This is a genomic window from Nostoc sp. CALU 546 (assembly GCF_048836525.1).
On record NZ_JAWJTF010000058.1, the window covers coordinates 1 to 57671 of the forward strand.

54 protein-coding genes and 3 pseudogenes (1 of these 57 running past the window's edge) are annotated in these 57671 nt (G+C 41.7%); 31 read left to right on the plus strand and 26 right to left on the minus strand.

Annotation, left to right across the window (positions count from 1 at the left end; all coding sequences use genetic code 11):
* The first annotated feature begins 601 nt into the window (after positions 1-601).
* Positions 602-1523 (plus strand): annotated as a pseudogene (locus RRG12_RS24990) (chromosome segregation protein ParM).
* 76 nt (positions 1524-1599) lie between these two features.
* Entirely contained in the window at positions 1600-1983 is a 384-nt protein-coding gene (locus RRG12_RS24995) for a hypothetical protein (protein WP_420761015.1), read from the plus strand.
* Positions 1984-2197: 214 nt separating this feature from the next.
* Here the strand turns inward: RRG12_RS24995 and RRG12_RS25000 are convergent, their stop codons facing one another.
* The 3 genes from RRG12_RS25000 to RRG12_RS25010 form a co-directional block, all read right to left on the minus strand.
* Positions 2198-2641, minus strand: coding sequence for a type II toxin-antitoxin system VapC family toxin (locus tag RRG12_RS25000; protein WP_420761016.1), 444 nt, complete (start codon positions 2639-2641; stop codon positions 2198-2200).
* A gap of 11 nt (positions 2642-2652) precedes the next feature.
* Positions 2653-3096 carry a hypothetical protein gene (locus RRG12_RS25005; protein WP_420761017.1) on the minus strand — a complete coding sequence of 148 codons (444 nt, stop codon included), beginning with the start codon at positions 3094-3096 and terminating at the stop codon, positions 2653-2655.
* A gap of 157 nt (positions 3097-3253) precedes the next feature.
* Positions 3254-5083: an N-acetylmuramoyl-L-alanine amidase gene (locus RRG12_RS25010; protein WP_420761018.1), complete on the minus strand. Its 1830-nt coding sequence runs from the start codon at positions 5081-5083 to the stop codon at positions 3254-3256.
* An 85-nt stretch (positions 5084-5168) separates the two neighbouring features.
* Here RRG12_RS25010 and RRG12_RS25015 point away from each other — a divergent pair, with 85 nt between their 5' ends.
* Positions 5169-6806, plus strand: a complete 1638-nt coding sequence (locus RRG12_RS25015) for a CTP synthase (RefSeq protein WP_420761019.1) — start codon at positions 5169-5171, stop codon at positions 6804-6806.
* Positions 6807-7061: 255 nt separating this feature from the next.
* Positions 7062-7484 carry a hypothetical protein gene (locus RRG12_RS25020; RefSeq protein ID WP_069072970.1) on the plus strand — a complete coding sequence of 141 codons (423 nt, stop codon included), beginning with the start codon at positions 7062-7064 and terminating at the stop codon, positions 7482-7484.
* Positions 7485-7805: 321 nt separating this feature from the next.
* Here the strand turns inward: RRG12_RS25020 and RRG12_RS25025 are convergent, their stop codons facing one another.
* The 4 genes from RRG12_RS25025 to RRG12_RS25040 all read right to left on the minus strand — a co-directional run bounded on the left by RRG12_RS25025 (position 7806) and on the right by RRG12_RS25040 (position 10649).
* Positions 7806-8447 carry a type I restriction endonuclease subunit R gene (locus tag RRG12_RS25025; RefSeq protein WP_420761020.1) on the minus strand — a complete coding sequence of 214 codons (642 nt, stop codon included), beginning with the start codon at positions 8445-8447 and terminating at the stop codon, positions 7806-7808.
* 3 nt (positions 8448-8450) lie between these two features.
* Positions 8451-9344 carry an ROK family protein gene (locus RRG12_RS25030; protein WP_420761021.1) on the minus strand — a complete coding sequence of 298 codons (894 nt, stop codon included), beginning with the start codon at positions 9342-9344 and terminating at the stop codon, positions 8451-8453.
* A gap of 123 nt (positions 9345-9467) precedes the next feature.
* Entirely contained in the window at positions 9468-9671 is a 204-nt protein-coding gene (locus tag RRG12_RS25035; RefSeq protein WP_069072966.1) for a hypothetical protein, read from the minus strand.
* 81 nt (positions 9672-9752) lie between these two features.
* Positions 9753-10649: an ABC transporter permease gene (locus RRG12_RS25040; protein WP_069072965.1), complete on the minus strand. Its 897-nt coding sequence runs from the start codon at positions 10647-10649 to the stop codon at positions 9753-9755.
* A 226-nt stretch (positions 10650-10875) separates the two neighbouring features.
* On the opposite strand from RRG12_RS25040, the gene RRG12_RS25045 reads away from it, so the two are divergent.
* Positions 10876-11115 carry a hypothetical protein gene (locus RRG12_RS25045; RefSeq protein ID WP_420761022.1) on the plus strand — a complete coding sequence of 80 codons (240 nt, stop codon included), beginning with the start codon at positions 10876-10878 and terminating at the stop codon, positions 11113-11115.
* Complete coding sequence (locus tag RRG12_RS25050) at positions 11112-11525, plus strand: putative toxin-antitoxin system toxin component, PIN family (protein WP_420761023.1); 414 nt, start codon at positions 11112-11114, stop codon at positions 11523-11525. The genes RRG12_RS25045 and RRG12_RS25050 overlap by 4 nt, the downstream gene beginning before the upstream one ends.
* A 63-nt stretch (positions 11526-11588) precedes the next feature.
* On the opposite strand, the gene trxB is transcribed toward RRG12_RS25050, so the two are convergent.
* Complete coding sequence (trxB, locus tag RRG12_RS25055) at positions 11589-12959, minus strand: thioredoxin-disulfide reductase (RefSeq protein WP_420761024.1); 1371 nt, start codon at positions 12957-12959, stop codon at positions 11589-11591.
* A 303-nt stretch (positions 12960-13262) separates the two neighbouring features.
* Here trxB and RRG12_RS25060 point away from each other — a divergent pair, with 303 nt between their 5' ends.
* From RRG12_RS25060 to RRG12_RS25070, 3 genes are all read left to right on the plus strand, one after another.
* Positions 13263-14609, plus strand: coding sequence for a class I SAM-dependent methyltransferase (locus tag RRG12_RS25060; protein ID WP_420761050.1), 1347 nt, complete (start codon positions 13263-13265; stop codon positions 14607-14609).
* Positions 14610-14936: 327 nt separating this feature from the next.
* Positions 14937-15536, plus strand: a complete 600-nt coding sequence (locus RRG12_RS25065) for a type IV pilin-like G/H family protein (protein WP_420761025.1) — start codon at positions 14937-14939, stop codon at positions 15534-15536.
* A gap of 317 nt (positions 15537-15853) precedes the next feature.
* Positions 15854-18070: an O-linked N-acetylglucosamine transferase, SPINDLY family protein gene (locus tag RRG12_RS25070; RefSeq protein WP_420761026.1), complete on the plus strand. Its 2217-nt coding sequence runs from the start codon at positions 15854-15856 to the stop codon at positions 18068-18070.
* Between the two features lie 78 nt (positions 18071-18148).
* Here the strand turns inward: RRG12_RS25070 and RRG12_RS25075 are convergent, their stop codons facing one another.
* A complete protein-coding gene (locus tag RRG12_RS25075) occupies positions 18149-19759 on the minus strand; it encodes an FkbM family methyltransferase (RefSeq protein ID WP_420761027.1) in 1611 nt (536 codons plus the stop codon).
* A 999-nt stretch (positions 19760-20758) separates the two neighbouring features.
* Between RRG12_RS25075 and RRG12_RS25080 the strand changes: the two genes are divergently transcribed.
* A complete protein-coding gene (locus tag RRG12_RS25080; protein WP_181930103.1) occupies positions 20759-20977 on the plus strand; it encodes a DUF4327 family protein in 219 nt (72 codons plus the stop codon).
* Between the two features lie 60 nt (positions 20978-21037).
* Here RRG12_RS25080 and RRG12_RS25085 read toward each other — a convergent pair whose 3' ends face one another.
* The 3 genes from RRG12_RS25085 to RRG12_RS25095 all read right to left on the minus strand — a co-directional run bounded on the left by RRG12_RS25085 (position 21038) and on the right by RRG12_RS25095 (position 25679).
* Positions 21038-22324 carry a protein kinase domain-containing protein gene (locus RRG12_RS25085; protein ID WP_420761028.1) on the minus strand — a complete coding sequence of 429 codons (1287 nt, stop codon included), beginning with the start codon at positions 22322-22324 and terminating at the stop codon, positions 21038-21040.
* Positions 22325-22538: 214 nt separating this feature from the next.
* The gene (locus tag RRG12_RS25090) at positions 22539-24542 is read right to left on the minus strand and encodes a serine/threonine phosphatase (RefSeq protein WP_420761029.1); all 2004 of its coding nucleotides are present in this window, start codon (positions 24540-24542) and stop codon (positions 22539-22541) included.
* A 330-nt stretch (positions 24543-24872) separates the two neighbouring features.
* On the minus strand, positions 24873-25679 hold the full coding sequence (locus tag RRG12_RS25095; RefSeq protein WP_420761030.1) for a basic amino acid ABC transporter substrate-binding protein: 807 nt from the start codon (positions 25677-25679) through the stop codon (positions 24873-24875).
* A 235-nt stretch (positions 25680-25914) separates the two neighbouring features.
* Here RRG12_RS25095 and RRG12_RS25100 point away from each other — a divergent pair, with 235 nt between their 5' ends.
* A complete protein-coding gene (locus RRG12_RS25100; RefSeq protein WP_420761031.1) occupies positions 25915-26574 on the plus strand; it encodes a DUF2996 domain-containing protein in 660 nt (219 codons plus the stop codon).
* 108 nt (positions 26575-26682) lie between these two features.
* Here RRG12_RS25100 and RRG12_RS25105 read toward each other — a convergent pair whose 3' ends face one another.
* A complete protein-coding gene (locus tag RRG12_RS25105; protein ID WP_069072953.1) occupies positions 26683-27177 on the minus strand; it encodes a TM2 domain-containing protein in 495 nt (164 codons plus the stop codon).
* 421 nt (positions 27178-27598) lie between these two features.
* Between RRG12_RS25105 and acsF the strand changes: the two genes are divergently transcribed.
* The 4 genes from acsF (at position 27599) to RRG12_RS25125 (ending at position 31406) form a co-directional block, all read left to right on the plus strand.
* Positions 27599-28675, plus strand: a complete 1077-nt coding sequence (acsF, locus tag RRG12_RS25110; RefSeq protein ID WP_069072952.1) for a magnesium-protoporphyrin IX monomethyl ester (oxidative) cyclase — start codon at positions 27599-27601, stop codon at positions 28673-28675.
* A gap of 143 nt (positions 28676-28818) precedes the next feature.
* On the plus strand, positions 28819-29709 hold the full coding sequence (locus RRG12_RS25115) for a hypothetical protein (RefSeq protein WP_420761032.1): 891 nt from the start codon (positions 28819-28821) through the stop codon (positions 29707-29709).
* 6 nt (positions 29710-29715) lie between these two features.
* Positions 29716-30471: a hypothetical protein gene (locus RRG12_RS25120; RefSeq protein ID WP_420761033.1), complete on the plus strand. Its 756-nt coding sequence runs from the start codon at positions 29716-29718 to the stop codon at positions 30469-30471.
* A complete protein-coding gene (locus RRG12_RS25125) occupies positions 30465-31406 on the plus strand; it encodes an ATP-grasp domain-containing protein (protein WP_420761034.1) in 942 nt (313 codons plus the stop codon). Before RRG12_RS25120 ends, RRG12_RS25125 begins: the two co-directional genes overlap by 7 nt.
* 89 nt (positions 31407-31495) lie before the next feature.
* Here the strand turns inward: RRG12_RS25125 and RRG12_RS25130 are convergent, their stop codons facing one another.
* Together RRG12_RS25130 and RRG12_RS25135 are read right to left on the minus strand one after the other, a co-directional pair.
* Complete coding sequence (locus RRG12_RS25130) at positions 31496-31993, minus strand: hypothetical protein (RefSeq protein ID WP_420761035.1); 498 nt, start codon at positions 31991-31993, stop codon at positions 31496-31498.
* Between the two features lie 371 nt (positions 31994-32364).
* A complete protein-coding gene (locus RRG12_RS25135; protein ID WP_420761036.1) occupies positions 32365-32811 on the minus strand; it encodes a hypothetical protein in 447 nt (148 codons plus the stop codon).
* Between the two features lie 98 nt (positions 32812-32909).
* Between RRG12_RS25135 and RRG12_RS25140 the strand changes: the two genes are divergently transcribed.
* Entirely contained in the window at positions 32910-33215 is a 306-nt protein-coding gene (locus tag RRG12_RS25140) for a hypothetical protein (RefSeq protein ID WP_420761037.1), read from the plus strand.
* Positions 33216-34030: 815 nt separating this feature from the next.
* Positions 34031-34543 carry a hypothetical protein gene (locus RRG12_RS25145; protein ID WP_069072946.1) on the plus strand — a complete coding sequence of 171 codons (513 nt, stop codon included), beginning with the start codon at positions 34031-34033 and terminating at the stop codon, positions 34541-34543.
* A gap of 115 nt (positions 34544-34658) precedes the next feature.
* On the opposite strand, the gene RRG12_RS25150 is transcribed toward RRG12_RS25145, so the two are convergent.
* Together RRG12_RS25150 and RRG12_RS25155 are read right to left on the minus strand one after the other, a co-directional pair.
* The gene (locus RRG12_RS25150) at positions 34659-35240 is read right to left on the minus strand and encodes a thioredoxin family protein (RefSeq protein ID WP_069072945.1); all 582 of its coding nucleotides are present in this window, start codon (positions 35238-35240) and stop codon (positions 34659-34661) included.
* A 142-nt stretch (positions 35241-35382) separates the two neighbouring features.
* Positions 35383-35598, minus strand: a complete 216-nt coding sequence (locus RRG12_RS25155; protein ID WP_229559536.1) for a chlorophyll a/b-binding protein — start codon at positions 35596-35598, stop codon at positions 35383-35385.
* A 196-nt stretch (positions 35599-35794) separates the two neighbouring features.
* Here RRG12_RS25155 and thyX point away from each other — a divergent pair, with 196 nt between their 5' ends.
* A complete protein-coding gene (gene thyX / locus RRG12_RS25160; protein WP_069072943.1) occupies positions 35795-36517 on the plus strand; it encodes an FAD-dependent thymidylate synthase in 723 nt (240 codons plus the stop codon).
* An 87-nt stretch (positions 36518-36604) separates the two neighbouring features.
* Entirely contained in the window at positions 36605-37465 is an 861-nt protein-coding gene (locus tag RRG12_RS25165) for an Rpn family recombination-promoting nuclease/putative transposase (RefSeq protein WP_420761038.1), read from the plus strand.
* Positions 37466-37774: 309 nt separating this feature from the next.
* Here the strand turns inward: RRG12_RS25165 and dcd are convergent, their stop codons facing one another.
* Positions 37775-38344: a dCTP deaminase gene (gene dcd, locus RRG12_RS25170; RefSeq protein ID WP_420761051.1), complete on the minus strand. Its 570-nt coding sequence runs from the start codon at positions 38342-38344 to the stop codon at positions 37775-37777.
* A gap of 94 nt (positions 38345-38438) precedes the next feature.
* On the minus strand, positions 38439-38975 hold the full coding sequence (locus tag RRG12_RS25175) for a P-loop NTPase family protein (protein ID WP_420761039.1): 537 nt from the start codon (positions 38973-38975) through the stop codon (positions 38439-38441).
* 343 nt (positions 38976-39318) lie between these two features.
* Here RRG12_RS25175 and RRG12_RS25180 point away from each other — a divergent pair, with 343 nt between their 5' ends.
* From RRG12_RS25180 to rnhA, 9 genes are all read left to right on the plus strand, one after another.
* Positions 39319-39942 carry an adenylate kinase family protein gene (locus RRG12_RS25180; protein ID WP_420761040.1) on the plus strand — a complete coding sequence of 208 codons (624 nt, stop codon included), beginning with the start codon at positions 39319-39321 and terminating at the stop codon, positions 39940-39942.
* A gap of 148 nt (positions 39943-40090) precedes the next feature.
* Positions 40091-40834: a ribonuclease PH gene (gene rph, locus RRG12_RS25185; RefSeq protein WP_069072935.1), complete on the plus strand. Its 744-nt coding sequence runs from the start codon at positions 40091-40093 to the stop codon at positions 40832-40834.
* A gap of 479 nt (positions 40835-41313) precedes the next feature.
* Positions 41314-42036: a 6-phosphogluconolactonase gene (pgl, locus tag RRG12_RS25190; RefSeq protein WP_420761041.1), complete on the plus strand. Its 723-nt coding sequence runs from the start codon at positions 41314-41316 to the stop codon at positions 42034-42036.
* Between the two features lie 411 nt (positions 42037-42447).
* Positions 42448-43329 (plus strand): FHA domain-containing protein, encoded by an 882-nt coding sequence (locus tag RRG12_RS25195; protein WP_069072933.1) that lies wholly within the window; start codon positions 42448-42450, stop codon positions 43327-43329.
* Between the two features lie 292 nt (positions 43330-43621).
* On the plus strand, positions 43622-44365 hold the full coding sequence (locus RRG12_RS25200; protein WP_069072932.1) for a M50 family metallopeptidase: 744 nt from the start codon (positions 43622-43624) through the stop codon (positions 44363-44365).
* Positions 44366-44393: 28 nt separating this feature from the next.
* Complete coding sequence (locus RRG12_RS25205; RefSeq protein ID WP_420761052.1) at positions 44394-44867, plus strand: RNA-guided endonuclease InsQ/TnpB family protein; 474 nt, start codon at positions 44394-44396, stop codon at positions 44865-44867.
* Positions 44868-45008: 141 nt separating this feature from the next.
* Complete coding sequence (locus tag RRG12_RS25210) at positions 45009-45659, plus strand: DUF938 domain-containing protein (protein WP_420761042.1); 651 nt, start codon at positions 45009-45011, stop codon at positions 45657-45659.
* Between the two features lie 404 nt (positions 45660-46063).
* On the plus strand, positions 46064-47269 hold the full coding sequence (locus RRG12_RS25215; RefSeq protein WP_420761043.1) for a glutathione S-transferase family protein: 1206 nt from the start codon (positions 46064-46066) through the stop codon (positions 47267-47269).
* Between the two features lie 71 nt (positions 47270-47340).
* A complete protein-coding gene (gene rnhA, locus RRG12_RS25220; RefSeq protein ID WP_420761044.1) occupies positions 47341-48249 on the plus strand; it encodes a ribonuclease HI in 909 nt (302 codons plus the stop codon).
* 73 nt (positions 48250-48322) lie between these two features.
* Here rnhA and cruG read toward each other — a convergent pair whose 3' ends face one another.
* Positions 48323-49549, minus strand: coding sequence for a 2'-O-glycosyltransferase CruG (cruG, locus tag RRG12_RS25225; RefSeq protein WP_420761045.1), 1227 nt, complete (start codon positions 49547-49549; stop codon positions 48323-48325).
* Positions 49550-49706: 157 nt separating this feature from the next.
* A complete protein-coding gene (gene cruF / locus RRG12_RS25230; protein ID WP_069072927.1) occupies positions 49707-50615 on the minus strand; it encodes a gamma-carotene 1'-hydroxylase CruF in 909 nt (302 codons plus the stop codon).
* A 393-nt stretch (positions 50616-51008) separates the two neighbouring features.
* On the opposite strand from cruF, the gene RRG12_RS25235 reads away from it, so the two are divergent.
* Positions 51009-51455 (plus strand): hypothetical protein, encoded by a 447-nt coding sequence (locus tag RRG12_RS25235; protein WP_420761046.1) that lies wholly within the window; start codon positions 51009-51011, stop codon positions 51453-51455.
* Between the two features lie 157 nt (positions 51456-51612).
* On the opposite strand, the gene RRG12_RS25240 is transcribed toward RRG12_RS25235, so the two are convergent.
* Positions 51613-52386 carry an MlaE family lipid ABC transporter permease subunit gene (locus RRG12_RS25240; protein ID WP_069072925.1) on the minus strand — a complete coding sequence of 258 codons (774 nt, stop codon included), beginning with the start codon at positions 52384-52386 and terminating at the stop codon, positions 51613-51615.
* Between the two features lie 454 nt (positions 52387-52840).
* Here RRG12_RS25240 and RRG12_RS25245 point away from each other — a divergent pair, with 454 nt between their 5' ends.
* Positions 52841-53137: a hypothetical protein gene (locus tag RRG12_RS25245; RefSeq protein WP_420761047.1), complete on the plus strand. Its 297-nt coding sequence runs from the start codon at positions 52841-52843 to the stop codon at positions 53135-53137.
* Between the two features lie 324 nt (positions 53138-53461).
* Here RRG12_RS25245 and RRG12_RS25250 read toward each other — a convergent pair.
* The 4 genes and pseudogenes from RRG12_RS25250 to RRG12_RS25265 all read right to left on the minus strand — a co-directional run.
* Positions 53462-53542: pseudogene (locus tag RRG12_RS25250) on the minus strand (transposase-like zinc-binding domain-containing protein); the annotation flags it as partial.
* A 39-nt stretch (positions 53543-53581) separates the two neighbouring features.
* A pseudogene (locus RRG12_RS25255) lies at positions 53582-53695 on the minus strand (integrase); the annotation flags it as partial.
* Between the two features lie 768 nt (positions 53696-54463).
* Positions 54464-54694, minus strand: a complete 231-nt coding sequence (locus RRG12_RS25260; protein ID WP_420761048.1) for a hypothetical protein — start codon at positions 54692-54694, stop codon at positions 54464-54466.
* Positions 54695-55049: 355 nt separating this feature from the next.
* The gene (locus RRG12_RS25265; protein ID WP_069072923.1) at positions 55050-55430 is read right to left on the minus strand and encodes a hypothetical protein; all 381 of its coding nucleotides are present in this window, start codon (positions 55428-55430) and stop codon (positions 55050-55052) included.
* A 389-nt stretch (positions 55431-55819) separates the two neighbouring features.
* Here RRG12_RS25265 and RRG12_RS25270 point away from each other — a divergent pair, with 389 nt between their 5' ends.
* Positions 55820-57671, plus strand: partial view of an NB-ARC domain-containing protein gene (locus RRG12_RS25270; RefSeq protein ID WP_420761049.1) — the 5' portion only. 1685 nt of this gene lie beyond the right edge of the window; the window shows 1852 of its 3537 coding nt (coding positions 1-1852); the start codon lies at positions 55820-55822; its stop codon lies beyond the right edge, outside the window.

Sequence of the window (57671 nt, forward strand, 5' to 3'; positions counted from 1 at the left end):
TTGTATGAAACCACCCTGCTCAGACTGGGAATAGAAGGGGCTATGCAACGGTTACGTGAATCAGTAGCTATTGCTCAGTCTTTAGGAATAGCATCAACTGATAGTAAGTTACTGCCTGATTCTCACCTTCTTTACCTTCCTCCTCATTCCTAGAGAATTAGGCAAAAATTGTATGATTCCTCTTCTGTTTGGTGCTTTAGGGGCGGCAGTTGGTGCTGTCGCAGGTGCTTTTACTGCTCATGCTGCTGGAGAAAAGGACAGACAAGCAGGCAAGCATCACAGACAAGTTGCAAATGAATTAACAGACAAATACGCCAATTTAGAGAAGAAATATTATGAATTTGCTGATCAGAGCAAAAGGCAGATTAATGATTTAACTCGCCAACACGCATTAGATGAAGTAGAAAAAGACTGTTTGCGTTTAGCAGTACGACTACAACAAAATCTCATTTCCTTAATGTGGGAGATTGATAGAGAACCTACAACAGATGCTTTAAACAGGTTTCAAGCAGCAGTGGAACAAACTAACCAAGTTCTCCACCAATTAAAAGAGGAGCTAATTATTGTTCCTAATGATTACTATGCAAGTCTTTTAACAGCAATAGCAGCAACTAAAAAAATCAACACTATAAAATCCAGCGATGCTGGCAGCAAAACTGTTCTCAGTGTTGATTTAGGCAGAATTTCCACAAAGACTTGTGTCAGTCGCGAACCCGGTAGTGTTGTGTTTGTACCTGCCAACGTTAAGCAAATGTCAATAGAACAGGTACGTGGTGGTGTTTTTGAAGTTCGTGCTATTGATCCTTTAATGAATTTGTGGCTGGAATATCAAGGCAATGGATATGCTGTAGGTCAACTGGCAGCAGATTTTGGAGCGAATCTAGGAATCGGACAATCTAAGGTAGAAGCTGCACTGGTAAAAGTGTTAGCAAGTGCTAGCTACTTTAAACTCAGAGACGATATCTCAGTTGTACTGGGTCTGCCTTTTCTTTCCTTAGAGTCCCAATTTTACAAAAATATCGCTGGCGATCGTTGATATTGGACATCAAACCGTTGATTTGTTGATGATGGATAATTTCCGATTTATTAAATATCTTTCTAAGAGTGAAGACTTTGGTATGAACAAGTTTTATGAATTGATGGCTGCGGAAATAGACGGTGCTAATAGTCAATCTTTGGGATTAATTTCTGCTGCTAACAAACCCAGAGGCGAACGCTATTACCGTCCTAAAAGCGCAACCAAACCCACTAACTTAGACGATTTTCTTCCCAACCTTACAGAGATGTTTTCTCGTGAAATCTGTAGCCGTGTGCTAGCCTGGTTGCCAGAGCGTGTAACTGATGTAATTATTACTGGTGGTGGCGGTGAATTCTTCTGGGATGACGTTCAACGTCTACTCAAGGAAGCAAAGATTTATGTCCATTTAGCGGCACCCGCTAGGCAAGCTAATGCTTTGGGGCAGTATATTTATGGTGAGGCGCAATTACGCGCCATTGATCGCCGTGCTAGGTCAGAAAACTGATGTTACTTTGAATTTATCCCAAAGCAAAGATAATTTTTGGTAGCTGTAAAAATTTATTTAAAATACCAGTAAAAAAATGAAAATTCAACTTTCTCATGATGTTAAAGATAAACCTTATAAAGAGTGTATTACTCCTAAGCAAGGGAAAAACTTTAAGACAGGACAAGAATTACTTGTCAATGTAGAAAATATTCAAAAGTTACAAGATAAATGGGAGTTTTGTTATTTTGATTTAGAAAAAGAAGTGACTTACCAATTTTATATAACGCACGATGAGATAAAAAATGATTCTAGAGAAGAAATAAATTTTTTATTAATTGTTATTGAATCTGAGTTTGAAGAACTAATTACAATACCAAAAATAAAGGAATTGATAGACTCTCAGAGGGTAGCGATATTTCTTACAATGACTACATTTGAATTCCTAGATACTTATCAACCCTTTGAGCGATATTATTAAAGGCTATCTTGAAATAGGTGCGTGACTATCAATCGATACAGCTTGTTAACAATCACCAATGCCCTATTCGCAGTCTTGCCTATGACGTTGCATTATAAAAGTCAAAAAGCTTGAACAAAGACCGATCGCAACATTGAGCAGGAACTAGCTAAAAAAGAGCGATGTTTATTAAATTGGCACTTAATTTATTAGTTCAGCATACTAGGTAAAGCAATTAAATCCAGGATTCGACTGAAAAGCTGTAAACTTGCTGAATTCTAGTGAAGTCGCTGTCAGCAGAGACGAGAGTAATATTATGATAAATTGCTGTTGCGGCGATCCATAGATCATTATCATCAAAACCGAGATCCTGAATGCGGGTACTGCGGCGTTTGTTTTTTTCTTTTGGGGCAAATTGACGAAAAATGCAGTTCTTCAGTTGACTGTATATCTCAGCTATTTCTTTGTTGATCAGATAGATATCAATTTCTGTCAGGAATGCTTGAACCACTTGTAAGTTCATCTCTCGACGCTCTGATTTTTCCGTCATGTAGAGCAACTCACCATAGCTAATGATGCTAATCCCAAAAGGCTCTTGAGCATAGCTTTGAGCAGTTGCGACAACTTGAGGATTGTTGTTAATCAGATAACTACAGTGATTGGTATCCAGCAAATACATAAATTATTGGCTTAAAACTTCGCTTTTGAGCGTGTTGCATCAAGAAATGCTAGGCACTCTTCTAGGTCGTCTCCATGCCAAGTACCAGCAAATTTGAGCAAATCTTGACCTGTAGAACCTCGTCGGATCACAGATTGAGAACGATCGCCACGTTGTTTTATTTCAGCGATCTTAGCAGCAAAATCTTCAGGTGGTTCTGCTAGCATCTCATCCTCCAGAGGAGAATCGAGCGGAGTGTGTGCTTGCTCTAAAAATGCCAGAATCGAAGCTCCAGTGGAAGGTGATTTGGTTACTTCTGATTGAGATGGAACTGTTTTCTGAAAACCAAGAAATGCTAGATATTGCTCAACCTGAGTTAGTTGGTCATCTGGAAGTTGAGCAATCTGTTGTTGAAGTTGACGGCGGCGGTCAAGCATAGTCATCGGACAACCTCGCGGAAACGTCTGAACTTTCATTTTACTCGATTGATATAGTAGGAATGGTTTTGACGATCGCACTATAAAAGTCAAAAAGCTTGAACAAAGACCGATCGCAACATTGAGCAGCAACTAGCTAAAAAATAGCGATGGGCTACACCATATACAATGAGTAACTAGTGTTGTACCTCCAAATTTATCTCACGCTCCGAAACCACTCCGTAATCCCCTGAGCGATCGCATTTGCCATTTTTTTCTGTTCTTCTGGGTTCACTATCTCCTCAAATTCATCAGGATTACTCATAAAACCCAATTCCAGTAACACTGATGGCGCAGCCGCGGGACGTGTCAGCGCTAAGTTGTTCCAAAACACGCCATAGTAAGGTCTACCAAGTTTTTGGACTACATAGTTCTGTAAAAATATTGCGGGGCTGTGAGCTTGGGGATGATACCAAAACGTGCCGAATCCCTTGGTTTTTTCGGCATCGCCATTATCGGGTAGAGAGTTGTGGTGTATAGAAAGAGCGATCGCAGGTTCTTCTCGACTGATAATTGCCTGACGTTCTACTAAAGAAACCTCCTGATCATCCTCCCGCGTCATCACTACCGTTGCTCCCCGCTTCACCAACTCGTCGCGCAACAACTTAGATATCACCAAATTCACATCTTTTTCTAAATATCCAGTTGGGCCACTGGCACCAGATTCTTTACCGCCATGCCCTGGATCTAGTACAATCTTGTAATTAGCTAAAGGCTTGCGTCTTGTGTTCCCAATTTTAGGCGGATGACGCAAAGCTAAAACCAGGGTTGTTCCGTCGTATCTCAGCTTATATCCCCACTGTTGAGCTTTTTTGAGGTTAAAGGTGTATTTTACTTGTCCTGGAGCTTCCTGTTGCCAGTCTAGGCGCTTAATTAGGGGGTCATCATCCAGGCGAATTATGTCCGTTTGGGCAGTGGTATTGTAGAGGGTGAGAGCGAGAGCTTGCTCACTTTGTTGTACGCTCACAGGTACAGGAACTTGCAAGGGGAAGACTATCTCTGTCGCACCAGGGATTTGACGGTATCCGACACTGCGAATTATTGTCTGTGGCGGAATTGCACCAGGTAAAATGCGCGTTTCTTTACTATTAATCCAGGTGCCATTGTCGAGGCGTAACCATTCACTTTCTCTACCTGTAACTGTTGCTCGTGTGCCTTTGGGCAGTGGTGTGAGTCGAGAATAATCGGTACTCGGGCCAGTTCGAGCAACACCTGCGTCTGCAATTACCTCAACAACTGGTAACTTTGCTCTTGAGAGGATTTGAATTTTGCCAGTTCCTGGTTGAGTTATCGTCTTGCCATTGAGCGTCAGTTGAAACTGAGGTTGTCCCAAATCTACCTCTTGACTTGAGTCTGGGACAACAGCACCAGAAATGATGTTGTTACCGTAAATCAGGCTGAAGGAATCAGGATCAGGTTGTTGCACTGTGGTGCAACCTTTGTAATTGCCTACGCTAGACTGGGCATGAGGCTGATTTTGCCCTGTCAAAGCTGCCAAATTACTTGGTAGTTGTGCCTGTTGGGGTTGAAGTGAAAGGGCAATAGTTTGATTAGCTAGTTTGACAGAGACATTAGCGTTAGGGGGTGCGATCGCGCTAAAACAAATTAGTTCTCCCGGTAGTCTGGCAATGTCAACTGCGGGAGTCAGGGAATCTTTAGCAAAGGCTAACCCCTGTGGTAACTCAGGGCCAGTGGTAAGCCTTGTAACTTTAATCTGGAGTTCTTGATTTTGGTGACGCACTGTAAAAAGATTCTCCCCCAACTGCAAGGGTAAACTAGGGGAAAAATGACCAGCTTTGCTGCGGGTAATTGGCTTACTATTGATCAAAACCTGACCATCTGGTGGTGCAGTGCCCAGAAAGAAGATTTTTTGGGCACTCGTCTGGTAGTTTGTCTGGGGAAAAACGACTCTGAGCGATGGCTCTGCCGATGCAATTGAGGAGGTGAGAATACAGCCCAATATTACTAATCCTAGAAGGTTTTTCACAGCAAAATCACAGAATAGTACACCACAATAACTGTGGCACAATGACGGGATGTATTTTTAGAAGTTGTTAGAAATTCAAACTACTATGACTAAGTTTATCTTTGTTACTGGAGGCGTAGTTTCCAGTATTGGTAAGGGCATTGTAGCAGCAAGTTTAGGGCGTTTGCTCAAGTCGCGCGAATATTCGGTGTCGATTCTAAAACTTGACCCTTATATTAATATCGATCCTGGGACGATGAGTCCCTTTCAGCATGGAGAAGTATTTGTTACCCAAGATGGTGCGGAGACAGATTTAGACTTGGGGCATTACGAACGCTTTACCGATACTTCGATGTCGCGTTTGAATTGCGTTACTACTGGTTCGATTTACCAGGCGGTGATCAATAAAGAGCGTCGCGGAGACTACAATGGCGGTACTGTACAGGTAATTCCTCATATTACCAATGAAATTAAAGATCGGATTCTCCGAGTTGCTAAAAGCACAAATCCCTCTGTAGTCATTACAGAAATCGGCGGTACGGTAGGAGATATTGAATCACTACCGTTTTTGGAAGCAATTCGCCAGTTCCGCAAAGAGGTGGGACGGCAGAATGTGCTGTACATGCACGTAACGCTGGTGCCGTGGATTGCCTCTGCGGGTGAGATGAAAACGAAGCCAACACAGCATTCAGTTAAAGAACTGAGATCGATTGGTATTCAACCAGATATTTTAGTTTGTCGGAGCGATCGCCCCTTACCCAAGGGATTAAAACAAAAATTGTCGGGATTTTGCGATGTACCCGAAGAATGCGTCATCACTTCCCAAGATGCCAAAAGTATCTATGAAGTACCGCTGAATCTGGAACGGGAAGGAATGGCAGAACAAGTACTAAACTTGCTGCACATGGAACAACGTAAACCAGATTTGACGCAGTGGCAAACCCTGGTACAACGGTTACATAGTCCCAAGCATGAGGTAGAAATTGCCATTGTTGGTAAATATGTGCAATTAAGTGATGCCTATCTATCTGTAGTGGAAGCGTTGAACCATGCGGCAATTTCCACTTATGGCAAACTGCGCCTACGTTGGGTGAACTCAGAAAATTTGGAATCTGAACCAGCCGAAAATTATCTTGCGGGTGTCGATGGCATAGTTGTGCCAGGAGGTTTCGGGGTTCGGGGAGTGGATGGTAAAATTGCCGCCATTAGATACGCTCGCGATCGCCAAATTCCCTTTTTAGGTTTATGCCTGGGAATGCAATGTTCTGTAATTGAGTGGGCCAGAAATGTAGGGGGATTAACAGGTGCTAACAGTGCTGAATTTGACCCCTATACAACTAATCCGGTGATTAATTTATTGCCAGAACAGCAGGAAGTAGTTGATTTAGGGGGTACAATGCGGTTGGGACTATATCCTTGTCGTGTTCTCCCTGATACTCTAGCTTTTAAGCTCTATCAAGAAGATGTGATTTATGAACGACATCGACATCGCTATGAGTTCAACAATGCTTACCGCGATTTGTTGTTAAAGTCAGGCTATGTGATCAGTGGTACTTCTCCCGATGGACGCTTAGTTGAAATTGTGGAATTAACCAAGCACCCATTCTTTCTTGCTTGCCAATTTCATCCGGAATTTCAATCACGCCCCAGTAGCCCTCATCCTTTATTTAAAGGGTTTATTCAAACAGCGATCGCTCTTTCTCTTTCGACATCTAGCACGCCAACACCATTGGAGGTGTCATAAAAATTCGTAATTCGTAATTCGTAATTCGTAATTCGTAATGACGCTCTCTACGTTCGCGCAGCGTGTCGAAGACAGACGCTAAAAGCGTAGCTTGCTTAAGAGTGAGGGTACGTGGACTCGCTACCGCTACGCTAACGTAATTCAAAATTAATTTTTTAGATTTTGAATTGGTGCATAGCAACATTAACTTAAAGTTTCAATAGATTTGGACATCCAGGGTGCATCATTCGTAAATTTCGGACTTGAGGAGATGTTGTGGCGTACTGGGTGAAAATCCTTTACGAGAGGAGAGAATATGTAGTGAATTTTGAACGTGTCCATGCTTTTTGTTATGAACTGAATGGCAGAGTTACTTTTTGGCTACCCGATAGTGCCATTCCAATAGTAATTCACCCGCAAACTAACTTAGAAGATTATCAAAAGATCCTTGATTATTTAGAATGTGTGACAGGATTAGAATTAGATCATGCCCACTGGGTGAAAATTATTTACGAAAAAAACGAATATGTAATTAATCTCAACTGCATCAGTTCTTTTTGTCATGAACCGAACGGCAGAATAACTTTTTGGTTGCCAGATGGAACTATTCCCATCATCATAAACCCTGTAAGTAATCCTGAATCTTATGAAAAAGTTGTGAAATACGTTAAGAAAGCAACAGGATATTCTTTGTCTTAGTGTGAACGAGGAACTTACTCTTGCTAAACTTTTAACTAAAGATAACGATTTTAGCAATAAAGGCACGAGGGAAGATTCAGTAAACTACCCACCACTGAACGAAGTACCGTTTCAGTGGGGGCAATTAATCGCCCAGAGTTTACCCGACTAAGTGTTAAATCACTACGATTTTTAGGTCATCTTACCTACAAATACGCAGCCAGTTTGTAGCTCTAAAGACCATTAGCTGTAGAAGTTATTCAAATGCCGGCGATTCTTTCTGGAGAAGATATATTACCTGGATTTGAGTTGCAAGTATAGGTAGGCGATAAGCGTCAATCCCTAGTTCTCAGAGGATAAAAGCACAATTAATTCTCCAAGGCGTTTCAAGATACTGAGTACTTGGTGTAGTTCTGAATCACGTTCAATTGATAGTGCATAAGATCGTGCATACCAAGGATGTTCTTGTTGAATCAATTTGACAAACACAAATTCCCTACCGTTGATTAGTAAACCAAAAGTTGGTTGTGCAGAATTTGGATGATCAAGCATATAAGCAAGTGCTTGAGGTAAGGCTGTCATCACATCAAATTTACTGCTTTTAGATTCGATGACAAGTACCCAAAAACATTTTTGGATGACAAGAACATCAATATTTCCTTTAACGATAAAACTCTCGTCTTCAGCAGAAATCTCCACAGAAGTCTCGGTTTCAATCTCAAACGGAGGTTGATAAAACCCAGCTAAATCGAGTAAAGGAGATAGCACTACCATTTTTACCGCCTCTTCTGACATCAGACGGTGCTTATTCAAGTTTAAATAGTTGCTTTTAACTCGCGCCATCGCTTGCTTCTCTGCATCAGTCAGAGTCGGTAAATTTTCTGTCCACTCTGCAAAGAAATTAATGTCTGTGGCAAGTTGCAAACCAAATTTTTCTTCTAATTCGTAAAGACTTATATCTCTAGCTGGGATTGTTTGAATCATAATCTAACATTCCGAATAGCGTTGCCATGCCAACTTTGCTGCACCTACCATCCCCGCAAAATTGCCTAACTCTGCTGGTAATATTTGTAAATCCACTCGTGATAAAGGCTGCACTCGCTTCTCAATTTCTGCCTTCACACCTGGTAAGAAAAACTCAAAGCTGCCACTGATACCCCCACCAATCACGATCGCTTGCGGTGTGAGTACATAAATCAAACTCGTCAAACCAATTCCCAAATACTTACCATATTCTTGCCAAAAAGTCAATGCTGTGGCATCTCCTTGTTGGGCAAGAACACCTAATTCGATGGGTTCCTTGAGAGTGCGGCGGCGAATTGCAGTAGCACAGGCATATTGTTCCAAAGAGCCTTGATTGCCACTATTACAAATTGGCCCATCAGGATTTAATGAAATTAAACCCAATTCTCCGGCGGCTCCTTGATGTCCAATAAATAGTTTGCCATCGAGGATAATTGCGCCACCAACCCCAGTACCTAAAGTTAGCAGAATCAGATTTTGAAAGTGACGACCGGCTCCTAGCCAAGCCTCTCCCAAAAGAGCGCAATTAGCATCATTAGCGATCGCAGTCGGTTTACCAGTTTTAGCTTCTAACCAGTCGGCTAAAGGCACATCGATCCATCCAGGTAAGTTAATAGCGATTTTGGCAATGCGTTGTGCGGCATCGGATGGGCCAGGAGTACCCACACCAATAGCCACAGCTTGATTATCTGGATCAATTTGCGCGATCGCATCTAAGATCACCGCCAGCACCGCCTCCGGCATTGTTGGTTGAGGAGCCGCCACAGTCAAAGATTGCAGACAAGTACCATCATCTGCAAAACGCCCCAACTTAATTGCCGTTCCCCCTACATCAATGCCAATTACTTCATTTGTCATTTGTCATTTGTCATTTTTTATTGGGCATTGGGCATTGGGCATTGGGCATTGGTAATTGGTTAACAGCTATTTCCTATTCCCTATTCCCTATTCCCTATTCCCCAGTTCAAAATCAACAATTTGTCAGGGTTTTAGGATTTTGGCACGAAAAAATTCTAAATTTTCTGTCTTATTGGGTGCGAGTCGTAAATCAGCAACAGTCTTGGTACGGAAACTCGATTGCTCCTGCCAAGCTGTAACTGGAGTACCTCTTAAGATACCAGCAAGGGCAACGGAAAGCATAAATCCGCCAGTAGCGGCAGCAATTAACGTTAGATTATCTTTCATACAAATCTCTCTATTGTTTATTGGTCATTGGTCATTTGTCATTGGTCATTTGTCTTTTGCTAATGACTAATGACCAAATGACTACTTTCGGATTCTATTTTCTCTCCGTAAACGGGGATTGACAAATTCATTTAACCCCTCACCAAGTAGTGATAACCCTACCACCATGAATGTCATGGTTAAACCGGGGAAAAGTGTAGTCCACCAAATGCCAGTAGGTAGAGCTTCTAGGGCTTGTTTTAAATCATGTCCCCATTCTGGCACTTCTTCAGGAAGTCCTAGCCCCAAAAAACCCAAACCGCCCAACACCAAAATTGCATCAGCGGCGTTGAGTGTGAATAGGACGGGTACGCTTTGAATGACGTTGAAAAACAGATAACGAGACAGCACAACCCAAGTGGAAGCGCCCATTGCTTGAGCAGCTTCGATAAACACTTCAGTTTTTACACTCACGGTATGATTGCGAACAACGCGATAATATTGGGGAATGTAAGCAATGCTAATAGCGATCGCTGCATTTAATATTCCCCGCCCTACCACAAAGGCCAGCGTCACAGACAGCAGTAGCCCTGGTAGAGTGTAAATGCTATCCATGATAAACAGCAACACTTTATCCAATTTCCCGCCGAGATAACCACTCAGCATCCCCAAAGGTACACCGATAATCATACTCAGCGCCGTTGCCAAAATTACCACCTGCAAAGCAGCTTGAGCGCCGAACAATGTCCGGGAGAACACATCATAACCCAGGCGACTAGTACCAAACCAATATTTAGCTGAGGGTGGCTCGTGAATTGGATTTGAGAGAAAATCTTTAGGGTTTTGCAGCCATCCCCAAGCCTGGAATACGGGAGCTAAGAATGCCAGGAAGATGAAAAATAGGGTAATGGCTAACCCGATGAGCATGAGTTTTTGGGAAAGATTGAGACTTTTGCCAAACTGTAAAAATGTCGGTAGTCGCCGTTTTGTAATGGCCATGTGCGATCGCCTGGAGCAAAGCTTGATACGCTGACTATTTTACATATTAGATAGGGGATTGCGTAAACATCCTGAATAAAAGTCTGATTGCTTCGCAGTGGTTACAGAGCTAGACTGAGGAAGAGGTGAGATTATGCCTTATTTTTGCTAGAAATAAATTACCATCCGTTGTCACCACAAAATTTAATTATCTTAAGTAGAGAAAGACCAAGTTAATGGAGGAATTATGAACGCTTACAAAAAATACATCACCATTACAGATCCAAGTCAAGTAATATTATCTGATTTACCTTTTCAGGTAGGACAAAGAGTAGAAATAATTATCTTAGCTGAGAATAATCCAAGAGCAGAAATTAGTAAAAAACTGAGAGATTTATTTGATAAAACACAGTCGCTACCGGGAGTACAAGATATTACAGAAGCAGAAATATCAGCAGAAATTGAAGCTTACCAACGCGGGGAATGAAAGTTGTTATTGACACGAATGTTTTAGTTTCTGCTGTCCTTAAGGGTAGAGTACCAAGAGATGTTATTCAGTTTATTTTTGATAATCCAGATTGGCAATGGATAGCTTCTGAAGAAATTATTGTGGAATACAAAGAAGTCTTAAGCCGAAGCAAATTTAAGTTGACAGATGAGGTGAGAGGTGAATGGTTTGAAATTATCGATACATTTCTAACGCTAATTGATGTCAATTTTGAAGTTGATTTTCCCAGAGATAGAAAAGATGCAAAGTTTTTAGCTTGTGCTATGGCAGCAGAAGCAGATTTCTTGATTACGGGTGATTCTGATTTTAATCAGGCGCAAACTTTGGTCAATACAACGATTATTTCTGTATCTTTATTTAACAGGTTAGTTTGCGATGTTGGGGGGTGAGTATTGAGAATTAGTAACTGTCAATGATTTTTTACTATTCCCCATTCCCCACTCCCCATTCTCTTACAGACTACTTTCAATCAGCTGGCGGTATTCGCTCTTTTGCTTCACACCTTTGACTTCCTTCACCAGTTCCTTATTTTTGAACAATTGAACCGTTGGCGTTCCTGTCACACCAGCATTTTCAGCTATATCTCGGTCTTTGTCGATGTCAATTTCCACAAAGTGAATTTTGCTATCAAATTCATCCACCACTTTATTTAAAATTGGCTTCAGAGTATGACAAGGGCCACAACCAGGAGAAACGTATTTAACAAGGAGTAAGCGATCGCTTTCATGGAACAATTTCCGTAAAGCATAACCTCCCTCATGACGCGTTCCATCCAAGTTAAATCCAGCTTCTTCCTCGGCTTCAGTCTTTTTGGCTGGCTGATGTTCTAATTCATTATCTGCTGTTTCTGCCTGTTGATGGAATTCTTGAATCAAGCCAGTAGATGACAACCAACGTTCTGCCAACATCGCTGCCATACAGCCAGTACCAGCAGCCGTAATTGCTTGCCGAAACTCATGATCTTGGACGTCGCCAGCGGCAAAAACGCCTTCTACACTGGTTTCTACAGTACCGTGCTTGGTGACAACGTAACCCACCTCATCCAGTTCTAATTGCCCTTTAAATAGAGAGGTATTGGGAGTATGACCAACGGCGTAGAATAAACCCTTAGCGTCCAGTTTGCTCTCTTCACCAGTTTTAGTATTGCGGACTTTCACCCCTTCCATGCGATCGCTACCGAAGATATCTACGGCTTCTGTGTTCCAATGCACCTGGATTTTCGGGTTGCTCAAAACCCTGTCTTGCATGGCTTTAGAAGCCCGCATCTTATCGGTGCGTACCAACATATTTACCTTGGAACCATATTTGGTGAGGTAAATTGACTCTTCCGCCGCCGAGTCGCCAGCACCAATTACAGCCAATTCTGCACCGTGGAAAATTGGTGTTGCACCATCGCAAATTGCACAAGCAGAGATACCCCGACTCCAAAATTCGTGTTCGCTGGGTAAACCTAAACGCTTTGCTGTTGCACCAGTAGCAATGACGATGCTGTTGGTTTTTATTTCCCTTTCTTGCGATCGCACTGTAAATGGACGCTGACTCAGGTCAACTGATATAACATCTTCAGTATAGAGTTCAGCCCCCCAGCGCTCCGCCTGCGCCTTCATCTGATCCATCAGTTCGGGCCCAGTAATTCCTTTAGGAAACCCTGGAAAATTCTCAACTTCGGTGGTTGTCATTAGTTGCCCACCAGGTAATCCCCCGGCTTGGAAACCTTCAAATACAACGGGTTTCAAGTTAGCGCGTCCGGCATAGATGGCGGCTGTGTAGCCTGCTGGCCCAGAACCGATAATTACCAAGTTTTCTACTGTGGGGTTAGTCATGAAAATATATGAACTCATAACGACTACGCTTAATATAGCATAACAATTTACGATTGGCTATGGCAGATGGTAAGCGATCATAAAACGCCTACGGTACTTAGTATCTGCTCAACGCTTGCCAAACATCCTCTTAACTGCTAGGACATGATGCGGCCGCCCTGATAGAAATGCCCATAAGTTGGGAATACTCAAGGTTGGGTGTGCCCTATTGCTTAAGCAGCATAGAAAGTATTCACGTGTGTGTCAAAACTCAAAATCGCTGTGGAATGCACCAGAACAAAGTTAGTAACAGGAGCAATTTCAATGATTAGTCCAGCATCTGATTTACTAGATAAAATTCGTCAACAATTTGACGCTTCTCCTTATCCAAGAGTTCCTCTTGATAAATCTCCTAAAGATGACACTAACTCACTCTACATTCATAACTTAGTAACGCCTTACTATTTAAGGAATCAAAAAGTTATCGATCCTAAAGGCAAATTAATTTTAGATGCTGGATGCGGCACTGGCTATAAATCATTAATCTTAGCAGAAGCTAATCCAGGAGCGAAAATTGTTGGAATTGATATATCAGAAGAATCGATTAAATTAGCACGGCAACGTTTAGAACATCATGGATTTGACAATGCAGAGTTTCATGTGTTGCCAATTGAGGAATTACCAGAGCTAGATTACCAATTTGACTATATTAATTGTGATGAACTTCTGTATCTTTTCCCTGATTTAACTATTGCCTTACAAGCAATGAAATCAGTTTTAAAGCCTGATGGTATTATTCGCAGCAATTTGCATAGTTCAATCCAGAGGTTTAATTATTTCCGCGCTCAAAAAGTCTTCACAATGATGGGTTTGATGGACGAGAATCCAGAAGAATTAGAAATGGGAATTGTAGTAGAAACAATGAAAGCTTTGAAAGATAATGTTCAACTCAAAGCTACAACGTGGAATTCTAATTATGAAGGAGAAGACGGGAAAGAGCGAATCTTAATGAATTATTTGTTTCATGGTGATAAAGGTTATACTATCTCTGATTTGTTCACAGCTTTGAGAGCAGCTGATCTAGATTTTATCAGCATGGTTAACTGGCGAAAGTGGGACTTGATGAATCTGTTTAAAGAACCAGATAATTTACCTGCTTTTCTGGGGATGAGCTTACCAGAGATTTCTGTAGAACAACAGCTACAGCTTTTTGAACTTATACATCCTATTCATCGACTAATTGACTTTTGGTGTGGTCATCCCAACCAAGCACAGACTTTCGTACCAGTTTCAGAATGGACTGACTCTGATTGGCGAGTAGCGAAGGTGCATTTATATCCCCAGTTAAAAACTCCTAATTTCCGAAAAGACCTCTTAGCATGTATTACAGAGATTAGATCATTTACCATTAGTCAATATTTATCGCCAAGTGAAGAATTTGTTGGTATAGATAGCTCAATAGCACTTTGCTTGATACCTTTGTTAGAGCAACCCCAGTCGATGATATCTCTGGTGCAGCACTGGAAGCAATTCAGACCAATAGATCCTGTCACTTTAAAGCCCACAGATGAGAAACAAGCCTTTTATATAGTGCAACATCTGCTACTGAGTTTGGAGAGTCTTGGTTACATAATGCTGGAACGCCAATCAGATGAGGATGTTACTCATTGATAAGTAGCTAGGCGTAAATAAATTAAAGTTTGTAGTAAGGACTTTAGTCCTGATAATCCTGAAGAAGCGATGAATCGCTCACTACGAACTAAGATTTTATTTTACGTCTAATTATGCCTACTTACTTACATCTGTTTTTTTCAATTATATGCAATATCAGGTTGTTCGCACGGTAGCACAGCTTTGCCACCAAAGCACTAATAACATCCAAACTATAACCGCTATATTTGGTCAAAACTTTTTTTAGTGGGGTGATATGAAACAAAACGGGAGTGGGTAAGTTACATCTAGAACACACAACCACTTCCTATCACAGGGAAAACACTTATGAAAACCGAATTGAAAGCTAAATTTATCCAACACATCCTCAACAAAAAGAAGGAAAATGAGGGTTTCACACTTATTGAACTACTCGTAGTAATCATCATTATCGGTATTTTGTCAGCGATCGCACTACCTTCTTTCTTGAACCAAGCTAATAAAGCTAAACAGTCTGAAGCAAAAACAATTGTTGGTTCAATGAATAGAGCACAGCAAGCCTACTATTTAGAAAACAACAGGTTTGTAGGTGAAGGTAATGAAGAGTTTGGTAAGTTAGCTCTTGGAGTCAAAACACAAACCGAAAATTACGTCTATGCGATTGAAGGTGGTGGTCCTGCTGATGTTACTCAACCTGCACTTACTATGGTGACTAATCAGGCACAACTTCTCAACGACGAAGCTCCACTCAAAGCCTATATTGGTGGAGTAGCGGTGTCAACTGTTACAGAGACTAGTGAAGCAACCACCATAGGTTTATTATGTGAAGCTGGGAAATCTGGGAATGTGCCGAATTCACCCAAAGGAGAAGAGGCGTTTGCGGCTGCAGAATTTCCTGATGACGCCGCAGCAAAATGCCCCGATAATTATGTGTCTTTATCTAAGTAAAGATTTTATGCATTCATAAAGTAACTACTCAATATATCAATCAATTGGTGTAGTTAAGTTAGTTACTATTCACTAGTGGATAGAGAATTTTATCCACTTTAATTTATTTAGATAATTGTTAAATACTCCCTGAACTCCAAAATATTACCCATCTTCTTAATTCGTTTATTAAATGGGTATTATTAATTGAGATAGGGAGTATTTACTTGTTGTAGATAGTGGCCTCAGTCCTGAAAACTTAATCCTTAATGCTTCCAAACTTCTCACAAACCTTAAAATTTGTTTATATTGACCTATACCCACTTACTTAATTACTGATGATTACCAATATCACAAAATTTCAGGCAGAAGGCTATCAAAATTTAATTGCAGGTGAATATGCTCAAGCAGCATATCTATATGAACAAGCAATCACTGATGAACCTGAAGTAATCTCCAATTACTGGCATCTAGGACTAAACCTACTATTACAAGGGCAAGAAGCAGAAGCACAAATGACTTGGATGCTAGCAATAGCAGAAGTTGAAGAAGAAAAAATCCAATTTCACACAACAGAATTAATTAAAGTTTTACAAATAGAGGCAGAACGACGAGAATATCTCGAAGAATTTTCTATATCCTGGCTAATCCGTCAGCACATCCGAGAAATTAATCCTTTTGATATCAATAACCTATTAAATATTATTCAACTGTCCATCCAATTAAATAACTTTGATGGCGTACAGTTAAATGATGTGGGTATTATCCAATTATTAAATTCCAAAGAAATTGGAGATTTAAATTTAGAACTATTAAATAAAGTATTACAACAAGTTCTTGACACTCAACCTTTACATCTATCATATCTAGACTTAGTAGAAGCTTGTTTACCTTACTTTGCAAATCCACATCAAGGATTCTGCATACTTTTACCTGCGGCAATTAAAATTGGTCATACATTCAAGCAGCCTAAACTAGCAGCGCAGATTTTAGAGTTGTACTTGCGCCTAGACCCAGAAGAAGTAGAAACTTTACGACATTTAGCTATTTTTTATCAAGATTCTCAAAACTATACATTGGGAATAGAAAAAGCTAAATTGTGTTATTCTCTATCAAAAAAATTACCTGATAAAATATTTGCCCTTCATTTAGTTCTACGTGGATTAATGTCTGCTGGCGGATATTGGCAAGAAATATGCTCAACCAGTCAAGAATTAGAATGTGTGCTGCAAGAATTTATCAAAGCGCAGCCACTTGCAGTAGATGAAGTCAGGACTCTACGTTTACTTACGCCATCCTTTGCATTACCACATATTAAAGACAGTCCAGCAGATTTTAGAAAAATTCATAATCAAGTAGCGCAAATATTCCAGAATAATATTCAAGCCATAGCTCATGAGGAAACACAGCGTTACTCGCAGCGGATTATAAATAATCAAAGTTCAGGAATTTCCACCAAACCCTTAAAAATTGGATATATATCTTATGCCTTAAGAAGACATTCTGTAGGCTGGCTAGCTCGCTGGCTAATACAGCATCATAATCGAGAAAATTTTGAAATTTATAACTATTCAGTTAGCTATAAACTAGTAGATGATTTTTTGCAAGAATGGTATGTAAATAAATCATTCAAGGCTCGAAAATTAGGAATTAATGCCTTTGAAATTGCAGAACAAATATATAAAGATGAAATAGATATTTTAGTAGACCTAGATAGCATAACTCTAGATATTAGCAGTGAAGTGATAGCACTCAAGCCAGCACCAATTCAAGTTACTTGGCTGGGTTGGGATGCTTCGGGTATACCTGCAATTGATTACTTTATTGCCGATCCTTACGTATTACCAAATTCAGCCCAGGATTATTATACAGAGAAAATTTGGCGATTACCTAATACTTATATAGCCGTTGATGGTTTTGAAGTAGATGTACCTACACTACGTCGAGATGAGTTAGATATTCCTAGCGATGCTATAGTCTACCTCAGCGCTCAACGAGGATATAAACGTCATCCTGAAACCACAAAATGGCAAATGAAAATAATCAAAGAAGTCACAAATAGCTACTTCTTAATTAAAGGTGACGGTCAAGAAGAAGCAATTAAACAGTTTTTCTACAAAATAGCAGAAGAAGAGGGTGTGGAGTGTTCCAGGCTGCGATTTTTGCCTCAAGATCCCTCTGAAGCTATCCACAGAGCGAATTTAACAATTGCTGATGTTGTATTAGACACATATCCCTACAACGGCGCTACTACAACCCTAGAAACCCTCTGGATGGGTATCCCATTAGTAACTAGAGTTGGACAGCAATTTGCAGCTCGTAATAGTTACACCATGATGATGAATGCGGGTATCACAGAAGGTATTGCTTGGACTGATGAAGAATATGTAGAGTGGGGTGTGCGCTTAGGAAAAGATGAAGCTTTACGCCAGCAGGTGGTTTGGAAGCTAAAAGCATCTCGACAAACAGCACCCCTGTGGAATGGTAAGCAGTTTACCCGTGATATGGAGAAGGCTTACGAGGAGATGTGGAAAAGCTATATTGAGGGAAAATAAGCTCGTAGTGAGCGCTTGAGCGCTCAAAGTTGAGGTTAATAAGGGCTTCAGCCCTTACTACGAACTTTTTGTTGGTAGTCAGGACTTTAGTCCTGTTGATTTGTGGGACGGAAAAGCAATGAGATTTAGCTGTTCTTGAAAATCTTTCACGGAATCTACTTTTATCAGCTTTTGTGTATAAGGTTGATAGTGAAATAGTTCATATCCCTTATTAATTAAATACTGTGCAACCTCAATATTACTGCCTTGGCTACCTGCAATATTTTCATATAAAATAACTGGGGCAAACTGAGTGAGTAACTTCTGACTACCAGCAAGAACTGCCATTTCATGTCCTTCTGCATCTATCTTGAGAAAATCCACTCTCTCGATATTTTCTTGCTCAATCAGACTATCTAAAGTAAAACAGGTGGCTTCCTCAAAAGACTCTGAAGACATATTTTCTGCTGCATCACTAGAAATCACCTGGTTCAGTTCATTAGCAGAATTTAGTAGCAATTTTACAGTGCCATTGCGATCGCTAGCTGCTCCTACACAAACATTTACCCATGATAATTGATTAATTCTACAGGTTTCTTGCAAACAACGTACACAACCTGAGAAAGGCTCAACTGCTAACACTCGTCCTTGAGATCCAACTTTTAAAGCAGCACTGAAAGTATAGACTCCAACATTAGCACCCACATCAATTACTGTCATACCAGGTTTAATGCTATTGCGCCAAAACTCCATTTCTTTCTCAAACCAGTCTTGTTCGGCAATTAAAACACTGGTGGCAATACTACGCAAGCTTGGTTCAACTGCCATTATTAAATCATCTTCAAAAGGCACGTAAGTAAATAGACTATTGCTTGGTAATTGTGTCCAGTGCCACTCTAAAGATGAGCAGTTTAGCTTATAAAATTTCTGAGAGACTTCCTGCCAGTAATCGGAGACTTTTATCTGGTTTAAATCTCGGTAAGCTAAGTAGAGTGCTTGAAGAACAGGGGCATAATTTGGCGCTAATTTTCTAGCTTGATGTAAATATAAAATTCCTTCCAGTTCTCCAGTCATTAAACTAGATATTCCTAGTTTTAGACCAATATGAACTGAATTTGGTAAAACTTGAGAAGCTAAATGTAAAAAACGGCGACTCACAGCGGTGTAAAAAACTAACTGCGAACGACATATTATTTCAATTAATAATAAGATTGTTTTTTCATAACCATTATCAGCTAAGAAAATCCCCTCAAAGCATTCGCGAACATGAGCGGAAAAGTTGTGATTTTCAGTGGATATATATATTAAACAATGAAAGTTATTTTCGTAACTTGTATAAGCAGGTTGGAGTGTATTAATAAAAGTATTAAGTGCTATTTCTATGGCTTTTTGTTTTTCTCCAATCATGCTATAAATTAAAGCAAGATGAGCAGTACACAGTGGATGTCCATCTAAATTTAAACCACTATTCAATGCTTCAAAAGCCATTTCAAGATAGACTGAGCGCAGAACTAGATTATCAACACACAGTTCTGCCTCGCTCAAAGCTACCACTGCTAGGTTATTCCAATCATCTGAAGAATTAGGAGTATCCCAAGAAGTCTGTGACAAAATTCCAGTAATTTTTGATAATATATCAGCGTTAATAGCTGGCAGTAATTTTTGAATATATTGCAAATATATATCACCAACAGCAGGCTCAGAGTTCATATTAAAAATAAGGTAAATGTATCTAAACTAGGTTTGATAAAGTCTCTACATGAGTCAACCATGTATTAATAGTTACTAATTCATTACTTAGTGCTAGCAAGTCTTCGTTTTGAGGATACCCACCTGCTCAACAGAAACTAACATCCTCGCTAAAAATTTTTTACACAAACTTCAAATGCTGACTCTGAAGACAAGAGGACTTTATGCTAAACCCATGCTGCACCGACATTTTGCTATGCGTAGTTTACCGCCCGCCTTAGGCATCGCTCCCCTACTTCAAAGCAAAATCCTCTCCCGCATCTAGACAGAGCTAACCCTCCAGGTCTTCTTCTCTGAGCAAAACATTAAACTTATATAAAGATTTGCGATGATTCTACCTAATGACAGATGTTTGCGATATCCTAAATAACGTTTAAATAAACACAAGCAGTAGCTATTTCTACTCAATTGCAAACTTGTCCATAAGTCAAAAACTTTCAAACCAGCCCTTGTCATATAGGTTGTTCAACAAGGACACACATTTTTTGTGATTAAAACAAATAGAATTTTCCCAGTCGTCCTTAGTCACACTACTTAGTGAAACTTCACAGACGAATAATGATTCTGCTCAGTGTCCAGAATATATCTCTTACAAAAGGTAGTGTTGTAATCTTGTGGAAAAAGGCTAAAGGTAAAGAGGAAAAAGAAGACAGGGAAAGATTAAAGGGAAAAGGGGAAACAGAAACACCCCTTAACCCTTCATCCCTTAACCCTTTCCTCTCAACCTTTGCCTAGTTTCTGCAAAAAGTTTAAGGACTACTGGTGGAATTGGACTTTTGTGGTGGTAATTACCGTACAAAACCGAATTTACCAGTAACTTAGTAGAGTTTGTTATGGTATAGTTAGAAAGTTAAGACTAGCTTTACCAAATTACACCACTCTACGGGCCGGCAACAATTGCAGAATGGAAAGCAGTTTTAATTAAGCATTTACCAACAAAATCTGAATTCAATCGAGGTTATGACTCAGAAAGTGATTCACCCAATGGTGAAATTGCAGCGCAACGTGCAATCACTCATAGAATCGAACATTATTAAGCCAAGCGATAGCATCTGGAAAATCGCTTTGCTATATGGTAATGAATGGCAGCACTGGAAACAGGAACTGCTGGACTTTGGCTTTAGTATGCAAGACCCAGTTAGTGAATTGCTAGCTGTAGAAACTTGGGATGAGGAGTAGGGAATAGGGAATAGGGAAATAGGAATTTTTAATATTCACCACTCCCTTACTCCCCACTCTCTAAACTTTGCAGGCAGCTAAAGCCGCAGCTAATTCTTTGGCAGTTTGATAGCGATCGCGTGGCAATGGTTCTGTAGCGCGATCAATCACATCTCTTAATTGGGAACTAATGGTGGGAACTTTTGCCACATCAAACCTGAAGTTTCGCCCTCTTTGGCGATAATACTTGAAAGGGTTTTCCCCTGTGAGCAGAAAAATCAGTGTTGGCCCAATTGCATACAAATCAGATTGAGTTAAAGGTTGTCCTCGTTCTTGTTCAGGAGCGCAGTAACCTTCTGCACCAATTCGAGTACCGGGCGCTGTGCCAATTTCCTTAACTGCGCCAAAATCCAGCACCACTATGCGATTTACTGCACTTCGCACCATTAAGTTGGCGGGTTTAATATCGCGGTGAATCAGTGGAGGGCTTTGGCTATGAAGATAGTCTAAGATGTCGCAGGTTTGGATCATCCAAGCGATCGCTTGGCTTGGTGTCACTGGGCCATTAGTATAGACACGTTTCTCTAAATCTTGACCGTGGATTAATTCCATTGCCAAGTATTTTTTTCCGCCTTCTACAAAGAAATCGTAATACTTGGGAATTCCAGGATGGTTAAGGGATTTGAGAGTGTAGGCCTCTCGCTCAAATAATTCTTGAGCTTTGGCAATTCTTAGCATATCAGCATTCATTTGCTTCAACACCAGAAGTTGTGGCATACCCGCAATCAGACCAGCCGCATCCCAAGCGAGATAAGTAGTACCCATACCTCCTTGCCCAAGAGTTTGCAACACCTGATAATGGCGAATCCTCTGTTGCACTAACAAAGGTTGACCGCAGTGGATGCAAAACAGATTGTTTGGGGAGTTGCCTTCGTGGGTGCAAATGTAGGATGAATTTGCTATACCTTGGGCTGAGTAGAGTGTTGCAGCAGCATTTTCTTCTGTGCCTTGCATTTGTTGTTGCGATCGCAAACCAGTTTCCAGTACTGTTACATCCTGAAGTTGGAATTGCAGTATTGGGCCTCCCTGTGCAAGTTGCAAAAGGGAATTATCTGGTAACGGACTCTGAATTACAAGGATACCGTTGAGGAAAGTCCCATTTGTACCTTGACTAATCAGCCGCCAACCACCGTCATTGCCGGGAGAATCGACTTGTCTAAGTTCTAGATGATGCCGCGAAACTAAACTATCAGTTAAAACAACGTGATTATCTGCCGCTCGACCAATCCGAATTATGGAGGAGTTCTCAAAGCACCACTGCTGGAGGGGCGTTTTCTGTTGCGGTTCTAACAGGGTCAGACTAACCACAATACAACCTACAAGGTAAATGGATTAGAGATTGGGCATGGGGTATTGGGCATTGGGCATTGGGCATTGGGCATTAAACTTATACGTAAATTAGGCTTTAACCCTCGATTTATACAGCTTTGAGCTAATTCGCATTGCTCCCATTGGGAATTGGTGATTGTTCTTTCTTCTTATTCCCCATGCCCCATGCCCCATGCCCAATGCCCATTTATGATTAACTTTCCAAATTTGGGCGTACTTTTGCCCGAATTAGTATACCAGTAATGTTGTCATGACCATTGTGTTGGTTTGCCAAATCAATTAAGTCTGTAACACCCCGTTCTAAGTTAGCGCCAGAACTAAGTAAGGGTTCTAAGTGAGTCTGCCAATGGGTTTCTAGTAAATCATTATCTGATAGACCATCCGATACCAACAGCAGAAGAGTATCTTCATTAATCTCGAAAAAGCCAACATCAGGATTAATCGAGCTTTCGTCACGAGGCCCCAAGGCTTGAGTGAGTTGGTACGCATCCGGGCGGGCATAAGCGATGCTTGCTTCCACTCCGCGAGTAATTTCCCGTTGCCCAACTTCATGATCTACTGTGACTTGTTCTAGTCCCCGCTTGCGCGTCAGACGATAGAGACGGCTATCTCCCACATGAGCAACTGCTGCTTCAGTATCTTGAATTAAGAGCATTACCAAAGTTGTACCCATACGCCCTACTCCAGAACGGGCATCTTGTTGATTGAGCTTGAAAATCGCCTCATTAGCTAAATACACTGCCTCACGAATGCTCTCTTCTGCTGGCAGTTGGTTGGTAATCCAGCGTTCTTGAAAGTATTGCCGTAGGGTGTTGACTGCTAACTCACTGGCTATCTCGCCGCCAGCGTGTCCACCCATACCATCGCAGAGAATATACAAACCATGCCCTTCCAGGACTCGACTTTTGGGCAACTCCAGTTTATGGATTTTGGTTTCAATACCAAAGTAGTCTTCGTTATGATGACGTTGACGCCCCACATCTGTGCGTCCTGCATCTTCTAAGCTACTTAACTGCATCGCCAACACAACAGTTGGCATATCATCAGTTTTGCTAATGATATCTTCTGGCTCATCTGATTGCGGGATAGTGGGCACAGCAGTATTTTTCTCCTGTATTGGCGGCAAAGTTGGGGTTCCTAGTGCTTCTAGTTCAATAGAGATTTCCTCCAAACGCGATCGCAATTGTGCGATCGTCTGAATCTTACCTACATCTAAATCCCCCAACATCTGGACTACAGAGCCAAATTGAGTGCGTTGAGATTGCCTAAATAGCGATTGCCAAACCCGCCCCAAAGCTTGGATAGTTAACGGTTCCTCTGAAATATCAGATGTTTGGGCTTGGGCATCTTCTGGCGACTCGACGGCAGGCTGAGAATTCGATGATTCTACATACAATCTTTGTAGAGCCAGCGTTTGGTCTTCATCCAATCGCAAATTCGACAAATCTAAAAGGCTTTGATGACAATTTACTGGTTCCAATACTGCCCAAAGTTGGGCCATTTGATAACACCAGTGTAAAATTTTTAACGAACTCGTTGTTTCTTCTTGCCAGCGATCGAGTAAATGCTGCCAATCCGAGCGGTCTTCGATTATTACTACCTGTATATCCTCCTGCTGCCATGCATCGTGAATTGGCGGTATTCCCCGCTCACCTTGGGATTGTAAGGCAATATAAAGTCTAGCAAGGTGAGGAATTTCACTTGTTTCTACTGATGGCGTTAGCAAATCTGATTGCTGACTTGCTAGCATTGCCTCAATGGGTGACATTTGATACGGTTGGCAGTCTAGAACTCTCACACCTACATCAGTAATGGAGGTAGTTTCCGTTTGGACAGGTAGCGTATCTAACAATTGATAGCGCTCTTGGGAGTCTAAATAGGAGCCTAATGCAATCTGAAAACTAGGGCATACAGGAGATGCGGAGGGTATTGCTTCCTCATCTCCGTCTACTCCCACATCTCCCTTATCTCCTTCATCCCCCTCTACTCTCAAAGCTTCCCCACTCGTTTCTTTAGCAATAATTGCCCAAAACACTGTTCCACATTCCGTGCCACAGTTATGACAACGTAGTGCATTCACAGGTACATCATCGGTACTGCATTCAGGACAGACCTTGTGAGTCAGGGACGTACCACAGTTTTGACAGAATTTGTTGCTATTGGGGTTTTCAAATTTACACTGAGGGCAAATCAGCATAGTGGAAGTTCCTTTATTCCCGTTCCAAGGTGCTTCTAGCCACTAAGATCCAAGGTGCCACAATTGGCTGTCCCTGACTACAGTAGACCTAAAAGAGATTGTAGTTTATCAATGAATTTTGGTGGCAGTATTAATTGTGACGCATATTAGATAAATATTTCATATATTGGCAGCCAATTGCTTATAAATTGGGATTAGGGAATGGGGAATGGAGAATGAGGGAGATGAGGGAGATGAGAGGACAAAGGGACAAGGATAAAGAAACAAACCCTTTCACCCTTCCCCTTTACCCTTTACCCTTTACCCTTTTTCATAATCATGCCCAATGCCCTATTGCCAAGAGTCTGGCAATTCTGGAGGTTCAGCATTAAACCATTTTTGATAAATTTGCTTGTAAGTGCCATTCGATAACAAAGTCCCTATACCTTTGTTAATTGCATCCAGATGAGGGGAATCTTTGGGCGTGGCAATTCCGTAGTATTCTTCAGTGAGCAGATCGGCAACAACTCTGATGCCTTTGAGTTTGTCATTTTTAATCGCATATAAAGTAGCGAAAGCATCGCTAACTACAGCATCAACATTGCCATTGAGTAAGTCCTGGAAAAATTCTGGGCCAGAATTAAACGTACTAATTTTGGCATTGGGGATGGTTTTGGCAAAATCTGCCCCTGTGGAACCAATTTGTACAGCAATTTTTTTACCTTTGAGACTGTTGAAGTCTTTAATACTTTGGTTGTCTTCGCGTACAGCGATCGCTAGTCCAGCTTTAAAATAGGGTCTGGAAAAAGCAATTGTTTTCAGGCGTTCAGCGGTAATTGTAATCCCACTAATGGCTGCATCGACTCTTTTGGCTTGCAAGGTCGAGATCATGCCATCAAAAGGCAGAGTTTCAAACTGGACTGCAAAACCTGCTACTTTAGCGATCGCATTCATCAAATCAATATCAAAACCTTCTAAGTGACTGCCAGCCTTTTGGATTTCAAAGGGGATAAAGGTGGGATCTGTCGCCACTTTGAGAGGTTGAGCACCTGGATTTGGAGTCGGATAATACTTGTTACAGGCAATGATCAGTAGGAAACAGCCTAAGCTCAGAATTAGCTGCTGCCATTTCAAGTTCATCAATTTCACTATAGTCATTAGTCATGCCCACACCTATTAAAAATATTTTTTTGAGCTACCAAATTGCTCCGTATAAATTTTAGATTTTAATTTCCGGAGGGGTTGATTAAGGGTAAAGCAATGAAATCCTTGCGCTATCTGAATTACAAATTATGAATTCCGCGCAGCGGTACTAGTATGTCAAAATAAAAATACCCGATACATCAAGGTGAGCGATCGCTCCCAAAGCAAGATTAAAGGATTGACCTGAGCAATGGCAGACCAAACCAATCAAAATCAAGCGGGAGAAGTAGCTCCCACCACTACTGATAAGCAGGTTCCTAGTACAAAATCACCCGAAGCCACAGACCTTCCTACTGCCAACACGCCAGATCCTAAAGCCGCAAACCCTGAAGATAATCCCAATGCTGCTAAACCAGTTGCAGTACCACCCAAGCGAGAAAAACCCGCAGCCGCAGTAGACGAAAAACCAGCCGCCGCAGCAACAGGAGAAAAACCAGCCGCCGCAGCTAAAGCCGCCAAAAAGGAAAAAGCTCCATCTGTTGAAGACAAGCCTTTTGTAGAGTTCATCGAGCAAGACTACTTGCCAGCTTTACAAAAAGCGATCGCTCAACAAGGTGTGCAAGATTTACAGGTGTCTTTTGCCAAGCAGAAAGTGCCAATCACTGGCTTTGAATCTGGTGAAGAATGCTGGCAAATTATCGGCAGTTGGAAAGAAATAGGTCTGCGTCAGTTTAATCTGTATTTCCCCGAAGAAGATATTCAAGGGAAAAAGGGATTTTCCTGTAATGAAGGCAAAAAACCTAGCACTCTTGAGTCATTCTTAATCGATGAGCGCAAAATTACCCTCGATTTGTTGGTATTTGGCTTAGTTCAGCGCCTAGATGGTCAAAAATGGCTAGGTATAAATTAGTTATTAGTCATTAGTCATTGGTCATTAGTCATTGGTCATTAGTCATTGGTCATTAGTGATTATTTTTTACAAATGACAAATGACAAAGGACAAAGGACAAATGACAAATTAAAGTTCGTGGAAATGGTAGGTAACGGCTCCAGTATTGGGGTCGTTATCAATTTTTACATAACCTGATTTGTACATTTCATTGAGAGTAGCTTCCACTTCAGCAAAGCTAGCTCCCGTGAACTTCACCCCTTGAGTGACAGTTAAAAAACCACCCTTACTTTCCGCCGCTTCAATTAGTTTAATCATAAGTTGGTTGCCTGTTGGGCGGTGGACTTGAGAAGCAACCACTGCTTGATTCAACGGCACACCCAAGGGAGATACACCTGCTTTTAATCTCAAATTGCGTTCGTATTCATCAACCATGCCGGGGATAAATAACAAATCCACGACCTGCCCTATACCAAACACGCCACCAGTCAACAGCCACAACAAACCAGTCCCGATCTTGCCATTGTAGAAACGGTGCAATCCTCCCACCCCGATAAATCCGACTGCACACAAAATGTAAGAGACAAGAAGTCGGTCTTTCTGCTGATTGTTTTCAAGATTCATCTTGTTTTCAACCCTTTGGATTTGCTCTTGTTGTCTAAGATGGGTTTTCCATGTTGTAGTAACAACTAAAGAAAATTACTGAGGTACTTGTGCTTTGAGATACAAAAAGCGCGTAATACTACCCTTGATCGAAATAGTGATTATCACTGAACTAAGTTTATTTGACTACTAATCCGCGATTCTTGGTTCCGCAAACATTGAATGATTGTTGCAACTCTTAATCTTTTGCTTACAAATTTCTCACCCGCACCTTGGTAGACTGAACTTTATACAATTGGATTATTGTGGGCTGTTACGTTTTAACAGAACATTACCCTTGGCTTTCTGGTGAAGCAGTCGCTCAGAGGGTGTTTTCCCGATGAGGAAGTGCCAAACCCGAAGGGTCTACTTAAGATAATAAAGACGAAAGAGCAATCAAGACATGGTAGATTCCCTCAAAAAACCAGGCTTTGAAGAAATCCGGCCAGGGATTAAAGTCCCGGCAAAAGAAACCCTGTTAACACCTCGGTTTTATACTACCGATTTTGATGAAATGGCGCGGATGGATATCTCCGTCAATGAAGACGAGTTACAAGCCATTCTCGAAGAGTTCCGCACCGACTACAACCGCCATCACTTTGTTCGGGATGCCGAGTTTGACCAATCCTGGGATCATATTGACGGGGAAACTCGCAAATTGTTTGTTGAATTTCTAGAACGTTCTTGTACAGCAGAGTTTTCCGGCTTTTTGCTGTATAAAGAACTTGGTCGTCGCTTGAAAGGAAAAAGCCCCGTCTTGGCAGAGTGCTTTAACCTGATGTCACGGGATGAAGCACGTCACGCTGGCTTTTTGAACAAAGCTTTGTCTGACTTTAATCTGTCCCTAGATTTAGGGTTTTTGACTAAGAGCCGCAGTTATACCTTCTTTAAGCCGAAATTCATCTTCTACGCTACTTATCTTTCTGAGAAGATCGGTTATTGGCGCTACATCACTATTTATCGCCATTTAGAAGCACATCCCGAAGATCGGGTTTATCCAATCTTCCGGTTCTTTGAAAATTGGTGTCAAGATGAAAACCGCCACGGCGATTTCTTCGATGCCATTATGAAATCCCAACCGCAAATGTTGAATGATTGGAAAGCACGGCTGTGGAGTCGGTTCTTCCTGTTGTCGGTGTTTGCGACCATGTATCTCAATGACATCCAACGCAAGGACTTTTATGCCACCCTTGGGTTGGATGCGCGAGAATACGACATCCATGTAATTCAGAAGACTAACGAAAACGCAGGTCGGGTGTTCCCACTGATGCTGGATGTAGAGAATCCAGAGTTTTATGAGCGGCTGGATATTTGTATAAGCAATAATGAGAAGTTGGGTGCGATCGCAAACTCCAGCACTCCCAAATTCCTGCAAATCTTCCAGAAATTGCCACTTTACATCTCCAATGGCTGGCAATTATTGCGGCTGTACCTGATGAAACCGATTGATACTGTTTCTGCTCAAGGGTCAGTTCGTTAAGTTATAACAGGTTTGCGAAAGCTTTAGTGGTTCTGTAATCAACAGAACCACTTTTTTTTGTCCACGAGATTACCCTATGGGGTACTATCCGTCAATAAGTCTAGGCAGTTAAGTTTGATATGTAGTTTCTCTGTAACAAACAGATGACAGACATATCAAACGGAATTGGAATCATTAGACCAAGACCAACTCTAGTCTCAACCTTGGAACTTTTAGTAAAGCCAATTACACCTGTTACGGCTCCTGGTACTGAAGCTGTTGCCCGTACTGTTGTCCAAGGTTACTTTTTGACAATTGCTAATACTAGCAGTTCAAATATTGAAGTAAGGCTGCAATTTGCTCTAACTACACCGCTAAAACTAGGTGATTCCAAGCCCGATATCTTAGCTGATACAGTGGTTATTCAGGATGTTAGTGTAGACAATCAATTTCAAGACCTAACTCCTACAGGCGATCCCAGAAAATTCACTTACTCTCTGAAAATTCCTGCCCACGATACAGCTTTGGTTACTTTACTGCCTGATGTCACCAAGCTAGATATCATCAAAGCAGCGAAATTAGAGATTCGTGGATATGTGGAAATCTCTTTAATCTCTTCTTCAGGAACAACTCCAGTTAACCTGTTATTGACGCCTGAACATAGAGGTACATTCCTGCCTCAGAACTTATTAGTATCTCGTTCTGCTTTAGACTTCGATCAATTAGCTTATTCTTTGCCTACATCTGTTGGTGGAAGCCTGTTTACCCTTACAGCCCCAGTGTCTAAACAGAGCAAGGAACTGAAGATAGAAGTTAAAGAATTTGAGAAAGTTCAGAAAGATAAAGACTTCGAGAAAATTCAGGCTGAAAAACTCCCTGAGACAAATCAAGTTGAAAATCTGACTTCAGCAGATGGTTCAAATGACCTACAGCGGCTAATCGGTCTGATGGCTCAACGTCTTGATCAAATAGAACAGGCAAATGGGCAAGCTTTCATCCAGCCCCAAGAACGCCCAAATGTCGGTCAACAAGTAGTTAATCAACCAAGGAATTAAGCAAGCGTGTTGGTTATTGTCGCCAGTCGTCATGACAAAGCCGCTGAGGCGCTGGTTGCTAATTGGGCGGCTCATGGTCATGGTGTCAGCCTACTGACGCCTGAAGATTTGTCAGTGGTTGGATGGCGACATTACTTGAGTTCTATTGATGGGGAAATCAATTCCCCCTTATCCTCCTCAGCAGTGGTAGGTGGAGTTGCGATGTCTCCGACGGGTTGCGCGATCGCTCTCGATCAAATCACTGGCGTTCTAAGTCGCCTACCTTCTATTTTTGAACAGGAACTTCTACACATTGTCCCTGAAGACCGAGCATACGTCGCTACGGAAATGAATGCCTTTTTAATTGCTTGGTTATCTAGCTTAAAATGTCCAGTCTTGAACAGACCAACGCCAACATATTTATTAGGGCCTGCTTGGCGACCTGAACAATGGGTTTATGCAGCGGCTCAACTTGGTATTCCAGTACGTCCAGTGCGACGGCAAAGTTCGATGTCGGCAAATGTATGTTCCCAGGTTCTCGAAAAATCTTCAGTCAAGGTGACGGTGGTGGGCGATCGCTGTTTAGGTGAAGTTGAAAAAACCCTAGCTTCACACGCCAGACGTATCGCTGATGCTGCTGAAGTTGACTTGTTGACCGTTCATTTTAGCAGCCGTGAATCTCCAGCAGAGTTTTTGGGCGCTGATTTGTGGACTGATATTTCTGCACCAGATGTAGGCGATGCCATCCTTGAGTATTTGAGTGGAGGTAATGCCAAATGCTGATTTTGTTGTGGGGTATTACCGAAGAATCTCCTTTAGCAGCAGTTCACTCAGAACTAACTAGTCTAGGCATACCGTCAGTATTTATTGACCAACGAGATATTTTAGATACTGAAATTGAACTTTCTGTAGGCGATGTTTTAGATTTACCAGTCCAAGGACAAATTCGTACTTGGTATCAAAAAATTGATTTAACTGAAATTACTGCTGCTTACTTACGCCCCTATGACTCCCGCCGTCTTCCTCAAATTGCCCAAGCGGGTGTAAACAGTCCAGCTTGGCAACATGCGATCGCAGTTGATGATACCTTAATGTCTTGGTCGGAAATTACACCCGCCTTTGTCGTTAACCGTCCGTCTGCAATGGCTGCTAACGGCTCTAAACCTTATCAGTTAGAGCAAATTCGCTCACTCGGCTTTAAAGTTCCCGAAACCCTTGTCACCACAGACCCCGAAGCTGTGCGATCTTTTTGGAAACTCCACGGCGATATTATTTATAAATCAATCAGTGGTATTCGTAGCAAAGTCTCGCGTGTGGGAGTTGAGCATCTAGAACGCCTTGATAATGTATCTTGGTGTCCGACTCAGTTTCAGCAATATATACCCGGTAGAGATTATCGCGTTCATGTTGTCGGGACGGAGATTTTTGCCAGCGAGGTAATTTCTCAAGCTGATGATTACCGCTATGCCGCAGAGAATGATGAATCCACAGAAATCCGTGCTTGTCATCTTCCTAAAGAAGTAGAACAGCAGTGTAGAGTCTTGGCAAAAGCAATAAATCTACCTCTTTGCGGCATCGATTTGCGCCGCACACCTGGAGGTGATTGGTATTGCTTCGAGGTTAATCCTTCACCTGGGTTTACTTACTACCAACAGTTTACAGGTCAGCCGATTAGTACTGCGATCGCTAATTTGCTAGCAGGCAAAAATCGGATTTAATAAAAAATTGGTTTAATTAATTTCATCTTTTGAATATACAGTTCTTAGGGTAAATTTCGGAATCACTGCTTATTTAACCCGAAATCTAATTATTTTTCAGTACGCATAAAAAGAGACACAGTTATTCCCAAACCAATTGCTCCCCAACCCAACCAATTAATCATATTGGAAGAATAATTTAATTGAATTGGTGAAGCATTGGGATTCTGGATTAAAAAATTAATCTGTCCTGCGATCGCTTGCGCTTCCGTGGGATCTTTTCCATCTTGACCAATTTGGTAACTAATACCCTTTCTTGTTACTCCTAACACCCGAAAAAACTGTATATCTTCAGTAGAATCCTCTGTAAATCGTGTAGCATTAATTATCGCAACCTTTCCCTGTGTAATATTATCAATAGTTTTCTCTTCAATTATTTGTTGACTAAATGCTAAACGTTCAGTTATTGTGCAAGATGCTGTTTTCGACTGAGTAGCTTTGCAGCTAATAATTAAACCCCCTGAGCCATACCGAAAAATACTTATACCAATTCCAGCCAAAGCAGCACCAAAAAATAAGCGTAGCAATATATCCGGTATATTTTTCATGCTTATGCACCTATCTTGGATGGGATATGACGCTTATAATCCCTTTGTTATAATTCCCAAATAAGTACCAACCTGTAACACTCATGACCCAATACTGCTCGGTTAAGCATTTTTAACTTGGCATTGGGTTTGGGGAAAAGGTTAAAGGGTAAAGGTTAAAGGTTTTTTCTTTCCCCTTTCCCCTTCCCCTTTTCCCCTTAACCAACAAGTATTGACTCATGACCTGTTTACAAGTGCAATGGCATCGTTAGTGAATAAAAATAAATCAGAATTATTTTTATGAAGCCTTAATCTATAGCGATTCTCGAAAGAAAAATGCTCAAGCTAATTATTAAAGCCCACGGATGAATTCGTGAGCTTTTTAATGCAAGCTAACTTGTCGTTGCTGCTTTGTTTCCATTCTGGTTGCCATTTTTGCTGCCGTTACCATTCACACTGGCAATGAATGACGGTTCCTGTAAACTAGAAACTGGTGACTCGCCTCGCAGTCCCTTTCGGCGCTGGTTTTTAGGAACACCCCCCGCCATACCGTACTCCACACTACTTTTACCATATTGAGTAGCAACTCCTAAGAGCATGTGTTCTGCCATATCTGCCAACTCGCGCTCTGTTTGGAGCATTTCATGATACAACTTATCCAAGTTGGAAAGAGCAGTGTTGTATAAATTTTCTTTAGTTCGCATCGTCTCAATTAGAGTTGAGAAGACCGGTAAGGTGAGTCCATTGCCTACACTTAAATTCGGATCAATTGAGTTCATGCTAGCAGCACGACGTGCTGCTTTTTCTAACACCTGAGAGGTTCTTTTTCTCCGAGCCATGATATGAAGCTTTTAATCTAGTACGGTTAATATTCTTTACTTTAAAAAACTTCCGTATCGATCAGCTTGAGAAAACTCCGGCAATTCTACAATGGTTTTTGTTACATAGCGATCGTTGTGATGAATGCGCGATATACCGAAATGAGAAAGCAATCAAGCTTTTGAGAAAGCAATATGTCTTTTTGCTTGCTAAATTTACCGAAATGAGAAAGCAATCAAGCATTTTGAGAAAGCAATATGCCTTTTTGTTTGCTGAATGTACCGAAATGAATGCGCGATATACCGAAATGAGAAAGCAATTAAGCATTTTGAGAAAGCAATATGCCTTTTTGCTTGCTAAATCCACTGAAATGAGAAAGCAATCAGGCATTTTGCTTATTGAAATCGACTTGATGGGGTATTAAAAGCTTGACAAAGTTAAGACGTAGGTTGGGTGGAGCGGAGCGTAACCCAACACATTGGTGTCAACTTAACGTCAAAGCAAGTCTATAACTAGCTTTTAGATTGCCTTATTTCCAGTCTCCGACTGGGAATCCCGTCGTTGGGGCTGTCGCTTACCTTCCTGGCGGCTCGCAGCATTTCCAGCCAGAGGCTAAAAACGAGATTTGAAGAGGCTTTTAGCTTAAATGGAAATCTTTGCTTTTTCTTCTCTACGAGACGCACAAGGAAGAGACAAATTTGATGCTTTTTCACTCAGCACTTGTTACTCAGTACTAGCTCAACGCTCCGCTATCCATGTACAGCACTGTTTTGATAAGAAAGGTTTTCGTGAGTTTCTACGGATATAACAGAAGCCGACATTAGGATAGACTGGCTTTTGAATACACCTGAAATTCATCAGAGACTTAGTTTGTCGCTGCTGGTGACTTCCTTGCTGGTATCTTATTGCTTTTGACTGTATGAAACTTGCTCTAATCCACGGTAAGTCCCCCTCAAAAAGGTTTCTTAGCATTTAAAACGACCCCACTGTTTTGAGGCTATAGGCTTAGAATATTTACAAGCTTTACTTACGAATTAGCTCTCTTTAGAGAAAGTACTGTTTTTGCTGTCTAAGCTGATATTCATCCTATTTCTATCCAGATTTGTGTAGCTTATTAACAAATCAGCGGATTCATCAATATTAAGGCTGCTTTAGTATTTAGTTTCTTACCCTTGACCTATTAGACAGCTAGAGTGTTCATTTCATTTTGTTCAATAGCTTTTAGCCCTTATCGCTCCCATGCTGACCCATCACCGCAAGCCCGTGTGCTTATCACTGATTTCCACTGACCTACCAATCTGGTCTGTTGTCGAAGCTGCCGCAACATTGTATCAAAAAGATACTGATAGATTCCATTTGTTACTGACCGCACCGCCCCTAATTAGCTGCGAAGTAGAGAGTGTAGTAAGTCCACAGGACAGACTTCCCCAAACTAAGAGCAAAGCTTACGCCCCTAACAGTCCCAGAATTTTGTGGCTGGAGATTTCCCCTTATCGCGTCATCATGACTATGCAAGGTAACGGCCAAGTGAGTTACCGTCACTTTTGGGAACAAGGCGTTTATGGCATTAGTCGCTATTGGTTGCCAACTGAGTCATTGCAACCTAACGATCCTATTCGTTTGCGAAATTTTACTAGTAGCCTAACTCTCAATGGACATCCCTTACCAGAACATTTGCGTCTGGAATATGAATTGTGGGCAGAAAAAGTCCAATTAGGATGCTACATACTTAATTTGGAAATTAAACATTGATGGGAGTGGGGAGTGAAGAAGAGAACAGGGTAAAGGTTACAGGTTACAGGCTATAGATTATTTTCTGTCACCTGTCACCTGTCACCTCTCCCCTAATCTCAATACCCAATCCCTTTTAACCAAAATAACTGGGTTGGTTTCCAGGTTTCCATTTAATATTGCAACCAACACTCGGCTTTTGCTCGTTTGTAACAGGTTTATCTGCCAGCACTGCTTCAATGGCTGCGCGTAAATCTGCGCCAGTTACGGGTTTATCATTACTGGGACGGCTATCATCCAATTGTCCCCGATAAACTAGTTGGCGATCGCTATCAAATACAAAAAAATCTGGTGTGCAAGCTGCTGTGTAAGCTTTTGCAGTTTCCTGGCTCTCGTCGTAGCATAAGGTAAAATTAAACCCTTGTTCTGTGGAAAATGCTTGCAACGACTCTGGCGCATCATCTGGATAATTGTGTGCATCGTTAGCACTAATGGCAACGATCGCTAAATCACCTGTAAAATAATCTTTTCCTAACTGCACTAATTCTTTTTGAATGTGCTTTACAAATGGGCAATGCCGACAAATAAACATTACCAACAGTGCTTTTTTATCTGCAAAGGTAGAAAGTGAAGTTGCCTTTCCAGATACTACTTCCGGTAGATTAAAATCTGGCGCTTTCGTGCCTAATGGCAACATCGTTGAAGCAGTTAAAGCCATATTTCACCCAATATTTTTACGCTGATAACTGCTTTGGCTATCAGTATATTTTCACTCTACCACTAAGTTTTACATAAAATTAAGAGACGGTAAATTTACCGTCTCTTACATTTGTTGAGAATTAAATTATAAAAATTAGTTTTTACAGGCTTGCCAAAACACCGATGATACCGTGTCCGGTAAATACTTCTAATGCTATTAGAGAAACAAAACCAATCATTGCTAAACGACCGTTGAGCATTTCTGCATAAGGAGTGAAGCCAGTGCGATCGCCTTGTTCGTCTACATAAACTTTTGGCTCGATCGCAAAGTTGTTCAGTTTGCCCTGGTCGTCAATTATAGCAGTGTTTGTACGCATTTTATTTTCCTTTGGTTTTCTCTTATGTAAACAACTGTAACAAACTTATTAATATTTGTAAAGTATCTGAATCTGCTCAAGTAGAAATCCAAGCCAGAGATATGATAGTGGATCGAGTTCAAAGCCATGTCTAACAAACAGGTTCCGCTCCTTCTGCGTAAGCACTTTCATTCACAAATCTGTTCCCGATAAGCTAATGCATCGATTTCGAGTAGAGGTTATTGCCAAAACACCAAACCCGCAGCAGGTGATTTATGCCGCGATGCACCAGGACTATACTGATGGGTTCGTGTTTGATGAGCGCGACTCCTGGCCCTCGGAGTCACAAAGTGGCGAAGTTATTGTTAAGCGACTTTTAGCAGGTGAGAGGGGACACTATGGGCCTCTAGAACATCCTCAGATTGTTTTCAACTGTGGTTACTTTCCCCACAATGTGATGCAGCAGGCTCGTACTCATCGTGTAGGCGTATCATTCGATGTCCAATCTTTTAGATACACAGGCAACCAATTTATTGATGTAGTAGAAGGCAAGAAAGACATAGAAGATGTTTTTTACCTACGTCCCGTTGGTTATTACACTGATAGACAAGGCAAAAAATACTATTATTCGCCAGAGCAACGAGCAGCAGACTTAGAGTGGTGTCTAGAAGCAGCTAAACGATATAAAGCTGATTTTGAGGCTGGAATGTCTGAAGAACACGCAAGAGGTAAAGTGCCTTTTGATTATCGCCAGCATTTTGTAGTTAGTTTTAATTTAAGGTCTTTCTTGCATTTTTGTGATCTGAGAAATAAGAAAGATGCTCAACTGGAAATTCAAAAGTTGTGTGAAATGATGTGGCCTCATTTTGAAGATTGGGCACCTGCGATCGCACAATGGTATGAAAAGCAGCGTCTAGGTAAAGCGAGATTAGCACCATAATCATATTTTGGGGCAATTCATACTGAATTCTCAATTCTGACTTTTGAGTTCTGAATTCTTCTTATAAAAAATTTGTAAAATGCTTTCATGCGTCGAGACTCAATATTTTACAAACTGTTTCAACAGTCTCCAACCTTGCTGTTTGAGCTATTGAGCAATCCTCCAAATAATGCAGATAGTTATCGTTTTGATTCAGTCGCCGTCAAAGAGCCGAAATTTGAAATTGATGGAGTATTTCTACCACCGGAAACCGATGGTGCTGGAGTTGTATATTTTTGTGAGGTGCAGTTCCAGAAAGATGAACAACTTTATGAAAGAGTATGGGCTGAATCTTCGTTATATTTCTACCGCAACTATGCCAGATTTAGCGACTGGCAAGCAGTGATAATTTACCCGTCACGCAGTATTGAGCAAAGCAATATTCATCCTCACCGCTCATTGCTGAACGGCGAACAAATACATCGGGTGTATTTAGATGAATTAGGGGATATTCGTCAGTTACCTATATGGGTGGCGCTGATGGTATTAACTACAGTGGATGAAGAACAAGCACCAGAAGAAGCAAGGTATTTATTAACAAGAACTACTCAAGAAGTGGTATCACCATCGAGTCGCGCCATAATTGAATTAATAACGACGATCATGGTGTACCGATTTGAACAATTAACTCAAGCGGAGGTAGAGTCTATGTTAGGAATCACACTTAAGGAAACGCGAGTTTACCGAGAAATCAAGGAAGAAGGACGAGAGGAAGGACGGGAGGAAGGACGGGAGGAAGCAACAGCTAATCTTATTCTCCGGCAATTGACTAAGCGATTTGGGGAACTTTCTCAAGAAATACGCTCCTCAATTTCTGGTTTACCTTTGCTTGTTCTAGAAGATTTAAGTGAAGCACTGTTAGATTTTACTAGTTTGTCCGATTTACAGATTTGGCTAGAAATGCGATGAAGAAAGCCCGAAGCTAGTTTACCAAAGAATTGGGTCTAAAGCCCCGTGCTTCACGCAATGCTTTAAAGTAATGAGTAAGGAGTAAGGAGTAATGAGTGGATAAAAAATGGGTATTTACTCATTACTCATTACTCATTACTTATTACTTATTACTCATTACTCCAGAATCACCGCGTCTTTAAGTCGGTGAGGATGTCAATCTTTTCTAGGTTCTCGTATTGGATTATGTCCAAGTTGCAAAGCAACTCAGACTTGCCAAAAGAGATTTAAGTTCTATTTTTGTGTAAAGTTTTTTAGATATCATTCAGTCTAAATACGAGCCAAAGTCACAATTTCTTGCTGATCCTGATATTTACCCTGACGAGCTTCATAACTAATAGCGCAGGGTTCCCCTTCTAAAAATAGCAATTGCACCACGCCTTCATTGGCGTAGATACGACAATCAGCGCTGGAAGAATTGGAAAATTCTAAAGTTAAATGACCCCGCCATGCAGCCTCAGCAGGTGTTAGGTTTGCTATTATCCCACAACGTGCATACGTAGATTTTCCAATACAAATTACAGTAATATTCTCAGGAACCTCCAGTTTTTCTAGAGCAACCCCAAGTCCATAGGAATGAGCAGGTAAAATAAAGTAACTGCCATTTGCATCTGTGTGCAGTGCTGTTGGCTCTAGATTATGGGGATTAAAGTTTTTGGGATCAACTACAGTTCCGGGAATGTGGCGAAATATGCGGAACTCAGCTGAGGAAAGGCGTATATCGTAGCCATAAGAAGACAAACCGTAGCTAATTACGGGTTGAACTGCTACAGACTCATCTTTTTGCACTTTTCGGATTAGGCTTGGCTCAAAGGGTGAAATCAAACCCTGTTGAGCCATTTTAGTAATCCAGATATCGTTCTTAATCACAAGTTCGCTACTAACATTAATTTAAACAGACTTGATATGTTAGCACGAACTGAGTATTTATGTTTCAAGGTCGATAACTGCGACGAATCTCTGTAATTTGATCTGCCACATCTAAGAGAGATTTTGGCATCTCTGGCCCTGTGAGAATGATATCGACGTGGGGAGGGCGTTTTGCCAGAAACGTTAAAACCTCCGTTTCAGGAATTAAACCAAAGTTAATCGCTAAACTTAACTCATCTAACACTACGAGAGAATACTTACTCTCACACACTACTTGTTGTGTATACTGCCACAGCTTTTGTAAGGCTTTGTTTTCCGTATCATCAAGATGTGGTGTATCGATACAACGAGGCAAATCACACCGAATCCAATCTAAATTTTGTCCTAATTGTATGGGTCTTTCCTGTCCTTGGCGAATACCTCCTTTAAGGAATTGCACTATTAACACTGGCGTTCCTTGTCCAGCTATTCTCAGTGATTGAGCCATGACGCTCGTAAAAAAATTGCGATGGGAGCTAGTAAAAACTTGCACTAGCCCTTCAACTGGATATGGTAGGGTCAAGGTTGAATTGATACTTTGAGTTTCTAGTTGGGCAACCATAAGGTTAAGTTTAAAAAAATACAATATGTTAAGAGTTATTGCTGACGCGAATTATTGCAAATCTATCTGTATAATCAATTTGTTTTTCAGAGGCATGGTGGATTTGGCAAATTGCATTCTTAGTCAATCACTACGTTTGTGTTGAAGTCAAGAGTTGTTTTGATGTAAATTTTTGTCTTTCCTCTGAAAGTACTTGTAAAAATGAAAACATAAGAGTTACAGTTCCAATTATTTCAAAAAGCTAGGCATAAGTCTGAAAAGCGCTAAATGTTAGATTTCCTGGTTGTTTGGGCAAAACAGACTTAGCAAGTAGTGAATTTGACAGGATGAGGAGTAAATTGTTGTGAGATTGGTGATTCTGGGAGGTTCAGGATCGGGGAAAAGCACTCAAGCACAAAGGCTTTGCAGATACTTTGAGATTCCTCTGATTTCTACAGGTGAGATTTTACGGGAAGCAATATCTGGCGATCAACCCCTGCCAGAATTTCGATGGTTGGAAGCCGATCCCCGAACTTCTCTTTCGGTTTACGCTAGCCTGAGTGAACTAGGATATCACGCACGACCCTATATGCAAAAAGGGGAGTTAGTTCCAGACGAAATGATCATTGAATTGATCCGAATTCGCCTCAGACAACCAGATATTCAATGCGATTGGGTGTTAGAAGGCTATCCCCGTACTGCCTTCCAAGCTGAAGAATTAGATTTTTTATTAGATGATTTAGGGCAAAAGCTAGATTGGGCAATTTATCTCCAAGTTCCAGAAGCAGTAATGGTTAGTCGATCTTTGGGGCGATCGCTACCAGATGACCAACCAGAAATCGTGCAGCGCCGTGTAGAATTATTCTACGATCGCACCATTCCCATCCTAGAATATTATGATCGTCGTCGCTGCTTGTTGACCATCAACGGCGACCAATCACCAGAGATGGTGCAGCAAAATATTTTGACTCTACTTTCAATTCCTTGAAGAGTGCTGAGTGGGGGAGTTGAGAGTTAGGAGTTAGGAGTTAGGAAAAATTCTTCCCAATGCCCAATGCCCCATGCCCAATGCCCAATGCCCACTTACAACACTAAGGTAATCTTAAGGCAGTATTGTAAAACTTGAGGCAAATCCAATGGCTTGGCAGCGTCCTGATGGCCGTCTTCCCTACGAACTACGTCCGATCAGCTTTTACCCTAATTTCACCCGCTTTGCCCCCGGTTCTGTCCTCGCAAGATGTGGTGATACTCAGGTACTTTGTACCGTTAGCGTTAATAAGGGAGTTCCGAAGTTTCTCGAAGGAACTGGTAAAGGCTGGTTAACTGCTGAGTACCGAATGCTACCATCTGCTACCCAAAAACGCCAAGAAAGGGAACTATTGAAGTTATCTGGACGGACACAAGAAATTCAACGTCTAATTGGACGCAGCTTACGTGCAGCAGTGGATTTTGATGCACTGGGAGAACACACGTTGACTGTGGATGCCGATGTGTTGCAAGCCGACGCTGGAACCCGGACAACAGCCATTACAGGCTCATTTGTGGCATTGGCTCATGCAGTTTCTAAATTATTGCAAGAGGGCGTGTTGGAGCGATCGCCTTTATGTGGACAGGTAGCAGCAGTTTCCGTAGGATTACTGGAGGGAGAGCCATTTTTGGATATGAATTATATCGAAGATGTGGCTGCAACCGTAGATTTTAATGTGGTGATGAATCAACATTTGGGAATAATTGAAGTCCAAGGAACAGCCGAAGAAGGAAGCTTTAGCCGCACTCAGTTGGATCAATTGCTAGATGTCGCCCAAAAAGGAATTCAGGAATTGTTAATTGCCCAACGTGAAGCGATCGCTAACTCGGAAGCATTGTTTGTGATTAATTAGTTTTATTAATTTTTAATAAGAATTAATAAATGCATCCTTGATCGTGTTAATCAACAAAGTATCAAGTAACTGGATGTAATTGAAAGAGGCAGGGGGCAGGAGGCAGGAGGCAGGAGGCAAAATTTGGAAAAGGGATTCAAAACCCCAACCAAATTGTAAGCACCGTGTAGACGGCGGGGTTTTAGACCGGTCACGGACAGGAGACAGAGAGCAGTTTTCCTCCTGCCTCCTGCCCGACGCTCACGGACTCGCTAACGCTGCGCTATCTGCCTCCTGCCTTCCTCGATAAAAATAATCATGAAAATAGTTAGTAGTTAGTGCGACTGACTACTGACAACTTGTCATTGAAGGTGATAAGGAGTGTCTAGATTTTTCCAGCCTACCTAATCTGTGATGTTAAATGTTTCAAAAGTTAAAAAGGAGGATTGTAATAAGTTCGGTATTGTATTGCCAGAAGCCAGCAATATGATGATGAAGCCATGAACAAAACCGTTGAAGTTCTACCGGATCAGCCAGCGCTGGTTGCACGAGCGCTAAAATTAATTCTGTCCAAATTAGAAACTGCCATTGAGCAGCGTGGGCGGTTTACCATTGCCTTATCTGGCGGCAGTACACCTAAACCGTTATACGAAGCGATCGCTACTCAAAAACTACCTTGGGATAAAATTCATATATTCTGGGGGGATGAGCGTTATGTACCACCAGATCATCCCGATAGCAATGAGCTAATGACGCGTCGTGCGTGGCTAGATCGTGTTGATATCCCAGTGGCTAACATTCACCCCGTACCAACTTTAGAAGCCAATCCAGAACTGGCTGCTGGTAAGTATGAAAAACATCTCAAAGAATTTTTCAATTCTTCTGGGGTTGAGTTCCCCGCGTTGGATGTAGTATTACTAGGAATGGGTGATGATGCACATACCGCATCTTTGTTTCCCCATACAGAGGCTCTTAAAGTACGCGATCGCCTCGTGACTGTGGGTAACAAAGACGGAAACCCCAGAATAAGTTTCACATACCCCTTCATCAACTCTGCTCGTAGCGTGATTTTTCTGGTTGCTGGTGCTAATAAACGACCAGCTTTAGCGCAAGTCTTTGCACCTGTAGCCGATGACTTCACTTACCCATCCCGCTTAATTCAGCCCCAAGGTGAACTTTGGTGGCTGCTAGATGCGGCAGCAGGTTTGGAACTCCAACATTGAATAATGGGGAATTGGGCATGGGGCATGGGGCATGGGGCATGGGAAAGAGGCAGAGGGGCAGAGGGGCAGAGGGGAAAAACTTACTGCAACTTCCCCCCTGCTCCCCTGCTCCCCTTCTCCCCTGCTCCCCTACTCCCCTACTCCCCTACTCCCCTACTCCTTTGCTTCCCTGCTTCCCGTATCCAATTCATCGTTCTATCAGCAGTAATTGCTAGAATCTAAAACTAGGGCCGCCTTCTGCTTGCCAGTCCTACTACTTTGTCAAGCTAATTTTGAGGGTTTGTAGTAAGCACACTTTGTGCTTAGAAAATAAGGACTAAAGTCCTTACTACGAACTTGCTTACCCATCAATTTAAACTTGACAGATTACTACTTATATCTATGATGATCTTGAACAAAGGCTAAATATCGATGATCGTCTGCCCTAATTGCAATCATCCCAACCCTGATGGCGCTGTCCAGTGTGAAGCTTGCTATACACCGTTACCCGCAACTACTAACTGTCCCAGTTGTGGGGCAACTGTGCAAGCAGATGCCGCATTCTGTGGTCAGTGTGGCTATAACCTTCATTCAGCAGGAGTTCCACACGTTCATCCCGCAACAGTAGCTACAACAGTTACTCCCGATGTTCCTGTGGAAGTGCCAGCGTTAGTTCCACCAGATCCACTGTTAGAACTTTTGCAACCAGATTCCTTGGGAATAAGCGGTTCTACTAACTCCCATCCTCCTAGCTCATCTTTACCACCAACAGAGGTGGCAGTTCCCCCAGAACCAGCGCCACAGGTATCTGTTTCAAACAGTAGCCCTCCAGAACTGGCACAAACCGTTGCAGCTCAACCTGTAGTCTCTATACAAAGTATTCCTACTCCACCACCCTTAGAACCAGCGCCCGCCCCTGAAGCCGAAGTACCCGCGCCAGCAGCACCAGCACCAACTGTAACTGCTGCCAGAACGCAATTGCAGCAGGTTACAGCGAAGTTAATCCACGTTCAAAGCGATTTGCTAATTGAATTGCCGCAAAATCTCTCTGTAATTCATATTGGCAAGTCCAATGACCGGATTCCCCCAGATATAGATGTTTCAGGATTTCCCAATTCAGAAATTGTCTCGCGGATTCATGCAGATATTCGCGTTGAGGGAGATGCTCATTATGTAGAGGATGTGGGAAGTTCTAATGGTACTTACATTAATAATTTGCCACTTTTACCAGGAAACCGTCATCGCTTGCGACCAGGCGATCGCATCAGTTTGGGTAAAGGAGACTTAATGACATTCCTCTTTCAACTTGCTTAACTGATTCTTGATCAATTGTGACATCAGTCTAAGCATTTTCTGCCCACCCTCCGGCATCCCTTTGGGAGGATCAACAAATAAACCGCATCGGACAAGCGACGGATAACTATGTTGTTTTTGATAGCGCCATAGTTCACAGCCGTCGCTTCGAGGTGCGAATTGTTGCATTGCCCAGCAACTCCATTACCTTAATAATTACACTAGGATGGATGAAAATACACTGCCAATTTTAGATTGTGAATTTTTCAGAAAATCTAAAATCCAAAATCCAAAATCCAAAATTGAGTGACCTATGAGGGAACCAAGTAAAAATTTTGAAACCTTGCTCACCAAAGAAGCCCCGCCAGTTGTTGAACGTATGGGGCTAACCTGGCTAATTGCAGCAGCGATCGCAACTGCTTTACTGTGGCAAGTACCAGGAGGAGATTATATCTTATACCCGTTTACAATTCTGGCAACTTGGTTTCATGAAATGGGTCACGGCTTAATGGCACTCCTATTAGGGGGACAGTTCCGGCAATTAGAGATTTTTAGCAATGGTTCCGGTGTTGCAACTTATAGCATCCGATCGTCATTGGGGCCAATTGGTCTGGCATTGATTGCAGCCGCAGGGCCAATGGGGCCGCCTCTTGCCGGTGCAGCTTTGATTCTGGCTTCCCGCAGTTTTAGAGCAGCTTCTTTGAGTTTGAAAATTTTAGGCGGTTTTTTGCTATTTTCCACCTTAATTTGGGTACGTTCCTGGTTTGGATTGGTAGCAATTCCTTTGTTGGGTTTAATAATCTTGGGTATCGCCCTGAAAGCACCTCGTTGGGCACAAGGATTTGCTATTCAATTTTTGGGTGTACAAGCTTGTGTGAGTACCTTCCATCAACTTAATTATCTATTTAGTAGTTCTGCTGGTTCCCTTGGACTCTCTGATACAGCGCAAATGCAGAGGTATTTGCTTTTACCTTACTGGTTTTGGGGCGGGTTGATGGCGATCGCATCTCTGGTGATTTTAGTCCAAAGTCTCCGCGTTGCCTATCGTTCGGAGTAATGAGTAAGAGGCATCATCAAAAGATTTTCTGCACAAACTATCTCGTAGGATAGTTAACGAAAACCAAGTAATTGTGGTCGAAAATCTTAATATTAAGGGCATGATGCAAAACCACTGCCTAGCTAAATCCATCCATCAGGTTGGTTGGGGAATGTTTTGCACAATGCTGAAATATAAGGCAGAAATGGAAGGAAAGATTTACCAAGAAGTAGATAGATTTTTCCCTAGTTCCAAAACCTGTCATGTTTGCCTAAATCAAGTTGGTCGTTTACCTCTTGATGTAAGATTCTGGACTTGTGAGAATTGCAAAACTAAGCATGATAGGGATATTAACGCCAGTATTAACCTTCGAGATGAAGGACTACGGATTTTGACCTCTGGAATGGGGGATAAAGCCTGTCGCCCAGATGTAAGTCGGAGTAACAGAGGACGCAAGAAATCTACTACTGCGCTTTCTGCTGGACAGGAAGCCCACACTGTACCGTCAGGTCAGTGTGGGTAGTTCACTAACCTTGTTGTTACTACTGATGAACTTTATTGTTCCGAGTTTTTCTGGATCGCGATCGCTACAGGTTCCCCATAGCACTTTCCTGGCTCAAGTAGAAGCTTAATTCGATCAGATAATTCACAAATTAATCTAAAGATGATACCGCAAGACGCACGACAATACGCACCAGCAACCGAGCGTAACCGCGAACCAATTCTAGAAGTACTTTTACAAGTGTTGCCGGAGAGTGGCACTATTTTAGAGATAGCAAGTGGAACTGGTGAACACGCAGTCTTTTTTGCTTCCAGGCTCAGGGATTGTTTGTGGCTGCCAACAGATGCAAATCCACAATCAAGAGCTAGCATTATTGCATGGACTGAACACAATGTATGTGATAACGTTTATTCACCGCAACATCTTGATGTCAGAGAACCAGTTTGGGTAGTGGAGAATAGTTCATTTGATTGGCTCTCTAAGAAGCCAATTGTTGCCATCGTCAACATCAATATGATTCACATTTCACCTTGGTCAGCCTGTTTGGGGTTAATGGCAGGAGCAGGTCGTATCTTAAAAACAGGAGGTATCCTCTATTTGTATGGCCCCTTCAAACAAAGTGGAAAACTAGAAGCAGCAAGTAATACAGCTTTTGACGAATATTTACGTGCCGAAAACCCAGAGTGGGGTGTACGTAACTTGGATGATGTTGTAGCAGTAGCTAGCGCACAAAATCTCACCTTGAAACAGATTTACCAAATGCCAGCAAATAATCTTTCAGTAGTGTTTCAACGTTCTACAGCAATCCGATAGCGAAGCGGTAGCAAGTCTTGTCTACGACACGCTACGCGAACGAGCGTCTTTGATTTCTGAATCACTCGTAGAGGTAAGGGACTGGGGATTGGGGACTGGGAAGAAGGAATAAAGGCAATACTGCTCGGTTAAGGATTTTTAACTCGGAATTTGGTTTAGGGAAAAGGTTAAAGGGTAAAGGTTAAAGGTTTTTTCTTTCCCCTTTCCCCCGCCCCTTATCCCCAGAGGGGGCCCCACCTTCCCCTTTTCCCCTTAACCGACAAGTATTGGGAATAAAGGTAATTATGGATGGTGAAAACATTTTCAGTGATGGGCGAACCTATCGGTTAAATTAAGCCTTGTTGTAATTGAAAATATTGTAGAGTACAGAATTGTCCTAAGTATTGCCCTACGCAACTCACCCTATGACTACCGCACCCTTAAGCTGGGAAGAACTAGAAACCCTCACGGACTATCAAATAGATACGGTTAATGGTCTCACCAACGCTAAAGCCAGGTTGCGCTTGTTTGGTCAGTCCGAATCTGATGTGCGGGTAACGCTGTATCGCGATAACCACGCTTGGTGTCCTTACTGTCAAAAAGTTTGGTTATGGCTAGAGGAAAAACAAATCCCCTATCGGATCGAAAAAGTGACAATGTTTTGCTATGGGGAGAAAGAAAGTTGGTACAAACGTAAAGTACCATCAGGAATGCTCCCCGCGATCGAGCTAGATGGACGGATTATTAAGGAAAGCGATGACATTTTGATCGCTTTGGAAAAGGTATTTGATCCATTGAACCAAGGGATGGAAGACCGCATGGTGCTTCCTCTACGTCAATTAGAACGACTTTTATTTAGAGCCTGGTGCACTTGGCTGTGTTCTAGAGTCGGTTCCTCTCAACAAGAACAACGCAACCGAGAACAATTTATCGGAGTGGTGGCTCAGGTCGAGGAGGCTCTGGGTCGCACCCCAAGCCCTTACTTTCTAGATAGCTTCGGCATCGTCGATGTCATTTTTACACCTTATGTCGAACGGATGAATGCGAGCCTTTACTACTACAAGGGCTACTCCCTACGAGAGGAAAACCCTCGCTTGAGCGCATGGTTTGCCGCAATGGAAAGCCGACCTACCTACTGCGGTACCCAAAGCGACTTTCACACCCACGTACATGATTTGCCGCCTCAGATGGGGGGTTGTTGGGAAAACGGCGAACCCCAGATGCTTATCAATAAAGCGCGGGTGGATAACGGCCCCTGGTTTGGGCTACCAGATGTTGCTTATCCAGAACCCGAAAATTCTCGTATGGAAGCTCTTAAACGAACTATCGAACACCGCATCAATATTATCCGAGTCAACCCCTTAGATGATAAATTGTTTGATCAAGCGCTACGTTGTGCTTTAACACACATGATGACAGGTGAAGACTGTGTACCTCCATCGGGATCTGATGTCGCTCTCCGATATTTGCGCGATCGCATTAATGTACCACGAGACATGTCTATCTACGCAGCCAAGCGATTGAGGGAATCTCTGGAGAAAACCGCAGCCCTTGCGGGTGATGGACAGCCAGCCCCCATTCCCACTAAGCATCGACGAGATCAAGACCCGTCTAACTTTGCCATCAAGTAAAATATACTGTTAAAAAAATTCGCCGCTAATAACTCTTGCCTTAGCGTCCTTCGCGGTTCGATACCCTAACCATGTCCACCCAACCCACAATTCAAAGCATATACACCGATGGTGCTTGCACCGGCAATCCTGGCCCTGGCGGCTGGGGTGTTGTTGTCTACTTCAGCGATGGTTCAATCCACGAAATGGGCGATGCATCCCCTCATACCACTAATAATAAAATGGAGATGCAAGCTGCGATCGCAGCCCTCCAATTCTTGCAAACATCTGAACAAACCCAACCCATTACCCTGCATACCGATAGCGAATACCTAATTAACTGCGTTACCAAGTGGGTGAAAGGCTGGAAAATGAAAGGCTGGAAAAAATCAGATGGTAAACCAGTCCAAAACCAAGACCTTTTAGAAATTTTGGATCAACTCAATACCCAACAGGTAAAATGGCAACACGTCCGAGGACATTCTGGTAACATAGGTAACGAACGTTGTGATGTGATCGCTCGCACATACGCCAGCGGCAAAACCCCTTCTCTGCAACAATTATCTTCCAAAAATATTTACAAATCTTTACCTTCCCAAAATGAACTAAATGTAGCAAAAGTAGCTGATTATGAAAAAAACTCTAGAATAACTAACCAAAGTCCGCAAGAAATCAGTACTTCTGCACCAGAAATAACCGTTATGGAACCATCAACTGGCCCAACTACGGCCGCAACAGATGAAAAACCGCCAGAAATGAGGGTTTCGCAACTCCGCAGCTTGGTCGAAACTCTGCGTATTGCTGATGAAATTTCTGAAAAAGGCTACTTAATCACCAGTTCTGAGTTAGCAGACTTGATGGATGTCCACGCTAGCGCTGTCACTAGTCGTGGAGATCAATGGCGTTGGCGAAACTGGATAGTGTCACGGGTACGTCGTGAAGGAAATCAAATTCTTTGGGAATTGGAACGTGGGGATCAAGTAGGAGGTGAAGAGGATTAAGGGAATGGGGAGTGGGGAGTGGGGAGTGGGGAATGGGGAATTTTATTTCTAAGTCCTCACTCAGCACTCATCACTAACCACTATACTTGCGTCCTCGCCACTCGCGGGGGGTGCGGAACGCAGATAAGAAGATTCGTAGCACAGCTAAGGGATCGGCTAAAGGGGAAAGCCAGAATAACCAGCCGCCTTTAGCGTTTGTGCGATCATAAGAAGGTGCGATCGCTATTAGCATAGCAAAGCGAATCACCAGCAGGAATAAATTCAGTCCCAGCAGGAGAAGTGTAGGGATGGGTAGAGACGCGATTAATCCCGTCTGTAGCAAGTGTGAGAGTAGGGAAGAAATCAACAGGTAAGTGAGGACAATTAAAAGGGGTAGACCTTGAACAGATGTGAGTAGCCATAAATCTCCCCACAACTGAGAACGAGAAGTTGCATCTTTGAGATCGAGACTGCGCCCCCATTCCTTCCACGTCTCCATCGCCCCTTCATACATCCGTACTTTTAACACCTTTGCGCCATCTAAAAAGCCCACTTTATACCCTTGGATAGCAATATTCCGTGCTAACGTGACATCATCACAAAAAGAACTTCTCGCACTGCTATAACCACCCACAGCAGCAAGAACGGAGCGACGACACAAAAAGCACTGCCCATTAGCCATAACCCGTTCTGGCTGCTCTGCATTAATCCCCGCTGGGTCAAATCGGTAAAGCAGAGTCATCAACAAAGCGGGTTGTAGCCAGCATTCTCCTGGATATTTGAGAATGAACTGGGGTGAAAGGGAAACCAAGTCATAGCCTTGTGCTTCAGCCGTCTTCACCAAACCAGCCACTAAACCAGGATGTGGTTGGATATCAGCATCTAGCCCCAGAAACCACTGACTAGCCTCTGAGCTATATAGAAAACCGTTATGCAACGCCCAAGGACGCCCTACCCAACCATCGGGTAAGGGATCATCTGTCATGATGCGAAAGCGCGGATCTTTCTGCTGTGAGGCTTTTACCAAGTCGGGAGTACCATCACTAGACTTGCTATCTACAACCATAATTTCTCGAACTTCATAGCTTTGCTGACTTAAACCAGCCAACAGAGGGCTAATGCGAAGCGCCTCATTTAGTGTGGGAACCACGACGCTAACTTTACCCAAAAGCTCCGGTGTCGGCTGTTGGGGTTCTATTGGAGGATGGCGTCTTGGCCCCTTTAACAGGCGCGAAAATAGAATTGCCGTTGCTGGTAACTGGATAAGTAGCAATAAAAGGGAGATAGCGCTTTCTACTATCAAAGCGCTGTCATTGGTCATTGGTCATTGGTCATTGGTCATTGGTCATTGGTCATTGGTCATTAGAAATGGGGCATAGGGCATAGGGCATAGGGCATGGGGCATGGGGCATTGACTATTACCCTTGTCTTCCCCATCTCCCTCATCTCCCCCACTCCCCACTCCTTAATTTATCGTCTTATTTCAAGGCAACTTCAACTTTTGCTACTGATACTTCTTTGCTTACTGGTTCAACAGTAACTTGAGCGGGTGTGGTTGAACTCCTTAACCACAGCGCCACAGCCGGAGTTACACCTAGCAATAAACCGAGCAATACAGGTATAGAGAATCCAGCTGCCAAGCTGAGTCCGGCGGCGAAGGCAAAGTTAGTTAAATAAACGACTAAAGGCAGATTGAGTTGCGATCGCTCTAATTTAATCGAAGCGTTTCTCCACAATAATCCTGCCACACTCATGAACAGTGTACTAGTACCAAACCAACCTGCATAATTCTGGTATGGTGTCCCAAAGAAAGCTCCTGGTTGTTCCCAATACCAGAAAGGCAAAGAAGATTGACTCATAGCTGGCTCAAGAGCAAAGTCCCAGCAAGTAAAGAGCAAAGCACCAACGGCAATAGCAGCAATATGGCGTCCCCAACTGGGTTTTTGAGCTACTTTCAAGCCAGTTCTAGCAATTAAGTAAGACGACAGCCCAACATAAAACCAAGATAAAGGAATAGTGAAAGGAACTAGCCCGCCAATCTTATAACCCAAGCCACTTAAGTAGCTATAATCACCAAATGGAAACCCTGTGCTAGTTCCCAGAAGTTCACTCCCCAAAGATATAAACACAGCAGGCAGCATAAATGCTAGCCAATTTCCTAATCCCAAGGTTCGGTAGGCATAAATAGAAACAGCTACCGTCCCCAAGATAATATCAACAACACCGCCACCAGCCATACTTAACTGTATGGCAGTTTCTCCAACCTGCGATAAGTTGAAAATTATTTCGGCATTAGGTACTACCAGTAGCATCCCTACCAGTCCAAAGGCTTTTGACACGATATGACCAATGAGGCATACGCGTTCAGCAATAACAAGTTGTCTCATGATAATTCCTTAACAAGATGTGACACGCGGCTACTCGGCTGCTAACAGTTTACAAATGTTTAACAACATATTTAACTACTTTGTACCGCAATTCTCGACAAACTTGTTTGGCTTTCTTGGGAACAGCATAACAGCCTATTGATTGAAGCTATAAGAAATATGATGTTAAACTTACTAGTCTAAGCCATATAGTCAAAATCTACATAATTTCATCTCCAATAACTTCTAGTTTCTCGTCTCATTGATAGCCACATCGTGAAAAACTCCTTTTATACTGGGATATCTTTGAGGGAGAACAACCATCATCAACTGAGCAAGCCCTCAAGCAAAATAAAGTCTTGAGTTACTAGACTTAGTTATGGGATCTTGACCCTGTACTAGAAATATAAACCCATGTCAATTTTGAAAAGAGTTCCTTGGGTGTCGCTGGCGCTAGTACTGCTGAGTTACAGTACTTTGGGCTGGGTAATATCTGAAACACGTGCCCCTCTGTTTGTGTGGGTGGCAACTGTAGTTGCTATCTTGCTTTTAATAGTAACGTTGACTGCTCCTTGGCCAAAGATGACATATTACTACAGTATTTTGCTTCAATCAAATACCAGGTCTTTCGGCGTTGCCGTCTTAGCAGCTTTCTTATTCTTTATCATGATTGCCTGGTTTCGAGTATTTCTTGATACCTTACTCATCATTTCAGCGACTATATTAGTCAGGATAGATTTTCAAAGAGCGGGTCTTAGGGAAGGACTAGCCTTTTACACTGCATCTATTTTTTCATTGGGAGGTTTAGCTTTGGGTGCGCTAATTTACAAGTTAATATATTCCCAAATTCCGCTAACGTGATCAAATATAACCGAAAAAGCTAGCAATGCCTGGGTTGGGCTGCGCCAACGCTTCAGAATCACTATTACATTACCCATAACTTACTGTTTAGCTCAGATTCCCAACTTCTTAAACAAGTCGGGAATATTTTTCTTCTCTTGTTTTTCAATACTTAAGTTCAAAATGCAGGCTGTTCAAATAGCATTAGAGAGAGGAAAAAATCCATAATAAAAATTGACACCCAACTAGTAACAACTGCTTTTGTTGCCGATTCTCCTACTTCCTTTGCTCCCCCTCTAGTAGTTAAACCCCAACTACAGCCAATGACAGCAACCAGCACTCCGAAAATAAATCCTTTTAGCAAAATAATAAACAAATCTGACGGTTGTAAAAAATTTCTAACTGATTCTAAAAATGTTTCGGGAATAATTTTGTAAAACTGTGATGCAGCAAAAACTCCGCCGATGATGCCCGTAACTAAAGCCAAAACCGTCATCAAAGGCACCATCAAACAACAAGCAATTACTCTAGGAAGTACTAGATAATCAATAGGATCAGTTTTGAGCATATAAAGTGCATCAATTTGCTCGGTGACTCGCATTGCACCTATTTCTGCTGCAAAAGCAGAACCAACTTGTCCAGCCATAATACTAGCGGTCAAAATTGGAGCCAATTCTCTGCAAAAAGCTAAGGCGAAAGCACCTCCCACAGCATTGACAGCCCCAAATCGGACTAATTCTCTCGCTGTCTGAATAGTAAAAATCATACCGGCAAAACCGCTGACAAGTAGAACTGGAGAGATAGAACCTGGGCCAGCAGTCACCAGATGTTGCAGAATCTTGCGATAGTAAGTTTTTCCTTGGAGTAAATGTAGCCACACCTGACCGAAAAGCAATACTGCTGCAAAACAGCGTGTAATCCAAGGTTGCTCAAAATTTGTTTTTGGTTGCAATTTTATCGTCCTTACGACTGACTTTTTTTGCACATTAGGTTATTTAAACTCTCCAAAATAAGACTACATACAGATACAAATGGCGGAAACTCAGCCAGATGTAATCTGACTTTCTCAATTACGTAGACGTAAAAAGTGTTGCTTCCCGCAGGATATTAGGAATTGGTATTAGGGTATGGTACATGAACAGACGCACTAGATGTTTATCCTCAAAGTAGAGGAGGTGTTTGGGGATGGTTCAATTTAGCTTAGTAAACTTTAGCCGAAAATAGTACATAAAACATGTGAGCTTTTTTTGCTGCGGTTCTGATGCTTTGTATGCTAGGGAGTTAAAATCTCTGGTCTATCAAACTGGGAAAAGTAATTGACTCAACTAAAAGGGTTTAAAAATTTAATAATATTGCCAAATAATTCCAAATAATTTTTTATGAACAGAATTAAATACATAATATGTATGTTCTTATTAATACTGCCTTTCTCCGTGGTAAATCCGGCTTTTGCATCTGTATGCCGCAATTACGATGTCTACGACGGTTTACGCCACCAGATTTGCATTCTCAGTATTAGCCGAAGTGCCAAAAATTATTGGGAATACAGGGCAACCGTTAGCGTAGATGGAGTAAAAAGACCCACCGAGGTTTACAATTGTCGTGAACGAGTAAAGGTTCAAGAGAGCGGGACTGTTTTGCCCTTTGAGCAAAAAGCCCCTGGTGAGATGGTATGCAGCTTTTTTAATTCTTCTCGGCGGTAAACACCCGCCAGATAATGAAGACAGTGAAACCTAGATAGGCGAATACTGTTAGCCATTCTTGCCAGCTACCAAATCCATTGTTCATCAGCAAAAGTAGGAAAATTAATATTTCTCTATCCTACACGCTGACGCTACCAGTTAGTTGCTGTATCTTGGGAGACGAAGGAAGGCTACTCAAAAATTCTTAGTTAATTTTCCGGAATCGATACCAATGGGGTGGTAGTACATATCAAGAGCATCGATATTATACTGAACCTCTATAACTAACCTTCGGGGAATATAGCCCCATTGTTTCCACTCAAAACCCGGTCTTAATGACCGGGTTTTTGATTTTATGTGATTTTGCTTACCTCTTCGCTTTCCATTCTTCTGGATTTCCGTATATCCACAGTATGGACATTGCACAGTAGATAACCTCAATTTATCACTCTATTATGCAACGCCGATTTGATTAGCGATCGCAGGGCTGTATTTTTCCATCAGCACTGACCTAACCGCAGCAGTATGCTGATAACGCAACTTTGACCAGTCCAGAGTGCTTGCATCATAACTGCCGTTAATAAATTAATATTTTACTACTTTGCTTAGAAACTTTTTAACAAAATATTTATCTACTTTACTACTTTGGATAGATAATTTCAAAAGTATTACTTCTGTAGAGTTATGTTCATTAACAGTCGAATATTTGTTTATATTTCCAATACAGAATTCGACGTTATTTCTTATGGCCAAAGAAGAATTAAGATTTTACCCATTTTTTTACGAAAGAGGAATATATAGGAATTAGATTGGATTTATTAACTTACTTGTGTAGGGAGGGAACAGGGTACAGAAAGAAGGGAATAGATGTGTATTTAGTTTTTTCAAAAATCAAATAGGAGTTCTATAATAATTCAATTTAAATGTGAAAAAACCGAAATTAAAAGTACAGTTTTCTAAACTTTTAAACGATTTTATTTCTCATGCTATTTCTTTTTGAATATGTGCATAGAGGACTTAGCAAAAACTCCGCTGTAGGGTAAATTCATGTAGATGCAAAGCAGATTACCGCAGGGTATTACCTCTACATAAATCAAGCGCAGCCTCATATACCAGTTTGAGAATCATCCACTCCCACCCTTGCTACAAAAATTAGTTAGTAGAACATAAACTAAAAGTAGCCAGAAAACAACCTTAAACGAAATTTTTCACAGCTATAAAAAGCTTTGCAAAGGAATTCAGACTTTCACCCTTTCACACTAGCAGCAATATTGTTCATGTTGAGTAGATGAGGATATTCGTTGAGAGTGATTTAAGATGTGAAAGTCGAATATTCTTTGTGATATTTTAACGAACAGATTCCAAAATTACTGTCGTCAAGATTAAGCAAAGAAGAATAAGTCCGCACCGGAAAATAACCCAATAGAAAACAAAGGGTAGTAGACTCATCGCAATATGTGAGCTTCCGAAAATAGCTGACAAAACGTAAGCGATCGCTAGACCAAATAATCCCAATGCAAAATATTTAATGAACTGGGAAGTCAAACGAAATAAAAAGCTGTGACGATTCGTATCCATGTTTTCCTCCTGATAAATAAATACAAAATAACAGGGTTGACGTGGCACTTTTTAGTACCATATCAACCCTGTTGTAGTCTTTTCCTAGACTCTCTTGGGCTGGAAAATTATTCACTTGTTCACCTCAAGAACGAAAACAATTTTCTACTGTTTCTCTAAAACTTGAGATGAAATAACTAGCTGGTAATTAGCTAAGTAAGTCGGTGCAATTAAAACTAACTGGTGGGGGCTGTCATTTGTCCTTTGTCATTAGTCATTAGTCATTGATAAGGGTTTTAAGCCTATTTACGTTTCGTAACATAATTTGGTTTATTCTCACCTACTTACTTAGAGCAATCAACAAAAACAACTAAAATCAGTCAATATCCAACAATTCAGATACCATCAAGCCAAATATCGGCGCGGTATTTCCCTTCTTGCATTTAGAAAAGTCTAGGCTGAGTAATCCAAACCCCTTTTTTAACAATCCCCTCAATCCCACTCGAAAGCGATCGCGATAGATAGATATCTGACTTTGGGTATCTGTCGGTAACTCCTCTAAATACCTATTTAGATCCGCATGAACGCAACGAAAAGAACCTCGGAAGGAGATGACACGCACTTCAAACTCTTCGGTTCCGATCTTGCGGATAGTCACTTCAATTATTCCATCCTTGCAAGTGTGACAGGCAAGAATATCTTTCTCAAGCAACTCAAATAATTCCTGAGCAGAATTTGAAGTTTCAGGTGTTGGCATAATGTGGGGTACCTCAGTGCTAGTTACTTCAGCTATCCTCGCGATTCACACCTAATTTGTTATCGATTTTACATTTATTGTTATAGATTCTACATTTACTTGATTAATCTTGTCAATCAGGTTGATAAGTAGAATTAACAAGTTGATAACAATTGATAATTTAGAGTATAGTTAGTAGTGGCTTGTCAATACGCTTTTGTGTATAAATGCTAGGCGATGTCTACGACGGGCTACGCCAAGGCACGGGACTAGGGAATGGGAAACCCGTTGAAGGAGGCAGAAGGCAGGAGGCAGGAGGAAAACAGCCTTTCTTGATAAATAAGTAGAGATATATCTCACATCTACCTCACATATATATATAAATAGTTTTGGCTGGAGAAATTTACTTCATGACGGAAATTCCTGAAAGTTTCTTGAGAGCGGTTACAGCCGAACACAACGTATCTGAGGCTGAGGTAAGTGCCTTACTTCTAGCTTTAGCTGGCCAAACGGCAGAATCTATTGCAACCACTCTCGAAATTAGTGCAGCCGCAGTGCGAAAGCGACTTGGTTCGGTTTACCAAAAGTTTGACATTGCTGGGAGTACTCCTGGGAAATTAGAGGTAATCAGGAGTATCTTCCAGGAAAGATATCAGTTATCAACAGTAGTTAATGCCTCATCCTGTTATGATTTTGGCGAAGCGCCTGATGTCCCGGTTTTCTTTGGGCGTGAGTCGGAGTTAGAGGTTTTAGAGGAATGGGTAAATAAAGATCGTTCCCGACTGGTGGGAATATTCGGGATGGGGGGAATTGGTAAAACAGCCTTATCTATTAAGCTGGCACAGAAAATTCAGGGACAGTTTGAGTATGTTATCTGGCGATCGCTACGTCATGCACCCTCTGTTAAGGAGATTTTTGCAGACCTGATTGAGTTTTTCTCTAAAAAGAATGAGCCTAAAGAAGTAGGAATTTCGCAATTGATTGCCTTTTTGCGGAAACATCGCTGTTTATTGGTACTGGATAATGTTGAGTCAGTCCTACTTGGAGGTGATTATGTCGGACAATATCGAGAAGGATATGAAGAATATGGAGAATTTTTCCGGCAAGTTGGGGAAATGCCTCATCAAAGCTGTTTGATTTTAACTAGTCGTGAAAGTCCGAAAGAAATCGTCACCTTAGAAGGGAATAATCTTAAAGTTCGATCATTGCAGCTAAGTGGGCTAGAAAAGATCGCTGCAAAAAGCATATTTGTAGGCAAAGGTGATTTTCTGGGTTCAGAGAAAGACTGGAACAAGTTAATTAATCAATATGCAGGTAATCCTTTAGCTTTAAAAATCGTTTGCAATACGATTCAAGAAGTTTTTGGTAGCAATATATCAGAGTTCATTAGTTGTGATATTTCCGTATTATTTGGAGATATTCGCAACCTTCTAGAACAGCAGTTTAATCGGCTATCGAATTTAGAAAAGGAAATTTTATACTGGCTAGGAATTAATTGCAAGCCTACGTCTTTTGGCGAATTACAAGCAGATATTATTTCAACTACATCACAACCACAATTAATAGAAGCTTTAGAATCTCTGCGGCGGCGATCGCTAATTTTTAACGAGAAGGGTTTGGCGAAATTCATGCTTCAAGCTGTAGTGATGGAATATATCATTAGCCAATTTGTTAACCAGGTTTGTGAAGAAATTGTTTCTGAGATTAATTTAGAAAATATTTCCTTGTTAAAAAGCCACGCTTTACTCAAAGCGCAGACAGAAGGAAAGGTCAGAAATGCCCAAATTCGTTTGATTTTAGTACCAGTTGTTGAAAAGCTAATTAATAGATTTGGTAATAAAGACCGAATTAAAGAACATCTCTTAAAAATAATAAAATTCTTGCAAGTAAATACTCCTTTGACATCAGGCTATGCTGGTGGGAATATTATTAACCTTCTTTGTCATCAAGGAATTGATTTAAATGGGTGTGATTTTTCCAATTTTAAGATATGGCAAGCATACCTAGTAAGTGTAAACTTGCATAATGTCAACTTTGCTAACTCTGATTTATCTAAATCTGTATTTACAGGAATATTCGATAGTATTTTATCAGTGGCATTTAACCCTGTAAATGGAGAAATTGTTGCGACAGGTGACGCTGATGGTCGAATTAGCTTTTGGCAAGCTACTTATGGTGAGCAACTATTTCATTGGAAGGCACATGATAACTGGGTAAGAACTGTTGCTTTTAGTCCCGATGGTAAAACTTTAGTCAGTTGTA

Bases quoted from the DNA above. Each gene is read 5' to 3' on its own strand.
- RRG12_RS24995 (WP_420761015.1), top strand. From the start codon at position 1,600: ATGAAAATTCAACTTTCTCATGATGTTAAAGATAAACCTTATAAAGAG.
- RRG12_RS25000 (WP_420761016.1), bottom strand. From the start codon at position 2,641: ATGTATTTGCTGGATACCAATCACTGTAGTTATCTGATTAACAACAAT.
- RRG12_RS25005 (WP_420761017.1), bottom strand. From the start codon at position 3,096: ATGAAAGTTCAGACGTTTCCGCGAGGTTGTCCGATGACTATGCTTGAC.
- RRG12_RS25015 (WP_420761019.1), top strand. From the start codon at position 5,169: ATGACTAAGTTTATCTTTGTTACTGGAGGCGTAGTTTCCAGTATTGGT.
- RRG12_RS25025 (WP_420761020.1), bottom strand. From the start codon at position 8,447: ATGATTCAAACAATCCCAGCTAGAGATATAAGTCTTTACGAATTAGAA.
- RRG12_RS25030 (WP_420761021.1), bottom strand. From the start codon at position 9,344: ATGACAAATGAAGTAATTGGCATTGATGTAGGGGGAACGGCAATTAAG.
- RRG12_RS25035 (WP_069072966.1), bottom strand. From the start codon at position 9,671: ATGAAAGATAATCTAACGTTAATTGCTGCCGCTACTGGCGGATTTATG.
- RRG12_RS25040 (WP_069072965.1), bottom strand. From the start codon at position 10,649: ATGGCCATTACAAAACGGCGACTACCGACATTTTTACAGTTTGGCAAA.
- RRG12_RS25045 (WP_420761022.1), top strand. From the start codon at position 10,876: ATGAACGCTTACAAAAAATACATCACCATTACAGATCCAAGTCAAGTA.
- RRG12_RS25050 (WP_420761023.1), top strand. From the start codon at position 11,112: ATGAAAGTTGTTATTGACACGAATGTTTTAGTTTCTGCTGTCCTTAAG.
- trxB (WP_420761024.1), bottom strand. From the start codon at position 12,959: ATGACTAACCCCACAGTAGAAAACTTGGTAATTATCGGTTCTGGGCCA.
- RRG12_RS25060 (WP_420761050.1), top strand. From the start codon at position 13,263: ATGATTAGTCCAGCATCTGATTTACTAGATAAAATTCGTCAACAATTT.
- RRG12_RS25065 (WP_420761025.1), top strand. From the start codon at position 14,937: ATGAAAACCGAATTGAAAGCTAAATTTATCCAACACATCCTCAACAAA.
- RRG12_RS25070 (WP_420761026.1), top strand. From the start codon at position 15,854: ATGATTACCAATATCACAAAATTTCAGGCAGAAGGCTATCAAAATTTA.
- RRG12_RS25075 (WP_420761027.1), bottom strand. From the start codon at position 19,759: ATGAACTCTGAGCCTGCTGTTGGTGATATATATTTGCAATATATTCAA.
- RRG12_RS25080 (WP_181930103.1), top strand. From the start codon at position 20,759: ATGACTCAGAAAGTGATTCACCCAATGGTGAAATTGCAGCGCAACGTG.
- RRG12_RS25090 (WP_420761029.1), bottom strand. From the start codon at position 24,542: ATGCTGATTTGCCCTCAGTGTAAATTTGAAAACCCCAATAGCAACAAA.
- RRG12_RS25095 (WP_420761030.1), bottom strand. From the start codon at position 25,679: ATGACTATAGTGAAATTGATGAACTTGAAATGGCAGCAGCTAATTCTG.
- RRG12_RS25100 (WP_420761031.1), top strand. From the start codon at position 25,915: ATGGCAGACCAAACCAATCAAAATCAAGCGGGAGAAGTAGCTCCCACC.
- RRG12_RS25105 (WP_069072953.1), bottom strand. From the start codon at position 27,177: ATGAATCTTGAAAACAATCAGCAGAAAGACCGACTTCTTGTCTCTTAC.
- acsF (WP_069072952.1), top strand. From the start codon at position 27,599: ATGGTAGATTCCCTCAAAAAACCAGGCTTTGAAGAAATCCGGCCAGGG.
- RRG12_RS25115 (WP_420761032.1), top strand. From the start codon at position 28,819: ATGACAGACATATCAAACGGAATTGGAATCATTAGACCAAGACCAACT.
- RRG12_RS25125 (WP_420761034.1), top strand. From the start codon at position 30,465: ATGCTGATTTTGTTGTGGGGTATTACCGAAGAATCTCCTTTAGCAGCA.
- RRG12_RS25130 (WP_420761035.1), bottom strand. From the start codon at position 31,993: ATGAAAAATATACCGGATATATTGCTACGCTTATTTTTTGGTGCTGCT.
- RRG12_RS25135 (WP_420761036.1), bottom strand. From the start codon at position 32,811: ATGGCTCGGAGAAAAAGAACCTCTCAGGTGTTAGAAAAAGCAGCACGT.
- RRG12_RS25145 (WP_069072946.1), top strand. From the start codon at position 34,031: ATGCTGACCCATCACCGCAAGCCCGTGTGCTTATCACTGATTTCCACT.
- RRG12_RS25150 (WP_069072945.1), bottom strand. From the start codon at position 35,240: ATGGCTTTAACTGCTTCAACGATGTTGCCATTAGGCACGAAAGCGCCA.
- RRG12_RS25155 (WP_229559536.1), bottom strand. From the start codon at position 35,598: ATGCGTACAAACACTGCTATAATTGACGACCAGGGCAAACTGAACAAC.
- thyX (WP_069072943.1), top strand. From the start codon at position 35,795: ATGCATCGATTTCGAGTAGAGGTTATTGCCAAAACACCAAACCCGCAG.
- RRG12_RS25165 (WP_420761038.1), top strand. From the start codon at position 36,605: ATGCGTCGAGACTCAATATTTTACAAACTGTTTCAACAGTCTCCAACC.
- dcd (WP_420761051.1), bottom strand. From the start codon at position 38,344: ATGGCTCAACAGGGTTTGATTTCACCCTTTGAGCCAAGCCTAATCCGA.
- RRG12_RS25175 (WP_420761039.1), bottom strand. From the start codon at position 38,975: ATGGTTGCCCAACTAGAAACTCAAAGTATCAATTCAACCTTGACCCTA.
- rph (WP_069072935.1), top strand. From the start codon at position 40,091: ATGGCTTGGCAGCGTCCTGATGGCCGTCTTCCCTACGAACTACGTCCG.
- pgl (WP_420761041.1), top strand. From the start codon at position 41,314: ATGAACAAAACCGTTGAAGTTCTACCGGATCAGCCAGCGCTGGTTGCA.
- RRG12_RS25195 (WP_069072933.1), top strand. From the start codon at position 42,448: ATGATCGTCTGCCCTAATTGCAATCATCCCAACCCTGATGGCGCTGTC.
- RRG12_RS25200 (WP_069072932.1), top strand. From the start codon at position 43,622: ATGAGGGAACCAAGTAAAAATTTTGAAACCTTGCTCACCAAAGAAGCC.
- RRG12_RS25210 (WP_420761042.1), top strand. From the start codon at position 45,009: ATGATACCGCAAGACGCACGACAATACGCACCAGCAACCGAGCGTAAC.
- RRG12_RS25215 (WP_420761043.1), top strand. From the start codon at position 46,064: ATGACTACCGCACCCTTAAGCTGGGAAGAACTAGAAACCCTCACGGAC.
- rnhA (WP_420761044.1), top strand. From the start codon at position 47,341: ATGTCCACCCAACCCACAATTCAAAGCATATACACCGATGGTGCTTGC.
- cruG (WP_420761045.1), bottom strand. From the start codon at position 49,549: ATGACCAATGACAGCGCTTTGATAGTAGAAAGCGCTATCTCCCTTTTA.
- cruF (WP_069072927.1), bottom strand. From the start codon at position 50,615: ATGAGACAACTTGTTATTGCTGAACGCGTATGCCTCATTGGTCATATC.
- RRG12_RS25235 (WP_420761046.1), top strand. From the start codon at position 51,009: ATGTCAATTTTGAAAAGAGTTCCTTGGGTGTCGCTGGCGCTAGTACTG.
- RRG12_RS25245 (WP_420761047.1), top strand. From the start codon at position 52,841: ATGTTCTTATTAATACTGCCTTTCTCCGTGGTAAATCCGGCTTTTGCA.
- RRG12_RS25260 (WP_420761048.1), bottom strand. From the start codon at position 54,694: ATGGATACGAATCGTCACAGCTTTTTATTTCGTTTGACTTCCCAGTTC.
- RRG12_RS25265 (WP_069072923.1), bottom strand. From the start codon at position 55,430: ATGCCAACACCTGAAACTTCAAATTCTGCTCAGGAATTATTTGAGTTG.